The organism is Oceanobacillus oncorhynchi, from assembly GCF_000821065.1.
In the GTDB taxonomy this organism is placed as follows: Bacteria; Bacillota; Bacilli; order Bacillales; family Amphibacillaceae; genus Oceanobacillus; species Oceanobacillus oncorhynchi.
This window is the reverse complement of the sequence record NZ_CDGG01000001.1, coordinates 1,153,428-1,207,453: the sequence shown is the minus strand read 5'-3', so window position 1 is coordinate 1,207,453 and position 54,026 is coordinate 1,153,428. Positions and strand designations below refer to the sequence as shown.

The window sequence follows — 54,026 nt, the reverse complement described above, 5'->3', positions numbered from 1 at the left end:
CTCTTGTTCTTCCTTGTACCTGGCTACCCATTTGTGCAGCGTCTGGGGTACTAAGTCTAATTCTCTTGCTACTTCGGTTGCTTTTCTTCCATCTTCCACTACCAATTTTACTGCATATACTTTAAATTCTTTATCATATCGTTTTACCATCCTGGACACTCCTAAAGATTATTATATTTAGTATAAAAATCCCCATTTGGTATGTCCAATTATTAGACTAACATCAAATCTGGTCTAGGTTGGGGCTAAAAATAATACGTGGGTGAACGTTAAATTATAACCAAATAAAGAGTAGAGAGAGGGTTCGTTCCCTCTCTCTTTTCATCCTAAAGTCCGCTGTGTATTTTCATCATCATACACACCTGCTCTAATCAAGTGCATACGTTTAAGTACGAATCGTTTCACACGTATTGTTTCAAGGTAATTTAGCGCCTTATATTCGCTTTCATAGAACTCATATGTAATACCTATTCTTAAGTCAGTGGCTTCAATAAATCTTTCCCCTTCTTCATCAATAAATGGAATAGTTAACTTATACCTTTCCATCACTCTCCCCTCCTTTTACACTACATATACGACAAAGAGGGACAAATATCCTTCTTTTAAACGGATTCTACCTGAACAACCCAATTGAAGGGCATCTCAATTTCACCCTCACTATTAGAACATTTAATATCCATATCCCATACGCTCATCGGCTTAATTATGCTACAGGTAATTTCTTTAAATTCGTTATCAAAATATTTTATTCTAACCTCTCTCCTTTGCTTATGTGCATCATATATCATACTACCGTTATACTCTAATTGATCTAAATCCAAAACTGGTTTTTGCATTATGCCCCGACGCTCCTTTTTATTTGGCCACAAGACAGGATATTTTCTAACTTAAAACTGCGAACCTGCTTTCTATAGTAGCAATACGCCAGCACCTTTTCTTCATCTATACCCACTACTCTAATAATGCGCTGGCTGACTTTTCCATCAGAATCAATATAATAAATCATGATTTTCTCTTTTTCGTATAACGACTTATTAAGCAATCCGACCATTTCAAGCCACCTCCAAAAATTGCCGTTTGACGAATATTTGTTCTGGTTATAATATTAGTATATCACAAAAACAGAACAAGTGTACTGTTATTCTTTGGAAATAGGAAGGGCGATTAAAGTGGAAGGATACAATATAACCAGAGTTACACCTGACCAGTTAGGATATAAAGACCGCGGAATTTTAAAATGGCAGGGAATGATGTTATCAGATCATACAGACGCAATGAAAAACATCGAAGATGAATTTGAGATTATTGAAGGCAAGGAAGAAATGTCGGAAATGGAAATATCACAAATGCTGCACAGGGCATTTATAAATGATGTACCTATTGCTATTCAGGCCAACGCTATGCGAAACGGAAGTTATTATAAGGATGTGCTATGTAAAATAGCCGGATACGGTAATGGCAGGATATTTTTGAATGTGATTGACGGGAGAAAGACTAGCTGTACGATTGAACAAATAAGAAACGTCGAAATGATGAATCCTTTGGATTGGTACGACAAAAGAAAATAAAAACTTATCAAATAAACGTTGCGCACAAGCAACTAGTGTGTTATAATTAAAGTATAGAAAGGAGGCGAACAAGTGGATTACTTAGAGAAAATAATAGCCTCAATCATAGCAAGTCTAACGGTTTATAATCTTTGGTTGACAGCCCAGAAGAAACGGTTAGAACTTAAAAGATTGAGGCAAGAAGAAAGAAGAAAAAGGCGCGGAGGTTAACCCTCCCCCTTCCCTTCTTAATTCTAAGTATACCACATTAATATTATGTTTTTAACATTTATGATAATCATATTGAGTGTTGCTGGAGCATTAGCTGTTTACAATTTTTATTTAAACAACAAAATTAAAAAAATGCAAAAAGAATTGGAGAAGATGGATAATGAGTGATAAGCATAAAATTATAAAGAACATTGAGGAGTTGCTTGCTTCAGAAATTACTGCTTATAAAATCCAACAACGAACAGGGATTAATCGGAGTACCGTGGGCAGATTGAAAAACAAAGAAATAGAAATCAAAAAGCTATCTCTGGAGAATGCTTTGAAGTTGAATGATTTATGGGAAGAAATAAAGGAGGAAGAAAAATGAGTCTTAAATCAAGCATATATAAGTTTCTCCGTATCTGGAATGACGTTGACGCTGTGAAGAAAGGTAAAGTAGGTAAACGGATTGGAAGACGTGTGACGGGTCGGACTGCTGGTAAAGGGATTAGGAAGTTATTTAAATAAGCCCCTTTTTGGGGCTTATTTCTTGAATTAATTATTTTATATAATTTCTTAATACTCCTCTAAAAGTTTTTCATAAGCATCGATTTCTTCTTTTAATTTAGCGTTCTCAACTTGATAAAGTCTCATGTCTTCTTCTAGTTGTTCAAAAGGGGTAAATGGAGCTTGATACTTCTTAATACCACCGTGATTTTCAGAAGGATATAGATTATGATGTCTATCCAACCAAACAATATAAAATATATTGTCTATCATAAAACCATGAACACGACCTTTTGCTTGAGAAACAGAAAATTGGATACAAGCGTTATCTTCTTCTAGTTGTTCAAGCAAATTATCGTCAAGATCAAATTTTGCAGTAGTGTCTTTCCAATCGTGAGGATGAACCCTCAAACCCTTATTTCTTTGCTGTCTAAATTCTATGTAAGCCATATCTGATACTTGATATAAAATATCGAATAGGCTAATAAACCATCCACTTTCAGTAGCTCCGCAATTGAATAATTCATGTTTTCGATCAAAAAATTTCCAAGAAAAAACTACATTATCTTCATTAATTCCTTTGATTTTTTCATTTTGTGAGTATGAATATAATTTCCCTTTATTTGCTAGCTGATCAGGTTCTTTAGCTTTCGGTATATTAATGTTTCTTTTGGCTTTACCCATTTCTAATCGTCTTGTAACTCCTCTTGCATTTTTTTGTAGTAGTTCATAATTGTAACTTCATCAATTAATTTTCTTGATGGTTCGTATGGTTGTAGACCCGCTCTAGCTTCTTTCCATGGCAATTCTTCATGTGTAAGAGCTTCAAGTTGATCACCGGATAAATGTCCATAACTATCGTAGACTTCCTGTAATAATTCCACTAATTCTTCATCATTAATTTCTGGCGCACTCTGTTGTTGGATTGGATGCCAACGATTCTCTTTATATAATCCATACAAAACAGGATCAACAGGTCCATGCACCCAAGCCTGAAATTTATTTTTAAATATACTTTCATCAAAAAACACTTTACCCCATGAATACGAATAATAACAAAGCTTTTGTAATTTCTTATGTGTCATCGTTTTATCGCCTAATGACAAAAAGAAATTAGCTACTGTATTAATATCAGTACGATGCATATTTCTCCCCTCGCTTAAAAATATCATTTTTCTTATTTTCATAAACAAACACCGCCTTTTTATACATAGTTCTTTCCGTTTATAAATGAACTTATGCAACATACGGTAGATTGTTGAACAAATTAATCAATTATAGTTAAAATTGTCCCTCTTTATGTATATGATAGCATTTAAAAATACTAGATGGAACAAAAACGTAAAAAAAGTTGCTGATTTGTAACATAAATTCAATTGATAATTATTTTTTTAGTGCTAGATTTATATCTTCCATTATTGAGGGAAAATTTTATTTATATGCCCCTTTCCTCTCCTCTCAAACGATTATTACTATAGGAGGGGATTTTTAATGGAAAAAATAATTAAAGGGCATATCTGCGGATTTGGTACAGTGAGAGATATGGAACGAATAGAAAATGATTTCGATGAGGGTATAACAATTGTAGTGGCTGTACGCAAACATCGCAAGTATGAGAAAACGCCTAGCAAAGAAGAATGTGATCGGATTTGTGAGGATAGGTCTGGTGAAGTAGTTATTATTCAGCTCCCACAAGCGTGAAGGCTTATTTATATGAGTGGTTCCCTTTTACGCACGAATATTTTACGCAATTATGCATAAATTATATACTCAAATGAGAAAAAAATTTCGGTTTCACGAAATAATTAGCTGTTTTTTATTGACTAAGCTATATTTAAGCGTTATTATGAGTATAATAAATTAAAGAGCCATCGTTTGGCTGAAAAACCCCTAACAGAATGTTGGGGGTTTTTTTCTTTTTGAAATACATTTACAATAGGTAGTAAGGAGGTGAGAATTCAAATGAGTGAAAAATCCAAGCCTTATATACCTATTGATAATCAGATAAAAACATTAGAAAATAGAGGACTAATAATAAATAATAAGGAATTTGTAAAAAAGAAGCTACTCAGAACTACATACTATGATTTGATTAATGGTTACAAAAATATGTTTTTAGTTGGAGGAGATTCGGAAGAAGAAAAATACATACAAGATGTAACGTTTGAAGATATTTTAGATCTGTATAATTACGACAGACAATTGAGATACATGACATTGGAATTAATTCTAGATATTGAAGCAGTGTTCTATTCAAGCATCTCCCACAGTATTTCTCATTTTTACGGAGAAAAATCTGATGCATATTTGAATAAAAATAATTACAGAATTGGAGTAAAGCAAAAGCATAATAATAAATACGAAAGAGACAACCTACTTGATAGACTTAATAAAAAAATTAATCAACCAGAAGTTGAGCCGCTTATATACTACCGAAATAAGTATCGCAATATACCTCCTTGGATTTTGGTAAAAGATATGACATTTGGTGAACTTAAAATTTTTTATAAATTATCTATGCCAGGGGTTAAATCTAAGATTCTCAGTGATATAATATCTAAAGAAAATATAACAGAGCTTGATAAGAACTTTTTCACAAAAGCAATAGGTTTATTTAATAAATTTCGAAATTGGTGCGCACACGGGGGTAGAGTTTATACTTATAAAGCAGATATATCACTTCCGTATTATAGAGAATTTCATGAACGACTTAACATATCTAAAAAAGCTTATCAGAGAGGAAAAGGGCGTAATGATATATCTGCTTTACTAATAGCATCTCTATACTTCTTTCAATCGGACTATAGAGGTTTACTTGAGTTCAGAGTAAAATTAGAGGGTTACTTAAATGATTATAAAAAAGGTGGATACATGCAATATCAAACCCTTTTAGAGGAAATGGGCCTTCCAGATAATTATATTGAACTTCTTGACAAGGCAATGCATATTAGTTCGGTAGAAATACCTCAACAATAAATTTTTGTCAAAGCCCCTCACACCGTGAAGGGCTTATTTTATGCGAAAAGAAAGACGCCCGCAATTGACTATACGAGGTCTGACCATTGAGCCCCAATTGCCAAAGCAAATCCAAATATCCCACAGAGCATTCTATGTATGTAACTCTACAATCGTTAGGGCTTTTTACTCTTTTACCATTTTTAAACACCTTACTCAGACGTAATGTATAAACACTCTTTTCTGTAAGTATATTGTTCACAAAAAGTTCACTTACTAGAAGATTCTTTCTTCTCTATACTTACTAAGGTAAGAAGAAAGAAGGGATGATGGAATTGCCAACAACTAAGAAAGAAAGTTTACAATTTGGTTTAATAATGTGTTTTGGGATGGTATTGGTTATGACTATATATAATTTTTACCTTAATGGAACAATCGGGGAAATGACTTTAATAGAAGGGATAACTGATTTTTTAATCGGGTTTATTATTGCTTTTATACTTGATATGTTTATAGTAGGACCTAACGCTAAAAAGGTAGCATTGAATTTGACTGTAAATACGAATAAGAAAATTTACACAGTCCTAGCTATATCAATATGCATGGTTTTAGGAATGGCGTTTTTTATGTCTATTTATGGATTAGTATCAACTTATATTCATAATGGTTTTAATTCTAACTCGGTGGTTGCAGCAGATTATTTTGCAATTTTCGGTAAGAACTTGATTATAGCATTACCTCTACAGATTATTATTATGGGACCACTAGTGCGTTTTATATTTGTGAGATATGTTCAAAGAAGTAAAAGCGACATTATTGTATGAAATACAAAACATTCCTCACAAGGTATTAACCCCAAATGTTAGAGTACAAACTAACACTTGGGGTGTTTTTATTTCTTACTTAGTGTAATACCTTACATACTGCGTACTAGCAGTGATATACAAACCACTCTTAAGCTGATACATATATCCATTACCAACTTTAAATTTATCTCTAGCCACTGTAAAAACTTCTCCTTGATTAACAATAACAGCACGATCATCCCAATTGGCAGTGTTGTAAGTCCATAAGGACGGTGTGATAACCTCAACATATCCTTGCTTGCCGTCACCGCCACCTGATTTACGTTTTAAACCTAAAGCCTGTGCAATGCCATTAGCATGCCCTAATGCGATGCGGTCAAGGTAAGCATCAGACTTTAGTTTATTCGCATCTGCTGTGGTATCAATAAAGCCATTCTCTGTTAAAACTGCTGGCATACTCGACTGACGTAACACATGGAAATTAGCACGTTTTTTGCCACGGTTTCTAAAGTCAACTTGCTTCATAACTTCTGCATGCAGTTTATCACGATAGGTTATTGTGTTATTAGATACACTTCCATTATAAATATAATCTTCATAGCCCGTGCCACCTCCAGCATTAATATGAATAGATACAAAATAATCAGCACCCCAGCTGTTTGCATCATTCGTGCGTGCAGTCAGTGATACTGTTTTATCTGTTGTGCGGCTCATACGAATACTATGCCCTTCATAATCACGATTTAAAATATCTCGTGTCTTTAGGGCGATTTTTAAAGTAAGAACTTTTTCCTGCAATCCGTTTGCAGCTGCACCTGGGTCTGTTCCGCCGTGTCCTGGATCTAAATAAATTTTTGCCATAATAAAACTCCTCCTAAAATTTTTTTATATAGAATAAAGAGCAGCCGCAGCTACTCTTTATTTCCATCTTGCTTTATCATCTTTTGATGCCTTTAAAATACGGTCTGCTTCCTGTGCTTCTCCTGTATAGCTGTTGTTCTTCCAGTGATTCCAGATTTCACTTAAAATCATTGCAAAAATAGATAATCCAGTTACAATCTGGTCATTATCAAATGGAAGCAACTCATAACCTGCCATCATAAATCCGGAATTGACAGCCACAATTACAAACACAACTAACCGCACCCATTTGTTATTGATTTTCTGTAGTTTCTCTTTCATTTAAATCAGCCTCCCCATATTTGTGATACAGCTATACCGACAACTCCACCAACTACCGCTGTGATAACTGCTGTAATAATAGCGCCAGTAATCTTTCTTCTTATCCAATTTGTATCTTCTTGGATAGCAGACAGCGTTTTTTGCATGTTTTCTATCTGGCTGTCCTGCCGTATATCGTTGCGCTGTAAACCTTCCACATCTTTTTTTATAAGATGATAGTTACTTTTTAAATCACTCACATCTTGTTGTATTCTATCTTTCCAAGCATCCATGTCTCCCATCTCCTCTTTATTCGGCATGGTTGACCCCCTAACAACTAAACATTAAAAAGAGGCCAGCGATACGCTAACCCCATAAAAAATAACGCTTATTCAGCGTTTTCTGTTTCACGTGCTGTCAATCGCTCGACAACCTTATTTTTAATCAATTCTGGAATCTCTCCATCTATACCAGCTTGGAAATATTCCGTTATCTGCACAACAATCGCTCCATCAATATTGAGTCGTTCCCTGTCATCGCCTTCAATCGGTGAATTACCTCGAAAACTGACTAATCTAACCTGCTCGCCGTCCCGTTCAATGTTGCGTGAGCCTGTTTCTCTAAATTCGTAATTACTCATCATTATCATTCTCCTCCTCTTTAGTTTCTTCTTCCTCAGCGTTTTCAAATGCTTCCGCTAAAATAAAATGAGCTTCCGCCTGTTGACCGGATAGCTCTTTATCAAAGTCATTGACTAACTTTTCAACGGTTTTCAATGATGATTCAAGGTTTTTATCATCCAGCACAAATTCCTCTTCAAATAAATCCTTATGAGCTTCATTAAATTCTTTCTTTTCTTTGATTATTGGCTGGCCATTATCAAGGAAGATAATCTCCTCCTCATCATCCAACTTGGCATAATCTTTGAGGAGTGTAACTTCTTCCTCTCTCACCTCCTTGTCCTTATCTGCAATCGCCTTAACTACCCGCATACGGTGAACGTTTTTCTTACCTTTTACGGATAATGTGTTTTTCAGAAAATCAGCTACGTTTCTTAAATCCTTGTTTTGTAGTTTAATTGTCATGCTGCACTCTCCTCTAATTGTTTTATTCTATCTTCTAATTTGGTTACTTTATTTTTCAACGCTTGATACTCTATCCTCTGCCAGTTGATTTCTTCTTCTAATTTCCTATCTAATTCCTGGACTGCTTTGATGGTCGGTGCGATTAATTGGTTATAAGCCACGCTCATAATCTCATCATCAGCAGATACCATGCTCTGCCTATTTATATCCACACCGTGATTAATAAGCGCCTGTTCTAATTCCTGTGCAATGACGCCATTTTTATATTGTTCAGTTTCTATCAAACGATAATCTACTAATCGTAAATCATTAATAAAAGCCAACCCTAATTTCGCATCAGTGACATTATCCTTAATTCGTACGTCCGACCCTTCAAACAAGGAATTAGTATACACATAGTTGTAACGATTACTGGAATCACCAATACTACTGCTCACGCTATTACTTTGAGGTCTAAGGTGATTAATACGCGCAAAGTTAAATGGATTAGCGGTTGACCCCAGATTATAAACAAAATTATTCAGGCCAGAGTTAATGCCCCGGAATGTCATGGAAATACTTCCGCTTTCAGGCTGTGTTTCCATAGCCCATCCGCCTTGACCGACAGGGTTTGAAACATAAACGGTAGCACCTTGTATACGACTGACATGCAACGTATCGAATTTGTTATTGGCACTTCCTAAATCGTAATTATAAGACCCGGTATACGATGGTACGATTCGTGGTCTTGCGCTGTTTAAGTCAATCCGAATTGCTTTGCTGTAGTCTGTTCTATCCCTAAACATAAAGTTACGGCTCACGATAGATGACCAACCGCCATGATTCGTTTGCGAATGCTGGGATGATATGATTAATCCGCTATAGCTGTAATCGTTTGTGGTTAATCTTGGGTAGGCACTGCCCATAAATACAATCGGATTACCTGAAGTACCCATGTCAAAACCAACGCCTGCAGTAATGTTTTCACGGTTAAAAGTTAGAGAATTATACCGGTCAGTAAAACGGATACTAGCTCCGCCACCTAAAGTAAAATCAGCATTCCGCATCGTCAGATTACCAGTATTTAAGTTAAGGTCCATGTTGTTATTATTGGATAGCAATCTACCCGCCGTTACCGTCCCCATATTCGCTGAGATCGCAGATAAACTAGCCGCATTAATCTTATCAGCGTTAAGGCTGGCAATTTTTGCGTTGGTAATCGCTCCATTTTCAACTTGGGCTGTGCCGATAATGGCTCTTTCTAATTTAGCTCTTTCGATTGTGCCGTTGGCAATATGGGCATTCTGAATAACCCCATCGTTTATTAATGTGGTTCCATCTAAGTGTATTAAGTTTCCTTTAATCCTTATGCCTTCATCAGATAAATTGATAGATGATACAATACCATCTACATCTACCTTTAAATCGATTTCATCTGCTAATTGAGTAATGCGTGATTCTGCATCTGTCATTCGTTGGTCTGTGTCTTCTGGGGCAGGTGTCCAGTCTGTGGCTTTATTGCCTTTTTCTATTTGCATGTTTGTTATTTCTAAAGTGTCACCAGTATCCGCATAAACGCCTGTGTGGAATAGATAACTATAAGGACTGTCGCCTGTCCGAAAAGTAATTACCACATACCCAGTATCTTCATTTATATCTATACTTTCTTGCTTCATGTGTGGATTGGTGTTAAAGGTGTTATTTCTGAAAAAATCTTTATTTATCGGAACGCCATTATGCGACCAAATGCCACTAACTGTATATTGCGTATTGGGTTGTTGAATATTTGTGAAGCTGTTTAATCGAATAGTTAGGTTTAAGTTATTTATACTTAAATCTCGATTAATAGTGATCAATATTTTAGTCTCTGTAACTTCATTAATTGTGTTATATGGTTCGTAACTGATTACGCCTTGTGTATACGCAAATAAGTTCCTTCCACCAATCTGAATATTACTAACAGTAGTCTCAATACCCTCCGCAAACTGTCGCACATCACTAATAGACTGCCTTAAATAGCCAGTCTCATTTTCAAATATAGTTTTGGTAACACGTTCGCTGATTTCGTCGGACATTACACTGATTTCCGCATGAGCATCTTTGATTAAACCGTCCATATCAATTATTGAATCGGATTGTAATGCAATTTCTCGGCTGTTCTGGTCGATTAGTGTACGGTGATTCTCTTGAACTGACAAGATGTCTTCTGGAGCTTGTTGGTAATCAGACGCTTTGTTACCTTTTTCAACTTGCCATCCACTCATCACAACATATCCTCTGTTAAGAAGGCCGAAACGCGGCTCTGATAAACCATTAGAACCTTCCGGGATTATATCTGTTATTTCGAAACGATACCAAGTATCGTAATCATATTCGCTGACATTGATTGTTTTTACATGCGAATCAGAGAAAGAGCCAGTTTCAAGATATGTTCTAATTAAAATTTGATTAGCACCGTTATCTAAACTAATAGAAGAATCAATGTAAAACCAACCAGAAAAAGTGTAAATTTCTCCACTTTTTAACTTGTGATTTCTAAGAGTACGGTTTGTAAGGAATAGTCTTCCACTCGCCGGCTCACTTCTGGAATTAACCAAACCATTGACACCATCGGTATATCCTTCCACCAATTCTGTTCTACTACCAACAACCCAGCTTTCTCTAGCTTCTGAAATACTGGAAGGATTCGTACCAATAATTAAATTCCTTCCCCCAATCTCAATGTCTCCAATAGCTTCCCTAACAAACGATTCCTCAACCTTGCTCCTTAATCCTGCGGCTAACAATTCCAACTCGGTGGTATGCCCTGTCACCGTATCTTCAATTTCATCCACGATAGTAGCATCAGCTTTAGCATTTAAACCTTTTGCGGTGGCTTCAATTTCTAAAGTGTTTTGCTCGATGGATTCTAAGATACCTTCCTTATCCCTCGTATAAGTCAGCTCATCTAACTTGGCGCTGATTGATTTAGCATGAGCCTCTAACTCTAAGCTGTTACTTGTGACCGTATCATCAATGCGCTCAATTTCTTCAATACTGGCAGATATGCGATTATTTACGGTATCTATTTCAGTCTCGATACTGGAAAACTTACCGCCATGCTCATAAAGTAAATCGTCAATATCATTGGCTCTGCTAACCAACCCATCAGCTCTATTATTCAAGTCAATCACTTGGTCATCAAGATAATCGGTGCGTGTGTCCAATTCACTAAGGATATCGTTTCTAGTTGCTTCAATTTCTTCATCCGTATAGATACGTGCTTGCTGTTCAAGAAGGTCTTTTGCTTCCTTACTGATTTGGTCAAGGTCAACGCCATTTTCGCCAATGATGTCACTGACGCGGTGTAATTCTCGCATTCTTTCAGCTAGCTCTGGTCCCCACATAATATCCTCGGTTAATACTCTGTCGGTAGCCGCTCGAACTTGTACAGACCAATCAGACGGGCGCCCATGATAATTAACTGCTCTTACTCTGTAATACCAGACTTCATCTGTACCGACCGTATGAGCAAAGGCACTGACATCGCCGCGCCATAGTAAATGTTGCGTATCTGGTACAAAGTCCTCTGTTCGACTGCCATAGACTTCGTAGTGATTGATAAACATTTCGTCGGCATAATCCCAGTAGAGTTGTATCACTTCCATACCGCCATAGGCTTCCAAATTAACAGGTGTTGAAGGCTTACGGTCAGGGTAGCTTCCTTCTGTAATCTGTTGCTTTGGAGGATTATTTTTTATATCCTCTATTTTCTTATTGAGGTCGTTAAAATCGTCTCCTAAATTAAGAAACTGCCCCATCTCTACGACCATTGTGCCTTCGATATCCATTAGGTCATATTCCATTGCAATGACACGCGCTTGTATTTCTATTGGTCTAGCAAACTTTCTATCTATTGCCTTGCATGTATCTCCTAGGCTGACTTTTTCGTCAAATAATTCAACGGATAATCGGTAATTAACTTCTGGTCTTTTGGCATCTTGCAAAGCCTCCCATGTTGCTTTTAATAGCTCTTCTGGGTCTTCATAGTCTTGATTGCTAAACTCTCCATCACGATGCCTTTTTACTCCATTTTCAAGTATTCCGTATTTATCTAGTGCTTCCGGGTCTCCTACCCATTTTTGACCTAACGGCTTATTAACAGGGTCTCCTCGACTTGTACGCCATTCCACATCGCCAAAATCAATATACCTAGTATTGCTTCCGCCTTCTGTTTCAAGGCTAGCCCCGCGTCCATATAATGCGGTTTTGGGATAACTAAGCACCGTACGACCTATTTCAGTAGTATTATGGTCAATTTCAAATCTTTGGCCTTGTTCAGTTCCTAAACGTTGAATAATTTTCACATAACAGCCTTTAATCTCGTTTGTTTGTTCATCAAATTCAACGACATCTTTAAGTTCTCCGCCCCAAACATCAATAGTCTTCCAAATAGATTCAGTGCTGGATATATAATAAAAGTTAGTTGTAGCTCTTCCGAGTTCCACTTCTACTTTCGCTACCCATCGAGTACCATTAACTGCAGCTGTTAAAGCAACATCAGCTGTTTGGTTAACAAATCGACGTTCAACTATGATATGATCGTTTAATTCTGCTGCAAAAGTAGGTTCACAAGTGGCTATTGTGTTTGGTCCAGAAGAGCTATTAATATCATCAATTTCTTTAATGGTCATCAGCCGCCAGTCGCCTTCATGGTCTTTGAAGACTACCCTGTTTTCTTCTTTGATGTGTTCGGCAAAAGGATGTTCAGATTCGATAGTAAATGCGAAAGGTTCATCTGGTAAGCCATTTACTTCAATACGATAATGCGTTTCGATCAGTCCGGTGTCCTCAGATATGACTGCTAATGGTTGTTCATATTGACTAAAGATATATAATTCCATCAGTTTCCTCCTTTCATATCCGACATATTAAAAATAACTTTCATTGTATTTCAAAGTGCAGTCATGACTTGCTTTAATTTGCAGACTCCCCGGCCTTAACAAATCATAGTTAGATGCTAATCTGATTGTATAATTTATATTTATACCATTAATCCAGACCTCTCTACCCTCGTATCTGATAGTTAAACGATCACCTTCAATAAATTCATATCCAAGAAGAATATAAAGTTCTTGGTTCGTCTCTAATTCAAAGATAGTCGTATTCCGGCTAAAAACCGCCTCTATGGTCCACGGTGAGTTGTCTTGACCTGTGACAGTGTGCGTAGTGTTAGAAGTTGTTACGTTGATTGTTTTCTCTGCTCCCACCTTATCTAATACAAGAAAATCAACAGTGCATCGAGAAAAAGAAACCACTTCATCTACATCTACGCCACCATCAAGTAAGGCTATATAGCTTCGATTCATTTCATCGCTGAATTGTAATCGTTTCTCATCTTTAGTAACAAGCCACAATCCGATTTCTTCTGCTTTTTCCAACAAATCTTCTTTGCTATTTCCATCAATCAATATCTCTACAGGAATTGTCATCGCTTCTTTTTCAGTTCTCACAAGTCTTTTTCTTCCATTGGGCAATACTTGTATTTCACGATTAAAAGGCGCCCAGTAAGGACGCCCTTTTGACAATACAGTTACATAATCTTTGGTTACACCATCGAAATATAATTTAGTCATCGGCGCCCTCCTTTCTTCGGATTATTTTTCCGTTTTTGACGCTCTGTAATTAATGGCTCTAGGATTCGTGCAGTGGCTCTATCTTGAAACACCAGATTCAAGTCACGTCCGGTTTCCACTGCATCAGCAATACGCATGAGCAACGATATAACCTCTTTTCCTGTCTTGTCATCTGATTTATCAATGAATCCAAGTTCACGTCCAGTTCGCTCCCATATGCCACGCTGACTTAATCGCTTGGCTGGGTCATTACTGATGATAGATTCAGCCCAACCTCCCGATTCAATCCACGATAAGCGCTTTTCAATCGCATCTATCCAGTCATTGACTTTGGACGGTTTGTTATATTCCGCTGGGATGACAGCTTCTCCTTTGTGCAGATACGCCGGCCCATCTTCTGGTACGTAGTTTGTACCCTGTTTATATTTACGTCCGCCTCTTGGACCCCAGCCACGGCGACCATATGGCAAATCACGGCGCCAAGTCCGGTTGTTAAAGAAGGCTAATAATTGATCATAACCGGAATAAATATTCTCGTGTCCTCTAACCTTGTATGCGTTAAAGGTTTGCGGTATATATTGAAGCAATCCACGTGCTGGATTCCCTGCAGCAGTATTAACATCCCATACAGCAGATGATTGCACGATACGCTGATTACCACCAGATTCACGGTTAATTTGAGCTAAAATACCGTTTATTTCTGTAGGTGACACTGTTTCACCCATTTGTGCTGCTGCACGTTGGATTTGCGACCGCCAATTACCTGCAGCACCAACTAACCCCATGCCGCCACTAACGCCTTCGGGACCACCCATATTGAGTTGCTCTTTTGCCCACTCAATCGCTTTGTCCTTGATGGTTTTAAAAGCACCTTTAGCAAGGTCGATCATGACTCCAACGCCATCAGGCATTATCGCACCAACTTTTTCAAGGGCGATATCGACTAACTTGCCCGGGTTACTAACATAATCCCATACGTTCCCAGTCCATTCCCCGATTTTCTTTCCGGCTGCAATCGTGGTGTCTTTTGCATAGTTATAACCTGCTGAAATTTTGTCGCTTGTCCAACTTACCCCGTCGCCCACTACATCTACAGCTTTACCGAACGCATCACCAAGTGCATATTTCGGTACGTCCATTAATTCCTTGGTTTTATTTGCCGGAATAACGGCAGTTCCTTTTGGTAAATTAGGGTATAAGGTCGGTTTATCAGCACTTAAGAATGATTGACCGTTTGGTAATATGGTCAACTCTCTTCCGGCATTGCTGCCTTTTCCATCTCCTAAAACTGCATGTCCACCGGGGTGCGAGCCAGTACCTTTTGCATACCAATTAAGGCTGTCAGCCGGAACCCATTTACCGACAATATCATCCATTCCTAATTTTCCAGCAACCCAGTTTACTGCTGAACCAACACCATTTACAGCTAAGGCAATTCCGTCAACCATTTTCCTGCCAATAGCTTTAAAACCCTCTTTAACCTTCCCTGCTCCTTCAACGATTTTTTTCTTCATTTCGCCAGGCATGTCTTTGACTTTTTGGACCATATCTGAAATCCAGCCAGTCACATCATCATAAATATTTTTAAAGGTTGTGCCGACGCTGGATTTAAAATCGTTAAACTTCGTAATCGCCCAATTTACGCCGTCTTTTACAGGATTTATAATATTGTCTTTAATTTTATTCCAAATTGTCCGTGCCGTGTCACGTATTGACCCAAAAATATTTGATGTAGTATCGCGTATATTCCTAAAGCTATTTCGAACAAAATTGTAAATGTTCGTTATAATTGGCTTCAGTATACTTCCCCAAATGAAATTCCAGATTGTTGAAATCACATTACGGATTCCGGTTGTAATGGAACTTATCGTATTTTGCATTGCGGCAAAACGATTTTTAACAAAATCAACAATCCATTTTATAACAGTTGAAAAGATATTTTTTATATTAGTCCACATGGTAGATAGGGAACCGGCAAAGCTTTTAACGAACACTAATCCACCTTTGATGATTTTCCCAAAGAAGGATAACTGGATGAAATTCCAGATAAACTGTACGGCGCCAGATAGGACTTGTTTTATTCCCTCCCACATGCCAGACCAATCACCGGTAAAGAGACTAGAAAATGTCTTAACTAATCCCATAATTATATTTAGTGCGCCATCTATGACACCCTTAATATTACCCCATATCATTTTCACAATAGAAAAAGCTACATTTAGCGCTGTCCCGATAATCGTTTTGATATACGGAAACGCCCACTTCACCAAGTCAACAATTCCGTTAAGAATAGGTTGGACAACCGACCAGATTCCGGAAAAAACATTTTGGAATGCCTGTAGAATTTGCGCTCCGTTTGTATCCCAAAAAGATTTCACCTGTCCTATTTTTTCTTGGACAAAATCCATCGCCACACCAAAAGCTTGCATAATTAAATCTTTAGCCGTAGAAAATCCGTTTTTAATAGAATCTATAAAACCTAAGAAGCTTTCGTTTGTAGTTAAAAACTCTTTGACCTTTTCGTATAATTCTACAAATTTATCTTTGAGATTGTTGACGATGTTTCTAAAGGTTTCTGACTTTTTGTAGGCTACAACAAAACCCGCACCTAATGCCGTGATTAAGCCAATGATTAATCCCACAGGTCCACCTAATGCTGCAAACAACGGTCTTACCCATTTAAGCATGCCACCTGCGTCTTTAACTCTTGTAATAAACGGAGCGAGTAAACCAATCAGATTACCAATCCAACCAGCAAACATTCCTAAAACCATTAAAACAGGTCCTATGGCTGCGGCCATTGCGCTGAGGATGACAATCCATTTTTGATTTTGTTCAGAGATGGAGCCAAACCAGTTTGATAGTTTCTCGATAGCCTGTTCGACTTTCGGCATGATAGATTCAGCAAAATCTAGCATGATCTTGCCTATCGGTTCCATAGCCACTTGCACACGATTTTTCATTTCCATTATGCGCTCGCCCATTGTTTTGGTGCGGTCGTTCGTGCTATCAATCAAACCCTCATTACCTTCTAGCACATCTCCTAATTCATCAAGACTAGGTATTGTACCATTTCTTACAGCAGTAGTTATGCGTTGCGCACCTTGAGAACCAAAAGCTTCCGAAGCAATGTTTAATGCTTCTGATTCAGAACCTGCATTTTGCATTTGGGTAACTACTTTACCGAATTCTTCACGGACATCTTTGCCTTCCTCTGCCCACTTACTGAAACCTTGGTTCAAACCAGGCATCACTTTCGTTACCTGAATGCCGTTTGCTTCTAATTGAGACATAAACGCAGCTGTTTCTCCCATGGAAAAGCCGGCGTTATTCATTACGGGACCGAATTTAGTTATATAGCCAGTCAGTGTATCTAAACCAATTCCATAATCCTGCGTCATGCGGAATAAGTTTTCTAACTCTGCCACGCCATCCTCAGCGGGGATTTGGAACTGCTCTAACGCCTTGGAAAATGCCATAGAGTTTTCAACGCCATCCTCACCTAACATCCGACTAGCATCAAGTATCTTGATGGTTAAATCCTCAAGCGTTCCGCCGGTAGCGCCTGTAATGGTATTAATATTAGAAATAGCATTAGAAACTTCATCAGCACTGTTAGGCACTTCTTTCATGGCGTTTTTCAGCGTGTCTTTGAGTCCTTCCAGTGCATCGCCAGTGGCGCCTGTGCCAACAATGATATTGTTGTAAGCCTTGTCCATATCATACGCTGCAGTAAATGCCACTCCGCCTAATGCCATCAATGGTAGAGTGACGCCTTTAAACATAGTTTTTCCTTTTTTCTTTAAGCCGTCCCCGAAATCGGTGAACTTTTGACTCATGGATTTTGTGGCGTCTTTTGTCTTTTTATCCAAATCATCCATTTCCGATTTCATTCCAGAAACGGAAGATTTAAAACCTTGATATGAGCCCTCAAACTTAGCTAGCAGCTCCCTAACAGTTGCCATTGCTCAACCTCCCTTCATTAAGTATTTTGTTGCTCTATTAATTCCTGTGGGTCAAAGTCCCACTCGTATGTCTTATTTGTTTCTTTTCTTTCCTTTTGTGGGTTCAACATCTTCTCAAAATCTTTTCTGTCGCGTTCAAACTGCGGGTTTTTCCCTTCTTGCTTTTGGGAGTAAACATTTGATAGATACTGGATATACATTTTCGCCCGCTCATGCTCTGCCTCTGATTCTTCTTTCTCGAGCGCCATATCCATAAATTTGAGTATTTCATCGACTGGACTATCGACAACTTCTTTTCTGCCGCCTAACGATTTTCCCAGTTTAAAAATAAATGCTTCGGCTATGCTTGTTTCTGTGCTGTCGCTTCTACTCGTTTCCTCATAAACTTCGTCGCTTTCTTGGTGGCGGCGAAAGACTTTTTTGCTCGTTCTACGATTTTTTCAATGTCGTTTACCTCAAGAACTGCATCATAAATATCAAATACATCCTCCACTTTTTGTTCCATCAGTGTTTTCTTTTCGAGACCCGATAGCGTTGCAAGCAACTCAAAACCTTCATCCGGGATATTAATTAATACAGCTTCAAAAGCTCCAGCTGCCCTAGCTATAACGTATGTTACAGACAGCTCCTCATCTTGATTCTCCGCTGCAAACATATCTGTAAATGTTTGTTTTAAAGCTTCATCCTCATTGATGATTCCGATAATGTTTTTAATTCCTTTTAAAGTCTTTTGAAACTGAAATACATTGATGGATTGAACCTCATGCTGAATTGTCTCCACTGTGTTATCTTGCTTGACTTTAATATTTACTTTCATTGTCTAAAACCTCCTAATATAAATAAAAGAAGAGCAGGAAATCCTACTCTTCTGTACCTGGTTCTTGGCTTGGCCAAGGAATGTCTATTGTGTTTCCATTTGATAATTCGAATGTGATGTTAGTTCCATCAGATGTAGCATCAACTACGCTGACACCATCTGTACCGTCTTCTCCGTCACTGCCAGGAGATCCATCACTTCCAGGCGCCCCATCTTGACCAGGTTCACCTTGGTCTCCTTTTGGACCTTTTAATGATGCAAGCCATTCTTCTTCCGTTCCTTCAAACCCATTATCGACAGCAATTTCATAAGCTGATTTCCCATCAACGCCGCCTTGTATTCGCACCGGTAATGGATTTTGAGTTGAGATAACAACAGGGTTATCATCCTCATCATAATACTGTGGTAATCCCACCTTCGCTCCATAGACTTCAGTATATAAAACTTCCTTGTCTGATTTTGGCATATTATTCCTCCTTAGATTTATCGCCACTCAACTAAAAAAACTAGCTAATGATGGTTGTTGAATGGCGTTTATTGGTTTGGGGTTTCACCGTCGTTTCCGCTGTCTTCTTCGGCGTTAGGGTCAACAGCGCCGCGATAGAAAAAGTTACCTGGTTTAGATGCATCGAACCCTTCACGTGGCATCATAGTCAATGTGATCGTAACATTCCCTTGCTCTTGGTTATAATCACGCTCAAACCCTTCTATAGAAGCCATGTTGTAAATCGTCCAATCTCTATCCTTGATATTTTCTGGCAGGATACGTGGATGAATCTGCACTTTTCTCCCTACTAATTTTGTTCCGATTCTAGCATCCATTGAGCCATCTTCTCCGCCATCAACGTCCGTGATGGGCTCTGTAGATGCAAGTGCAAGTTTTAAAATTTCCGCATCTTCCTGCCCCGCGACGATTGTAACTGTTCCTTCCCATCCACTTAAACGTCTTTCAACTACTGTTTCACCAAAATCAGCAAATGTGAATTCCGTAAACTGCGGTGTTAAATTCAACGAGCCACCATCTGCTTGCAAATAATCTTTCCCATCAAATTTAATTTGATCTGCACCCTCGCCAATAGTAATATCAGCTACTCCAAAGATATATTCTTTCTGTTCGGCCATATTATTCTTCCTCCTTATTTTCAACTAAATTAACGTCAAAATTGACGCTGAAATCCATCTTGTCGTTCGCTACTCCCAGCGGGATAGGCTCCGACGCTGCCTTAATAAAAAAAACGCGATAGCTTTTTGTCGCTACCACGTTTCCATCCTTGAAAAATTCAACTATTACTGATTCATTTGTTAATTTGTGTAATGCATCATGTACCACTTGTGCAGCATACTCTGCATATCCCCAATCAGATGATGATATATACACCATATAGCGTGGGAATCTGGTCGGTACATCGTATTCTCCAGGAGAGCCGCCACCCTCGTAATAAACGGTTCCTGTGTTGTCATCGGCAGTCTTGTAATCGACTGTCCACTCAAGGTCAGGGAGGATTGGTTGCAACTTCTGCATTAAATGATATTGAATCAATTACTCCCCTCCTAACGTTTTTTCAAGTGCTTCAGCCATGATTTTTTCGAAATCATCTTCTGTGATAACAATGGCTCTTTCAAGATACTTCCTTCCCGGTTGTTCTCCACGCCAAGAAGGTTTTTGAAGTGTTCGCAGTCCTTTTCCGTCGGTATAATACTTAACCACTAGCAAGCCGTTATCGTACTTATCACCGAATCCAGAGCCATGAGGTTTTTCGTGTTGACGCAATGCATAAGCGAGATTAGATCCACCTTCTGAAACGACTTTATCTCCTTGAATAGTTGGCGGTTTAAATTGGATTGATTCCTCCAAATCTCCACTATCTCTCGGAGCAAGTGCTTTCGCTCCTTCTTCCGCCAGCATGATGTATTTCTTCATGGCTTCCAAAAGGTTCTTTTCCATCTGCTTGCCCATCTTGCCAAGTTCATCACTGAATTCTTTGAAACCTTCCCAAACGATTTGCACCTCATCCTTAGCCATCGCAATACACCGTTCTGTAATAGACTTTCGTACCAGCTAGGTTAATAGCTTCATCTTTGGAGATAAGCGTTCCAGTGGTCGTATTTCCATCGTTGTCGGTATATTCGTATCCGGCTCCTACTGCCGGGTTAAATGATGTCGGCAAATCAACTTCTACGGATGTGCGCTTTTCCTCGCCTTTAGCATCTTTGACAATATTCGCTTTGAATTGTACTCGGGCTTTAGATTCTTTGGGTTCGGTTTTCGTTTTTCCGTATCTGTCCTTTATTGGATTGCCTTCATCGTCATAAACCGGATAATCGAACCAAATTTTTTGTCGCATAGGCGGCTTCATATCAATCTACCTACTTTCGCGCTTTTGGTCCTTGGTTCTCCTAAGATAGCGATGACAGAGGATGAGATTTCTCCACCTTCAAAAGTTACAGAGACCCCCTTCACAGAGTACGATTTAATGCCGTGTCGCTTGAGTTTGGCATACTCCTCATCTTCACCTTCAATAGAATATAAAACTTGCAGAGCGACTGCTCTATCGGTTATATCCGTATCCTTGTAGTGGTCTTTGAGTAATTCATGCGATGAAAAGATAATTTTATCCTGTTCGACATCTTCTAAATCAAGCAAGGTATCACCACCTGGCATCTTCTTGAGATACGCTTTAATAGATTCAGTTGTAATCATATGATCACTTCGTTTCTTTTTGTTCTTCTTTCTTTGCAGCTGTTTTAGCAGCAGCTCTTTTCACCTCAGTTACTTTATCACCAAGAAAATCAGCTTGTTTTGCAGTTAATTCAAGTTCCTCGCCTGGTTTAACAATTTTACCTTTGTGAGATAAATAAGCTTGCGCTGTATATTTTGGCACGGTATGCCCTCCTTTTTGTAAATTAAAAGAGCGCCTATATTAGACGCTCAATGTTACGATTGATTTTTTACGTTTTAATGCTGGGAATGGCGCTTCGCCAACGATAACAGATTGCTCCGGCGGGTTTTCCTTAATAGATGGTTTCGCAAATTTACCCGGCGCATAGTTATTTTCAACAGTCGGGCCGATCATTGTTTTACCTAAATCAGCACCAAGGAAAACAACTTTATTATCATCCAATAACTGCACTTCATCTCCTTGAACAACAATTACATCATCGTTTACCTGATAAGGTGGCAGGCTCAAAGCACTAAACGCATTTTGGATATCCGTTTTAGTCAGTAAACGTTTGCCGTTATCAGTTCCATAAATTTGCGTACGGATTTGTTCGTTATTTAATAGTAAAGCTTCCGTAGCACTGGTAATATGCATTACAACTGGCTTCTGTTTCTGATTAGTCTTTTTGTATTGCTCCACCGCTGCTTTGATGTCAGTTAAAGGCGTTGCGCCTTCTTCGCTCCACTGAGTAGTAGCTGTAAGTTTATTTTCTGACGGCAACCCAAAATCAATATTTAAATGGATGTCGTTTTCGTCATCGTTATAGACAAGTTGTCCATTATAAATAACCTGTGCACGAAGGTATTCTTTAATATCATCTACACCTTGGGATAATTCATCCGTTGACGTGTAGATTCCTTCAATAACTGCATTCGATTCTTGCTCTGCTCGTGGGCGATTGTATTGCAGTAGTTGTGTTTCATCCAAACGGAAACCGTGTTGCACTTTCGCTACTTGACCAAAAGCACGTTCTTGCTCCGCAGTATCACGCAACGGTGCTGTAGCATTCCAGCCTGTGATTGATGCTGCTTCGGCATACTTTCCATTGATAACGTTGTAAGCAAAATTGATATCGTATACCGGTTCTTCCGGCATAAAATTAGCGAGTAGATATTCTCTTGCTGGCGGTACGTTTTGAACGTATCCGGTTAATTGTGGTTGTTGAAATTCATTTAAATGTAATGGCATGTATTATTCCTCCTTCTTACGCATCAAAGCGTAGGTATCCTTTTACTTCTTCTTTAAATCCTTCTGTAACACCTGTGCATTTGTGTTCTAACGGGTGTCCTGCGACAAGTACACCAACAACTGGATTAGAGCCTTCAACAAGCTTCACATCATGAGTTGTTAATCCTGCACCTTCTCGTGTTTCGCCTTCTCCAGCATCAGCCCACGGCAGATATAATCCGTCTCCACCAAGGTAAATAGCAGTACCAGCTTTTACATATCCATTTTCGGCAACGCCAGTAAATGCAGATGCGTCTAACGTCGCTCCGCCTGTTTTATATTCCGTTCCAACGTTGTTACGTAAAAATTCTTTTTGACCAAAAATCTTTTGGTAGGTTGGTTGTAAATTCATTTATTTTTCCTCCTTCTTGTGTCGTTCTAATGCGCGTTGACGCCCTGCTTCGTAAGGGTCAACGTCTTTAGGGTTATTCATTTTTTGCTTTGAACCAGGATTAAAATTAGAGCTTGATGGTGGTGCTCCTTCTTCACTGGTGAAGAGATAACTATCGCTCTCTTTCAATCCTTCTAACTGCTCTGATAAACCTTTGATCTTGCCATCTTCATCAAGTTTGATAACCTCGGTGTCAAGCAACGCTCGAACAGCAACAGGGTTTCTTGCTTGAGCAGCCATAAGCTCCCTGTCCAATTCATAATTAAACTTCTGTTCTTTCAATTGCTTCTCATAAGATTCTTTGGCTTGCGTATTAGCTTCTTTAAGTGAATCAATAGTAGCTTGTAATTCTTCGTTGCCTTGAGCCTTACCTCGTAAATCTTCAAGTTGCGTATCACGTTCGGACAGTTGTTCTTTTAACGAATCTCGTTCTGACTGTGCACTGGTCAGCTCGTCCTTCGTTTGATTTACTGTCTTTCCATGTTCAGCCATGATTTTATCGATTGCTTCATCTTCTAATCCTAATTCTTTAAGAAATTCTCTATTCATCTTTCATTCCTCCTACATTTGGTAACGTGGTATTGTCCACGATGGATTAGCACAATAACGCTGTGCGAGCGAATGATTGAATATGCACCTTGCTTATAGAAGGGTAGTAACACATACCACTTATCAATGAATGCTGTGCGACCTATCCATAAGGCTTACAGGAATCATAATAAAAAGCCTTTTCATGACATGCTTAGGTCAATCTTCTGTTTCGATTACTTCATATTCATCTTTCAATATGACGTCATCATCAGATATGGAAGCAATTAATTCTCTGGTTTCTTTGTCAACGATGTTAATTATTTTAGACATGTTTTCACCTCACAATAAAAGCACCTAATGCTTGTCGGATAGTGCATGTTACTCCACTTCTAAATAAACTAAAGAATCAACTGGAGAACTGAATAATACTGCACCGTTTTTATCAGATAAAATGTATACTCCATCTTCAACTTTGACGTCAGTTACTTCTGTTACTTTTCTTTCAGTTTTCCAATCCCCGTCTGCTACTATTACTGAGTAGTTCACTTAACCACCTCCACTAATCCGCTGCGAAATGCTCCGGTACTCTGACTGCAATTCTTGAAATTTAACCGTATCTTGACGCTTCATCCGCCTAAATGCACCTAAATTTTTGGGAGCATCGTCACCCATAACGCCTTTCCAACGAGCGTACTGTTTCTTTTCCTCATTGGCACGCCTTCTAGCTTCTTGTTCCTTCTCATAGGCTTTCTTCTGTTCCTCGGTGCGTGGGTCCTCGCCTTCGACATATTCATCATTTCTCGCTAACGCTTGTTCCACTTCTTTACTACTTTTAAAGTCAATAGCATAAGGAGAAATTGTCCCTCTACAATTCGGATGATAAGGTGGGAGTTCTATTTCATCTATCGTCGGAAAACCTTCTGTCTCGCCAGTTAGACTGACTACTAATCTGTTGTGGTTAGCACAAACCGCACATGAATCATCATTCTCAATGATTTGCACCAAGTCTTGGTCATTCTCTTTATACCTTTGAACATTTCCTTGTATGGAAGCATGGCGCATTTTAGATCGTGTGACTGTCATTGCATAAAAATCCAGAGGAAGTTTTTTACCATCACTCGTAATAAATGCTGTCAAACCCTCTGCCTCAAACGACTTAGCCACATGTTGCTGCATAACCTTCCTTGGTTCACCAGTAATTAATCCCTTGGCAATATCTCCTTGTACACTATCCAGCGCATTTGTAACGGTAGAAACAGCACTTGCTTTCGCCGTACGAATCGCTGACTGCATGTCCATCATTGTGTCATCCATTATATTTCCGACAGCTTCCTCGTGGATAATTCTGCTAATCGGCTTCGGTTTATCGACAATATCCCTTAACGCTTTTGTTGCTTCATCGGCACCTCCGAAATAATGATTTAGAACGGCATCAGGCAAGACTTCATCTACTTGTAGGCTGTATTGGTCTAGGATATGACCAATCTCTGCTAACAGCTTTTCTGCACCTTTTTCTTTGGTTAAATCGGCGATAGCAATCCTGCCAAGGATATTAGTAGAAATCTCACGAGCATATTTTAAGAGTTGTTCTTCGTTCATTTGCTTTTATTGCCTTTCTTGCGGTTAGTAGCCCTTGAAACAGCACGCAAATTACTTTTCCCATTACCGCCACCTTTTGATAAAGGTCTCTTGTGGTCTACCTCTCTTTTATCCCCGACTTTCAACCCCATGCTTTTTCTTGCTTGATTACGTTTAGAACGATTCTTACGCTGTTCAGCCGTGCCATGATAGTCCCGATATTCCTTCTTATAATCACGTTTCTTCGTCGCCATCACCGTCTCCTCCTAATCTATTATCAAAGAAATTGTTCAAAGTCTGCCTGCCCCGCATAAGTGACGTTGTGTCATCTGGTGTTGATTCCTCTTGAATCCTAGCAATCTCTTCCTGTATCCACTCTTCCGATGCATGAGGATTATTCCTTCTGACAGTCACTTCAAGCGATTGTGCGCCATTTGTGTAAGCCATATTATTCTCTTCGATTAGTTCCTTGCGAGAAATCGGAATCATAGCTTTCAGTTGAATTTCTGGTTGCTCGATAAGGATATTCGGGTCATTCTCGTGCGCCAGCCATAATGCTGATTCAAGCAATTGCTTTAAAAAGTAAATATATTCCTTCTGCAATTGTTCAGCTTTAAGCAACGATGTAAATAAATCATAGAATTTAGCCACACCAGATTGTGCTGCAGTCGAACCGCCATCCATGTAAAAGTCAACTGCTTTCTCAGATGTTTTAGTTTCCATCAGCATGAGTTTCATTAAGTCTTTAACCCATGAGATATCGCCTATCTTAGTAATATCAATCTGGATAATTTCCATTGCTTTTCCTTTGTCATCAAACGTTGTGATTTCTAAATCTCGGTGATCGATACGAGAATCATCACCGTAACGTTGCATCGCTTTTTGTTCTAACGTATTCATAATATCTTGTGAAATAGCTATTCTTGGTTTGCCATTCCGTTCAAACGTCAATGCATTCCTTGTCAATGTCCAGTTGATTTCATCTTGCTTTCCTTCCTGGTTCTTTAAGCAAGAGACGCCCAACGGATTCATAAACGTTTTTTCATTCGGCCAATACACAATAAAAAACCTCTCACGATTAGGGTAAAAGGTTTCGAGTTCATTCATATTTAGCAATTCTTTCGTTTCATCTTCTCCCAGTTCCTCGGTTTTGCCAGATTTATTGCAACTGTAAAGTATATGCGTTGCTTTTAGTCCCTTTACTCCATCTTCTTCATCCAATCGCTCTCGATACACCTGTAAATAATCTTTATCCTCTAGCTCAACGGCGTAAGCTAAATCTACACCCATTCCATCTGGATGCGGATAATAAACGTCTCTGGCTTTAAACTCCAATCGCAAACCTTTGTCATCTAACCAAGGAACGCCAACCAGTCCACCATCTACTTGTTGCTGCACAATATTGCCCCAATGCTCGAATTCCAGATGCGAGTTTGATTCGATATCCCGGATTGCTTCTTGCTGCGTTGTAAGATTATCGTAATTCTCGTCCTCTGCTCTTTCATCATCCTCTGAATCATAATCATCGGAAGATAAAGAAGTCTGTATATTGCCTATTGAACGGCTAACAAGCATGGCAGGGATTTCCGGTATTAGTTTTGATACATTCGCTACAATGTACGGTGTCTGCACGTTCTGACTTTCTTTTGTACCGTATATGATTTCATCTACGATCTCGCCTTTTTCAATTAATCTCTTGGCACGAGAAAATAATTGCGAGTGATTACCTTCGTATAAATCACGATAGAAATGTACTTTTCCATGCGTTTTCGTTATTGTTTCCTCGTTAAATTCTTTCCAGTCTATTGTCATTGAATCCCTCCTTTACCATGCAGATATGCTGCTAATTGACGCTCTTGTTTTGCTTGTCATCTTTTCAGCCAAGCCAGTTGTAGCATCTGGTGCGTCATCATGTTTATTCTTTCCTTCTTTTTGATAAGAGTTCATAGCCTTGTAATATTCCGGCCATCTATCTTTCCAGTTCTCCGGGAAGTAAATATGATTCATCACATAAGTTGAATTGGATATGATTCGAGCCTGTTTATTTTTCGATTGGTGAAACCATTTTATATTCGTCTTTCTTGTCTTAAATTTCTCCCATATAATTCTTTCTACTGACCTTGCAAAACCTCTACCGCCATTATTTGATTCAATTTCAGCCTCGTTCACTTCGTTGTTCGCAAGCATTTCAGCAGTTAAAGGCTCAGTTATCTCCATGCCCTCTTTTGTAAACAGGACATCAGTTACATATAACTCCCCATCGAAAGTTTCGCCGGCACAAATAGAACACAAAAAATCACTCCCAGTATCGGCAGTGTCAGTGTAATTAATTATTCGTTTAAATTTAGGCTTTGTCTGATATGTCTTAAAGGAAGTATATAACTTCCCTTTAATATCAATAGGATTCTGATTGTAGTTAGCTTCTGCAATCTCAATCCCCATTGTTTTTGTTTTTTGACCATATTCTTTCTTACTAAGAATTTCCTCGCAGAGCATCTTGTCATTTTCCAGCGCCTTCATCGACACGTGTTTAACGGAATACCCAAGGCTTGGCAGTTCATCTAACGCTTTCCCGGCTAAATCATTACTATTCCATCTTGTCATTATGATAATGATTTTCCCGCCTGTTTCTAACCGGGAGAGCATTGTGTTAGTGAACCATTCCCAATGTGATTCAAGAATTCTATCGTTATAAGCTTCTTCGGCGTTTTTAATCAAGTCATCTATGATAATGTAATCAGCACCAAAACCAGTTGCTGTACCAGTTGGGGAGGTTGCAAGATAGTTATTATATCCGCCTTCAAGTGACCATAAGTTCATAGCGCCATCACCATGTTTAATGCGCGTGCTTGGGAATATATCTGAATAAACAACTGTCTCAGCCTGCGCTTTAATTTCTTGGATAGTATTACGAACATTCTTTGAGAACATGGTTGAAAGCGTCTCGTTATAAGAACCAGTCATGATTTTCAACCTCGGATTGCTACCCAGTAACCATTCAACGAATTTACCTGCTGTTCTACTCTTCCCAAACCTTGGTGGCATATTAATAACAAGAACATCATCATCTGATTCTGAAAAAGATTGTAGATCACTTGCTAAATCAACAAGGAACTGTCTATCTCGTTTATAAAAATCACCTGCAGTAAGATTACAATAATCAAAGAAGTCACGCTTTGCCAACTCTATTTTTGCTCTTTTAGCAATGCTAATCATCTTTGGCAGCCAGCTTTCTTAATTCTTCTGTTGTTAGTTCAGAAAAGGCATTGTTGACATTCATATTGCCGGAATGTTCTACATCTTGTTTATCTCGCCACTCATTCGGCTTGCGATTTTTCAACCAGAATATCTGCGCTGTTGTATCTGGCTGGACTTCTTTGGTTACTCTTTTTGTTTCTTCGTCAAATTCATAGGTTATTTCATCGTATTTATATCCAAGAGCACGTTTTAAAAGAGCGTTCTCTACTTGTCGGTCAATAACCTCTTTACCCCTTTTTAAGGCGTCAGAAATGTCTGGGAAACGTTTTATCCAATCATATAAGGTTTGTCTTTTTATACCTATGTTATGTGCTATCTGTTCATCAGTAAGTCCGTCTCTAGCCCATCCTTCAATCTTGATTAATCCTTCTTCCGTTATCCATTCGGCATATTTTCCCTTAGCCATGTCACATAGTCACTCCCTCCTTTTTAGGAAAATTAAAAAAGCACCTACTCAAGTGCTTTTTAATCAATTATTTACCCTTTCAGCTTATCGCGTAATTCTCCTATTGTCTTATCTTTATCTTCTTCTGATAACGAATCCATGAACCTATCGTGTCTATCCATACTTGACTGCATATCTTTCCTAACCAACTCAGTTCTTTTAATTCTCGAAAAATTATTGGCGACAATCTTCTCCCATTGTGATATCACTACCTCACATTTGTAATAATCTTCAACGCTTTTGGCTTTCTCGAATGTTTTTTTAACAGCTTTGGGAATTTCAGATTCATTTTTTTCAAACGTTTTAATCACATTTTCTTCTGAAATTATTCTAAATCCTCTGTTATTATTTAAGCTCTCCAAATAGTCGGAAGTGAATTTTAATAAGGACTCAATTAGAAACTGCTCCACTATTGATTGTTCGTTTACTAAATAATCTATTCTATCTTTTAGATTTTCAATACTGCCTTCCGGGTCATCTAAACCGGTCCCTGTTCCTAGGGTCATACCTAAATATATTGCTAAATCTTCTGAGGTAATTGTCCCTTCTGGAATTGCTTCTCCCCATTCCTTTAGCGTTTCAACAAAAACATTAGTCCATGTCATTTTATTTAGCCTCCTTTTTATTTCTAACATACTATTATTCGCCAAAAGGAGACAATATTCCTGCTTATTACATAATATTTATAGTGCTTAATAAAAAAAGACATCCATTATGGACGTCTAAATAATTGCCTTCAATATTACTAGGGTCTTTTTGAAGCTTTTGGGTCCTCATGATTTGCTGAAATGATTTTCATTATAATATTCATAGTAAAAAAAGAACCTATACTCATCAATATAAAAAAGAAAGACCAAATAACTACCCCGATTGACGAAAGTATTAAATTAGATGATATTGGTAGTAACAATATCAATATAGATAATAACACCACTATCAAACCCACCATCACTTGACTTTTCAACAGTTTTATTAATCTATCTTCAAAATCCGGTAAATATTTAATCAATCTTTTAAAGGCTGTTGTTGTTTTTATAGAAATTACTAATGTAATAAAAACACCGTTAATCCCTACAACTATTGAAGCAAAAGAGATAACTTCTGAGAGTACACTTCTAATATTAGTTATTAATTGGAAATAATACAATATTCCAGTAAACAAACCTAATAAAAAGGAAATAAAAAAAGAATATCTCTCCCAAATAATCTCCATTTTATTTGTCTTTGCTTTCATAAGAGACCTCCTATATATTAAGGGCGCATCACTCTTCTCATTTCTGGTCTCCTGCGATTAAAGGACTTTTCAATAAACGTGTTTATTAAATATTCATGCCCAACAGTAGTCCTTGGTGCAATATTTATTGTAAACCTATCAGTCATTCTTGGTTCTAACAAATTAACAGTTTCAATTTGCGCTTCCTCATTTTCAAGAGCAGTTAATTCAACTTTAGGCTTTACTTCATCTTCAAGACCTTGATAAACTTCAATGAGTTCTCTAATAACATCTTCATTTAAACTAGCAGTTTTTTCAGATCTCCCTAGGGATACTGTAATATCAAAATTAATCCCTGCCGTTCTATTTACTAGACTTGTTGCTTCAGACAACAAATTATTTTCTCCTATATTAGCATCTAACATTACATCAGATCCTTTTATTCTAACCTTCTTATAGTAATCAGAATTAAATACTTTATTAATTTGTCCTCTATCAATAATTGGACTTAATTGAACCACTAAAGGTATCTCTTCAGTAATATCATTTTCATACATATAAATTTGTCTAAGATTAGTTAATACTATCTCTGCTTGTTTTGATGATACGCCATATAAATTCGATTGCATAGCAATCGCGCCATATGCATTATCGAATAATAAAGAAACAAACTCTCCAATGAATTCATCTTGATTTAATAATATGTCTTCTTTAATTTCATTAACTCTTTTTTTCGCTGGTATATTATTGTCTCTTAATTTGGAGATTTGAAAATAATAATAATCATCTCGCTCGTGGTAATGATAAGAACCAGGTTCAATTTCCGCAAATTCATCTCCGATTTCCACAGAAGTATTATGCTCTGTGTTCACCATAAAATAATCTAGAATTATACTCATATCCCATCTTTCAGCAGGAACTTCTTCAGCATAGAAATTCCTAATACCGTCTTCTCCTTCTATTTGATCTCTAAAAAAAGTGTCAGCCGGAACTAAAATAGGTTCAAAATAATTGAACCGAACATATTTTATTGCCATAATTATTGTCCCCCTCTTACTGTCTTCGAATACTTCTTTCGACAAAAGGGGTAAATATTCCTTCTTTTTTCTAATAAAATTACAAATTTAAGACAAAATGACTCGTTAGAAACTTTTGTTCTTATTGTAATATTATCAATTTCATTTGTAAATGTAAGAAAGCACAGCCCTTGTAAGGAACTGCGCTTGGTCTCTATAAATAGCACGTAAGTGCTTATGGCGCAGCAAAACTTAATACCGTTATTGTATTCCACACCGTCCTGTCTCCTATTCTACACGCACTGCTTATTATTTGTCACATCTTGGGAAGAATGTGCAAAGTGTGAAGTCTGTGCATTCTGTGAAATTTTATCAACAATAGAGTTTTTAATTGTGTATATATGCCGCCTTGAAAGCCCCATGTGATGACCAATGGAACTCATGCTCAACCCATCTAACATGCACTCCAGCACTGCTTTTTCCCTTTCATCGGTAATAAGGTGGATTCTCTTTTGAATAAACAACACTTTAGTTTCTAACTTATCCAGCCATTTGCTATTCTTGTCACGTCTAATCACTTCCAGTGCAATCGGATCGCTGGTACCTCCTTTCGATTTTGGCATAGTTGATTCGATTCCGGATTGAGCCACCATATTACCACCCTCATAATCCATCAGCTGCCTTTGTCTTTTAATCTCATTCAACATCCAGCTGTAATCCCTCAGTGTTTCTTCAATTTGCTTGCTGTTCATCATTCACCGACTCCCCTCAACGTTTCAATTCAAATAAAAAAGGACAGACTGGATTCCCTCAAATCCAAATCTGTCCTCAGTTTTTCTGATAGACTGCTTGTTATTTAATTAAAGATATCTATAACATTTTTGATTAAAGCTATTACTCCATAAATGCTTGCTGATAACCATCCGGCAAGTGCCGCGCCGTTTAATTTAAATTCATACATATCCTCATAAAATAGTTTCTTTAAACGTTTTATTTTCATTCCTCCTATTTCACCGTATAACGTATTTCCTCGTTACAAATCTTTCCGTCATTCCAGTTGATAATCTGTTTCCCAAAACCACTGTCTGGCTTCGGATATTCCTTTAGCTTACCGCCTTTAACTACTAAAACCTTGTCCTCAGATAAATTGATTTCTACTTTGCTTGTTCTCACGCAATCACCCTTGTTCCTTAGTTTTGACATCTGTTTCTTTTCCTAGCAACCATTCATCAGGTGCTTTTTTAAAAACAGGAGCTCTATTTTCTGCAATAGCCAACATCATTTCCATACCGTTATACATGCCATGCATATAATCGTCATAATTCCAATTACCGTCATATCCTTGTACTTCTAATACCCCTTTCATTACTTGAAGCCGTATTTCATTCATTGTTTAACTGCCTCCAATCGATAAACCTCAACCTCTGTGCGCTCTTCTTCTTTACCGCACTTAATAATACTCGACTCCATGTGCTTAACCTGTCTGTCATCGTTATATACGACCTTGTTAAGAGCATCCGTAACTCCCTTGAATAAGTTATCTATATCAGCACGATTACCATGTGCATAATGCGTTAATTTAACACCTACATCTCCATCGATCGGATTTGTTTTCATACTCGCCTTGGCAATCCAAGCAACCTGCTTTTTATACTGGAGGTAACGCTTAGCGTATTTATTGGCATACATGCTTTTTTGGGTCATCCGAACTGCCGGCACTGGTTTTAATGGAATAACGAATTTAATCACTTAACCACCTCTTTTACATAAACAGCCTCGTAGTACGTTTCTTCAATCGTCCTGATGTATTGACCCTTCTTGTTAAAAATCTTTTCATGCGAACGTATTTCCTTGATAGGTTTCTTACACTCGAACCCCGATTTTTCCTTATCGATACACAACATCAGACATCTGCGCTTGTTGGGATGTCTAACCCTGCTAACAGCTCTCATGGCTCTATTCCTCGCTGAACTGGTAATGAACTCGTGCAACTTCTGATAACCTAATGGTTTTCACATCAGTGCTTTCATCACCTATAGTTACACGTCCATCTAGATTATTTTCTATAGATGTTTGAATAACTCCATTAATCTTCTGAATCCTTTTAAAATTATCATCATTTAATGGCTGTACTACGATATCTTCATGCCCATTTTTATAAAGAATTGAATATGTTATTTTCATAGTTTTGTCATCCTTTCATTGGCAAGCTCGTACCTTACAGATATATTTGTCCATTCCAGCGTGTACAGGCTGCATTCTTCTAGCTTTCTACCATCGCTAGTGTAAAAGATTCCGATGCGCCGAAGTCCTCTGATAAGCTCTGATTTGCGTTGCTGTACATCGGTTTCGCTCATTGCAAGTCCTCCTCTTTAACAAATACGCCGTTTACCATTTTTCCTTTTCTATCTGCAATCTCCACATAAGCCTGTTCAATGCAATCCTCAATGTCTAAATCTATCTGCATAGATAAAATCGTAAGCACCACGTAAACATCACCTACTGAATCAATCACTTGCTCTTGATTACCTTTAGCCATCCCTTGCGCTAACTCTCCTACTTCTTCCATGAGTTTAAGCATCTGTTTTTCCGGCGCAGCTTTATGCAAATCTCTATCCATAGCCCATATTTTTATCAAATCCGTTAATTCACTTGCTTTCATTCCTTCTCCCCCTATCTAAAAATCACATAATCATAATCCCTTACCTTGCTGTGATACGTTTTAACAACAATCGATACATCGTCATCGTGCGTTTTCTTGGTGGTTTCTTTGACGTAAATTTTTTTCATCGCGAGACCTCCTTAATTGGCTTAATCTCCTGGTAACCGCCTTTCCTGTCCGATTGACTTCTTTGCCTATCTCAGCGTGTGTCATTCCTCTTGAGACGCCCTCCGTTAAAAAGTCGTCCTCGTCCTTTGTCCAGCGTCGTTTGTAGTTGAAAGGTCTTTCCATCCAAATTTCACGAACGCCTTCCACACGTATCGAATCAGCGCAATTAGGGCAACTCGGATGCTTTACTTTCCTTGCTACGATAAAATCAATCTCACAATCCTTGCACCAATGGAATTTATAAGGCTTCTTTTTAGGCATCAATCCACTACCTTATCCAGATTGACTATAATCAACTTGTCTCCACCGTCTCTTTTTGCATTTGCTGGAGACATGTAAAAAGTAAATGTCCCTTGACTGATTCCCAGCCTTTGCATAACGTTTTCTTTTGTATCGATAAACAAATATTCATCGCCTTTATAAACTGCATATTCTTCTGGTTTATCTACTTCAATGACATTAAACTCTTCGTCATAACCTTTTTTCGCTCTTCTCCGACCAGTCTGAAATTCGCCAGTCGTAATACCTAACTTCTTTTTAATCGCTTTAGCAGTTCCCTCTGCAATCAGATCCGTTCCGTCATATGCTTCGTAGTGTTTCATGACCTACCACCATATCTTGTGATGCGGTAGCCATCCACTTTATCGACACCTTGCTGCAGTTTTTCTGAAATAAATTTATCTCTTTTCCCCAGGAAGTGACTTGCTTTTGTTTGACTTCTAAAAAAGTGTTCCTCACATGTCTTTTCATTCGTTAAAATGATTGGTTTACTTTGCGAAAAAAGACCGTTATCAAATCCATGATTAACGTTTTCCTTATGGGTGCACCATTCTAAATTCTCTACATGATTATTTAACGGATTCCCGTCCTTATGATTTACTTGAGGTAATTTTTCAGGATTTGGGATAAACGCTTCCGCTACCAATCGGTGAACTCGAACTCGTTTTCTGCTGCCTTCTTTGTATAATTCAACATTGGCCCTAAGGCATTTTTGGTTGGCGGCAAGTGACTTTTGTGGTTTGATAATTCTTTGTTTCCTGCTCTTAGTGGATCGCCTATCCAAATAACCTGTATTTTTAGCATGCGTTCTTACCTTCCCTAAACTACTAACTTCATAAATTCCTTCATAACCAACCACGTTTTTCCATACCTCCATTCATCACACCTCCCTTTTTTTAAATTAAAACCATTCTTGTTCTGGACCTTTAACAATTTTCGCATTCAACCGTTCATCACGTTCTGCAGCCGTTTCTTTCACCATCACATTAGGATGCAATCTCTCCCAATCCCAGACAAATGTTTCACCGTTCAACTTAACTAGAGCACCTTCTCCAATCGACTCCACAGTAGCTTCAATCCCGTTAGCGTCAATGATTGTCATTCCGACCTCTACCCGGCCGTATTCTTTTAGTGGTATCATTTCGAGTCTCCTTTCAATTCTTGACGTGCTTTTTCTCCGCCATCACGTTCGATGTTGGATTTTCCGTTTTGAATAAAAACTTGGTAATTAATTTCATTTCCATAAAACTCCAAAGCCTCTTTATAGCGCTTGTTTTCTTCTCGCAACCTTTGTAATTCAACATTCTTTTCTTTTACTTGCTCAATTAAATCTTTGTTATGTGCCTGTATTTCATTAATTAGCATTTTATAATCCATCATTCTGATTCTCCTTTCAGCGTTTTTTCTAATTGCTGCTGCATAATCATCGCTTTATCTGGCTCGTGTCTGGAGTATTTAACGAAGTATAATGCGTTTTCTAAAACCTCTTTATAGCGCTGGTTTTGGTATAACAACCAATCAACGGACTTTTTATTTGCTTTAATATCTGATTCCAACCCCTCCACCTTTTCAGCTTGTTGGATAAGGTACTCGAAGTCAGTTAATTCAATATTAAACAAACTAAAATGGCGCTGAACATTCTTATATTTATTTTTTATCTCTTCCAACCGTTCATCCATCACGATTCACTCCTTTTCGAGAATATTAGTCGGTTCAATTTCATGAATTTCACATACATCATTTAGTTCAATGCATATCATTCCACCTTGAAGCAAAGTGACTTCGTATCCACCATCATCAACGATGACATCACCTTCTAATTCAGAGAATGCTTCTAAATCATCACCATCTAACCAAAGCATGAGAGTTTCACCTCTCCAATCAATTTCTTTATCTTGTACAAATTTATATAGTTCTAACTCACTCAATTTCTCTCAACCTCCTATTTGATTAATCCCTCGAACATTTATGAAGTTAGATGTTTTATGCTAATCAACACCCTTCATGAACACCATCCAATGCGTCTTGCTCCGTCTATTACCAAACAAAGGCTTAAATCCAATAACTTTTAATATCTGGCTCAATTTGATTTGATCTTCATTCCACTTAAAAATCAGCGTTCCATTAGGTTTTAGAACCCTCATACATTCATCAAACCCCTGTTTTAAATCAATTGGCCAATCCTCGTTTAGCTTTCCATATTTCTTTGCCATCCAAGAATTATCTCCAATCCTTTCAAGATGAGGAGGGTCAAACACGACCATGTGAAAGCTATTATCTTCAAAAGGCATATCTCTGAAATCGGCAATTACATCTGGATGCACATTTAATGTTCTGCCGTCACAGAGTGTATCCGATAGTTCCCTGTTATCCATGTAAGTGACATGCTGGTGATTTTTATCAAACCAAAACATTTTGCTGCCGCAGCAAGCATCTAGTATTTTTGTCATTCAGCACCCTCCTTTTCCAACTGATTATTCAACTGCCAATAAGCATCAGTGATATTTTCTAAATCGATTTCAAGATTGATATTATCCAGTAGCAATTCTGTATTCTCCTGCTGCAGTTCCTCATTCTCCGCATGTACTTCCTTCACCGCATTAGCCATAACAAACATTGCTATAACAGCACCAACCAATAAAACAGCCAATCCAGCATCTAATATCTTTTGTTTCATGCTATCCCTCCAATCAAAATAAGCCATCTCTGAGACGTTTTAACATCTTTGTATATATTTAATCTCGAATTTATTAATCTCTTCACTAGCGCTTCATATTTGTTTAATTTGACGGTCTAAAAGCAAAAGGTCTTTCAAAAACTCTGCGCCTTGCTAAATGGATTAAACCTAATAGGATTTCTAAGTCTTTCCGGCGCTCTTTCTTTGCTATATCCTCCAGTGATTCACCTGACTCCCAACGAAAAGCTATGCGATCAAGTTGTTTCTTTGTGAAGGTCAATTCCAAGTCCTCAAAGGCATATACATAATCTAGTCCAGCCTTTAAATGCAGTGGTTGGTTATCCGTTGGTATCATTTCAGCGCTCATTGATTGTTCCTTCCGATTTCAATAACGCTGGATTCTCAAAGGAATTCCCTAGCACTTCAAACTCTGTTAAATCAAGCTCGCCTAAAAGATCTGCCATTCCGTCGGATATCCCTGCTTTATCTTTGTCCACGCAACATTTAACAAGTACAAATGCCCCGTATTCTTCATCCCATTCAACAACGCCGTGATAGTTGTATTTGCCTTCATCCTGATATGGATAACGATTAGATGTGAGCACATCTCCTTCAACAAGCCAACTTTTGTGCTTTGTATCTTTATAAATGACTTTCAAAGGGTCCAATTGCGTATATTCACCTTCATCAATTCTATAAATAGCCAGGGTTCCATAAGATAACCAAGCATCTAAATCATCACGTTCTTCTATTTCATCGCCGTTATACATTTTGTTTAATTCTTCATCCCAAGCGTAAAATTCATTTGAAACCATCACGCATACCTCCTAAGATATTCTTGTGTTTCCTGTGCATTTCGATTCATTGATCAATACCTCCTAATTCGCTCAAACGTCTCTCGAGATAAATTTCTCCTCGAGCATGACCAGCACTGTGACCCAACATGAAAGACTTTTTCATTGCTTGCCGCAGCTGTAGTTCTGTTAAAGATCCTTTATTAAATTCAGCGACAACGATCTTTACCAGTTCATCAAATTCCTGTTCCTTGTGCTCTGCATGACCTATCAAACTACCCATGCGCAACCTCCTCATATTTTCTAGCTAAACTCACAAACTCCCCATATTCCTTCAAGAAAGCTAATTCCACTGTTCCGGTCGGTCCCTGCCTTTGCTTGGATATGATAATTTCAATGATGTTCTGTTTCTCTGATTCCTTATCGTAGTAATCGTCCCTGTACAGAAAACCGATTAAATCCGCATCCTGCTCAATATTTCCGGATTCCCTAAGGTCTGACATCATTGGTCGCTTGTCTTGCCTTTGTTCAACGCCTCTGGAAAGCTGTGATAGTAAAATGATTGGTATATTCAGTTCTTGTGCTAACAGTTTTAAATCTCTGGTCATCGCTCCGACTTCAAGGTCCCGGCGCTCGTGTTTCCCTGTTGAAGCTATCAGCTGCAGGTAATCAATGATGACAAGATGTTTTTCATTCGGATTGTCTTGTACAGCTTTACGGATAGATGCTTTGATCTGATTGATTGTGTTTGTCTGCTTATAAATTTCTAGCTTCCAGTTAGATATAACACCAATAGCTGTCATCGCCTTGTCGTAATCCTCTTGAGAAAAAACCATTGACTGCCATTTTTGAATGTCCACACGACCCTCAGTTGAAATCATCCGTTTCAAAAGTGCTGCCGGTCCCATTTCCAAACTGTATATGTGTGACATGCCGCCGTTTTTGCAGTGTCCAGAGCCAATATTCAAAGCAAATGCGGTCTTTCCAACGCTTGGTCGCGCAGCGATGATAATTAAGTCTCCCGATTGCGTGCCGCCTGTCATTTCATCCAAATCTTTATAACCTGTTGGATGCCCTTTACTTTGCGATTCATCCGGATGCATCAATTCTTCTGCAATCTCCATGAGATAGTCTTTCACTGTCTTTTCGTCAGTTTGGATGCCTTCATCCTTCACTTTGTCTAAATCCACCATGAGTTTATGAAGTGATTCCTCGCTAGGTGATTTCATGTACTCAGAGGCTAATTTCTGACTTTCTCGCAATCGATAATCCTCATAAATACTAGATTCATAGTTTTTGATTGGCGCAGTGCTTGGTACGGATTCAGCCAACTCAGTGAGGTAAGTTACACCGCCAACCTCGCTTATTGAATCACCTAATTCCGTTACGACAGTGACAACATTAATCTCAATCCCTTTAGCATCTACCTTCTGCATCGCTTCATAGATGCGTTTATGTCTCGCTGAATAGAAATGTTTTGATTCAATGGTTAAGTTTCCAATCAGGCTGCCTTCCAGTAGCAAAGAGCCTATTACTGATTGTTCTGCTGTTTCTTTATAATTCATTTGCTTTTATCCTCAACCAGTTTTTTTACAGCTTCGTAGAATTCACGTTTCTTGGATTCCGGGACCTGTGCAGCTTCTCTTTTCCATCTTTCGAACTTCTCTAGGTGTTCATTCTTTTCTGGTGCATAAGCTGATATTTCTGCGATAGTCGGCGGAAACTTATTCGTTGTTACATGTTCCTTCGCCCTCGCCATCACTCTGTCGAAATCCATACCTTTCATAACATCTGCCCACATATCAATTTTTTCTTGTGTAACTTCAAAATTTGGATATATAGACTTGATTAGTTTAAAAAGTTCTAATACCTCTGCTTTAGTCACTGATATCAAATCCTCCCCAATCAACGCCGTTGGCTTTCTTCTTAGATGAAAAATCTACAATATTACTTGTGCGTTTGTTTTTTTCTTTCACATAAATCCTGGCCTCTTCTACTGTTTTTATATTGTGCTGAACCCATTCTTTGAAAATATCTTCCACGTATTTATAAGAACGGGCGTTATACTTAGCGCCTAACTTTATAGCTGCAATTACCAGGTCATCACCAAGATCTTCACACCAGTCAATCAAAGAATCTCTGTTTAATGGATTCAGCATGCAGATATTTTCTTCAAAAAGTTTGAACGGGCTCACCTCTTCTTCTTTCTTTACATTCTTATCATTCTTTACATTCTTATTATTGTTCCATCCCTGTTCCAACTCTGTTCCACCTGCGTTCCAACGCTGTTCCAAGTTCTCTTTTTTATAATTGTCTAATCCTTGATATATCTCGTAATTGACGACTGTGAAGAGTGTTCCAAGTTCGGACTCTTCAGTTTTCAATCGATTTTCTTTAACTAACGAGTCAATCTTCCTTTTTATAACTGCAAGCGAATATTTTTTTACACTCCGATTCTCTATATAAGCTAAATCTTCTCTTAAATTTCGATATGATCTAAGGAACTGCCCCCTTTTCAGATGCATTCCAGCAACTGTTGTTCCTTCTTTGGCAAAGACAGCATTTCCGTATATATAGAAGAAGATTCTAAATTTCGGTATGTCAGTCCATATGGGGTTTTCGAAAATTTCTCTGCTTGTCTGGAATGCACCTTTCATTAGGGATCACCTTTCCTTATCTTGGTATCTCACAGATTGCGAATCTGCCTTTTACTTCTAAAATGGTGTAGCCTGGGTATCTGTCCATATATCTGATAATCAGTTGCTTTAGTTCACTTTTGTCCTGAGCCTGCTCGAATATCCAAGCAGGCAGCAAGACGTTTGATTTATTGTGCATTTGCATCAATCGGGAAATCTTTATTTTCGGATTCCTCTACTCCCTCTGTCGCTTCTGCGTTAATGTAATCTGGGGCATCAATGAAAATATCATCATCTGGTGTAATATCTTTAACGCTCCTTGCTGTTCCTTCATCGTTAGCTACTTGCTCCTGCAGCTCAACACTGATAGGAAGGTATTTCCACATGTGACGAATCACTGTTTTATTTGCCATTTCCTCATAAAAATTGTTCCAAGGGCTATATTTAGAGCGACCTCCGGGACTAGACGTGCGACGTTTTTCAATCTCTGACTTTGGCATGAACTCCATTTGGTATCCGCCATCTTTAAAATGTGCAACTGCATAAGAACCGATAAACTCCCCTTTATCCTCATCCATTGTTGGTGTGTGTTTCAAAGTTGGATTAAGGCCTAACTCATATTCGAAGGCATCATTCTCATATACTGCATGAGCATAAATTGATTGAATGTGTCCAGATCGTCTTGCTAAATCAATCATGCCTTTATATCCAATAATGAATTGGACCTCTGTAATGCCTTTTTTATTGTTTTTGAAAGGCAACAGATAGCATTGACCTAAAAGACCCGGCTCAAGACCTAATTGTGCAGCTTGCATTACACCGCCTAACAAACTCCCTGGATCTGCTTTTTTTAATTCCGGTGTAGTACGGATTGTTGTCATTGTTAAACGCAACAACCTATCAACATCCATGTGTTTAGGTAACGCTTGAGACATAGCTGGAGCCATTTGCTTTAGATAATCCTCAATAGTTTTAGGTTTATCCGTTGCAACTGCACCACTATTATTTTTCTTTGCTGCCATTTGGTTTTTCATTTCCTCTGCTGTAGCCATTTAAATAGCCTCCTGTTCAATTTGCTTTATAGTTAACCTTCTACCAGTAGTTTGATTGGTGTACTTTTCAGCAATTTTAGGCAAGTCTTTCTTCAACGCTTTACTATTCAGTCTGTTTTGTGAAAAGGATTTTAATTTAACTTCAAACCTTGGAGTTACCCCTAACTGGGCCTCTCCCATCATAAGTTTTAGTTTATTTTCATACTCTTTTTGTAGTGACTCTTTTTCTTTTACTTCTGCTTTGATGCTCTCAATTGCTTCAATGAGCATTTCAGCATCATCAGATTTCAACAAGATTGTTTCTCCGTTATCTTCTGGATACATTTTGTTTAATAACTCACTTGCTGATTTTGTTCCATCAATTTCTGGTGGTATTTCTTTGAGTACATGCTCTTCCCAAAAATGCTTCTCTTGCTCAATCATTAATTCGATAAATTCATCATCACGATCAACTTCTTTCCAAACGAACTTCTGACCACCAATCAAAACAGCTATATATGCTTTCTCATAATCCAGAACAGCCATATAGTGTTGCAGTTGACAGATATAGGCCGGCGGGACTTGTTCCCCCTCCCAAGCGTCCGCATTAAATGCATTGGTTGTTTTGCACTCAAGCAGCGATTTTTCACCAATTACGTCACGATCGATGTTCGCCATCATAAAATCGTATTCAGGGTGTTGGAACATCTGGTTTCGCCGCCGCACTTTTTTACCTGTCAATTCCATAAATCGTTGAGCTACTTTATCCTCTAAAGCATTGCCCCAGTAGATGGCTTCGTTATCTATTTCTTCAACTCTTCCACCTGTCTTATCCATATATAGCTCAAATGGTGATTTCCAAGGATTGAAACCCAATATGACAGAGGCATCACTTCCGCCGATTCCTTTAGTTCGTTCTTGCAGCCACTCTTGATGGCTCATTTCGATTGTGTTTTTAGCCATTTGATTAATCCTCCTAGATGCCGTATAATAGGCACATAAATATATTTGTTAAGAATTTTTAAAGCGCCTCTGCCAAGGCGTTTTTTATTTTGCCGTAACATAATCTGCACCATGTTTCTCCAATATTTCTCTAGCGTCCACTGATAGTTCATCCACCAGATAAAATTCACCGTCAAACTCCAGTATTTCATCGCCAGAATGTACGTCGTTTCCCAATCCATCAGTTACAAACATCTGCCTGCGTTCGCTGTATGGGTATCCAGTGCGTCGAGTCCTTTCAATTGCTGGATGGTCCATGTTTATCCCTCCTCTAATAATTTTTCTAGGTCTGTATCTTTTCTAAATATCACTGTCACAGCCGATGAAAATGGCTCATTTGGTTTATCAACCACAATGTGATTAATACTGCCATCGCGTGACCAATCAATTACCAAAACTTTATATTGCTCACCTTTCAGTGTTACTGTTGGTTGATTCATATTAAGCACCCTTTCTTTGAGATTTTTCTGACCAAAGTTTTAAAACAATCTGTTTTTGCCGGCTGTTTAGCGACTGCCAAGCTCCCGCTTTGATATTCATTTCAATTCCCTCCTATACATTAATCATCATGTAATACAAAAACGTCATTGCTCCTATAAACCCTAAGCCGTAGAACCATTTGATAAAGCGTTCGCTGCTCATATGCGGGACCTCATGAATTGCTGGTGATTTTGTTCAATGGAATCAACAATATTTTGCAAAACGATTCCTGTAGTTGCACATTGAGCCAAATCCTTTATTTCTTTATGCAGCTTGTACTCAATCTCTAAATTTTGCATTGCTATAAGTGACTTCCTCGCATCCTTTAAACAAAGGTCCATTTCTTGATAGTCGCCCCGGTGAATTGCTGAAATCCCTCTCAAGTGACAATCGATATAACATTGCTTTTCAATTTCGAATCTTGCGATAATATCCGTCATACAAACCCTCCTAAATGTGTGAAATGATAATAAATACAGCTAAAATAATTCCGATATAAGCAAGTCCGCTATCACTTTTTTTGTTCACAAAATCCCTCCTATTGTCATTATTATTGCTCCTAAACTATGCATCGTATCTGTGACATTTGAAATTAGATCAGCTGCAATTGTCAAATCGATGTTACAAGCAATCGCTATTAGTACGTCTTGCGAATTAGTCACCTTCGCCCATCGGAAATAATCTTCTGTTCGAATTGAAACTAGCCCTCGCTCAATTTTTGATAAATTTACTCTGGACATATGCAGCTTGGGAGCAAGTTGTTCTTGGCTCAATCCTCTCCTTTTACGCATGAATTTCAGTGATTCTTCAACATTCAATTTTTCTCACCTCCTCCGAATGTTCATGACGTGAACATGTTCAAAGGGAGACCAGTATTCATAGATTGTTAGAGTTATAATGTAATTACCGACAACCCTCAGTTGGTTTCTAGTTTGCTTGTTTAGTAGGTTTAGCCTGTTGGTCGATCCAGGTCATAAGACCGTTATAAGGGATACGAATTTTATATCCGTCTTTAACGACCGGCAGGCCATTGTGTTCGGACTGTCTACAAAGTTCATAAGTGGCAGTCCTTCCAATCCTTAAAATTTTAGCCGTTTCTTCAACAGTCAGAAATTTAGGTTGTGCTTTATAACCATGAGATTGGAGCATTCTTTCAATATCTTCCAGGTGCTTTTTATTCTCTTCCTGGATGATTTTGCGAAGAGATTCTTCCATGGACATTTAGACCACTCCTTTTATGGCGCATTTTGTACAATAAATACTTGTTCCACCGAAATCACCATCAATTAGTATTGATTGTAGTAACTCGGTATCGACATTTTGTTCAACGCCGCAAGATGGGCAGTATGTGAATATTTCATCTTCGTATAAATCCACCATCTTGGTTGTTCCATTATTGGAAGTTATTTTGTGGTATAACATCAAATCACATCCTTATCTGGTAGTTAAAAATGTTTGGCTATTAAGCATTTTGTCAGCTACTCTAATACCATCGTCTAACCTATCTATCATCGAAAGGTATTGAGGTGCTGTGATACTTTTAAGTCCATGTTTTGTTTGATAATTTTTCATTAGCGCTTTTATATTTGTTTTATAAGCGTTATTAAATGATTTTCTGAAATGTCTCCAAGATTCAGGAAAAGCTATTCCGTTATCAGCTGCATACTTCCGAATCATATTATTTAATTTCTGTTGTTCGTTTCCGTCCGGATTAACCTTGTCCCAGTTATCAACACGATTCTTAACAGTTATTAATTCTTGCTTAGTTGTCGCAACTTCTTGCTTCAGTTCTTTAACACTATTAGCTTGCATAATTATTAAATCTTCAATAGATTGTGGCTGTTTTGCTCTGGAACGCTTTTCAACTTCAATGAAGTATTTACGAATCACTCGACCTTGTTCATTGTTTTCAACCATCGCAATTTCTTTTGCAGTATCAATAAGGAGTAAATATTCAGTTGAAGGTCTGCCACCAGTGCTTTTTGATAAAGTTGTCAAAAAGTCATCACCTTCTACGAATCCATAATTTTCAATGCGGCGTTTAATCCAATTCGTAAATTCTTGTCTGCTAAAAAGTTGTTTGTGCAATTCTCTTGCACTTACTAACTTTTCGCCAGTTTCATTTTCGTATACAGGCAACATTTCATTAGCAATTGTCTTTAATTGGTTCATTAGATAACCTCCTATACTGTTTGTTTTGATGTATTAGATGATTTTTTCTTTATCAAGAAACGAATCGTGTCCATTTTGATTAAAAAAAATTTCATCTACTGATAACTTGTAATAATCCGCTATTCGTTTAGCTAATTTTAAAGATGGTGTACGGTCTCCTCTTTCAATAGCGCCAAGCATTTGAGGAGTTATTTCTAAGGCTTCAGAAACATCTTGTCGCGTTTTGTTTCCACGGCAGTCAATTAGCTTGTGTCTAACCATGATAAAAACCTCCTTCCAGAAACGTTTTGTTTCTTCATGAATACAACTATACAGAAACACTTCGTTTCTGTCAATGCTTTTTAAGAAACTTTTTGTTTATTTTATAGAAACGGAAACTTATTGTTTCTATAATGAAATAAGGGTGATAAAAATGCTAAAGGATAAACTAATTAAATTACGTAAACAAAAAGGGTTATCTCAATACGAAGCCGCAGATAGATTGGGCTTTTCTAGAGGTAAATTATCTAATTACGAACAGGGTAGTCGTCAACCTGATTACGACACACTTATACAATTAGCAATATTTTATAACGTTTCCACAGATTACTTATTAGGTCATGAAACAGAAGAAAGTAAATTTGAATACTACAGAAATAAGATAGTGACAGAGTTCCCTAACATAGATTTAATGTTCCACGATATGGAGTCTCTCACAGCTGACGATTTACAGGATGTATATGAGTTTATAAAGTTCAAAAAAAGCCAGAAAGATAAATAATGGCTATTATTATAGATATAAAATGCATAGAGGGGTCGATAGTTTGAAGAAGTTATTATTTTTATTAGTAGGAATGATGATATTTTTAGCAGCTTGCGAGGACGGAGATGCTGGAGCGGAAAATGAAGAGCCAGAAGACAACGAATCCGAACTGACAGAAGAGGAAGAAACAGAGGATGTTTCTACAGATGACCCATTAGCGTTCGCAGATAAAACAGATGAAAACGCAAAAGTATTAATAGATGGCATGAATGAATATGTTATTGAAAGTTATTATGTCAGTGACGATACAGATGAACAAGGTTTTAATACTTATGAAGATGGCGAATTCTTGATGCGTTATGCTATCGTTGAAACCGAAAACATAGCTGAGGCTGAAGTGCAAGGCGAAAGAAGGCTGATGATTCTCGGAGAGATTATCAATAATACTGACCAAGATTATCATTTTGATAAAAACAGATTCTTTATTAAAACAGATGAGAACGAAGAATCAAGTTTATCATTTGATTTAAATGGGGCTTGGCGAGCGAACCAAAAATCAAAATTTATCGATGACTTTCCATTAGAATATGATATACCAGAAGCATTTGCTTTAACAATAATTGACCCTTCTTTAGAAGGCGATGGGGATGATGCTGTTTTCGGAGATGACTGGGGTAGAAAATTCGATGAAGCATTTGAGGAATTCAAAGAAGAACACTTAATAGTTGAACTAGAATTTCACAGAGAATAAACTAAATAAATCAACTGAGGGTGTGCGCAAGCATGCCTTCTATTATAACCACGAAACGAACATACATTCTTAAACTGGGGGGGTTTTTGTTTGTATTCACACCTAGAGGATTACATTTATGAGCTTTATACGAAAATCGGAATTACCAAACCGTCTGACATGGATATGTATTTAATCGCTAAATTATTAGGAGTGGTGATTTCTTATAGAAAAAGGCCATTCAGAACAGAAAAGGAAATTGTGATAGATAAAGGAACAATTAGAAGTGAATGGATGATGTTCGGTCATGAAATATGCCATTACCTCAGGCATGTTGGAATCCAATTAGCTATGAATAAATTATTTATAGACTTACAGGAGTATCAAGCAGACTATTTCTCCTATCATTTCTGTGTCCCTACATTTATGTTGGATAAGCTAGAAATTAATTGTGCGGAGGATATTATAAAGCATTTTGATGTTGATTATGAGTTCGCTTTAAGAAGACTGGAAATGTACGAAAATAAGCAATATACAAGGAGTGTATCGTTTTGAAAATCACGTCACTAGAAGCTAAAAGAAAACAGAAAGCTATGGAAGAAATAGTGGTGCTACCTGTATATGATTCAATACGGGTTAATGATGAAGGTGAATTAGTTGGAGAAATTGTAGCTTATAAAGAAGTTCCTAAATACATGCTGGAGGAGGATGATTTATAATGAGAGGTCATATCATTAAACGAGGTAATAAGTATTCCGTCGTAGTTGATATAGGCAGAGATCATAACAATAAAAGAAAACAGAAATGGTTTTCGGGCTATGAGAGAAAAAAGGATGCGGAAAATGATTTACCTATAATTATTAGTAAGTTAAAAAAAGGATATACAGACCCGGCAAATATGACGATGGAAGAATATTTTAACCAATGGTTAGATAGAAAAAAGAGCACCGTTGCCCCAGGAACATATGAACATTATGAATCGTATATGAGAAAGCATATTATTCCTGGTTTGGGGCGGTGGAAAATAAGTAAGTTGGAAAGTTATCACATTGAATCGTTTATCGATGAAGTTAATGATAAAGAACTGTCTCAACGAAGTAAAAAACATATTTATCGTATCTTATCAAGTGCTCTTTTAAAAGGTAAAAAATACGGAATCAAAGAGGGAATAATGGAAGATATAGAACCCCCTAAAGTCGATAAGCAAGAGATAGAGTATTGGTCAGAAGATGAAGTGATAGACTTTATGAGCAATTTAAAAAGCAAGAATCATGCAATGCCGATATTATTATCACTTGCCACCGGGATGCGCAGAGGTGAAGTCTTAGGATTAAAATGGAATAAAGTCGACTTTGCTAACAATACTATTTCCGTTACACATCAATTAAAGAAAGACGATGAAGGAGAATGGGATTTGTCGTCTCAATTAAAAACCTCTACCAGTTACCGAACCATTGAAATAGATGATGATACGATTGAAATTTTAAAAGAACATAAACGGCAACAACAAAAGGATAGGTTAAGCTGCGGTGGTGACTATGAGGACCTTGATTTAGTGTGCGCAACGTCAACCGGAGGGTATATCCGGCCGACGTATTTAAGGACTGTTTTTAATCGTACACTAGAGAGAAGTAGCGTGAAAAAGATTAGTTTTCATGGATTACGACATACGCACGCCACATTATTATTAAAATCTGGGGTACATCCAAAAGTTGTACAAGAGCGTTTAGGGCATCGTTCCATCCAAACGACTTTAGATACTTATTCACATGTTATCCCCGGTATTCAAAAAATCGCCGCAACAAGTATACAAAAGTCGTTATATGGAAATAATGATAAGGGGAAATCCGCAAACTCGATTGCTAACGCATCTGCTAACAGGAAGTGAATTAACTGTCATCCATAACGTATTTTGGGAGTTTAAAAGTATTGCTTATCATACGTTGTACGTGTGTGTAATATCTCTTTTTGGTTTCCGGTACCAGGTTTGCCGGGGGTTCGAATCCCTCTGGGCGCGCTAGATAAAGTTAATAAAAAGACAAGGGATAAAGATGTTTGCTTCCCTTGTCTTTTTTTCTGTCTTCCAGAAGTTTGGTGCTATCTTTCCTCAAACACCACCAGGCTTTTCCACTCGGTTGCGAATGAATACTCTATTTTCCTATATGTGATACCGTGATACCCCTTGCCTAATTAAAAAGAGGGACTGCCAGTTGTCGTACCTGACTCTGGCCGGTTAGAATCATTACTTGATTTATAGTTGGACTCAATAGCAGATTTAGCTTTAGCAGGCGCTGATGTCAGTCCCGTTGCCCAGCTTTCTATCGCTCTATCTGTTGATTGTTGAAATGTTTCGCTCCAGTTTACTGAACAAGTTTTTTCATCGCAATGAACACCATTTCCATAATCTGTCGAGGCTGCTTGAACTCCTGAGGTTGAAATAGCGGATAATCCTAACGTTAAGGCTGCTAACCCTAATTTCATTCTCTTTTTCATCACAGGCACTCCCTTTATATAATGATTTGTCTCTCAACCTAACATAACTTTTGCGAAGATTCAACAAGTTACCATGAAGAATGGAAAGCAAAATAGTCCGCCGCAGCGGCGCTTTACACTTCACCTTCTATTATTTAGATAGGGATTTATCCAAGATACGGTCAACTCCTGTTTCTATGGAAATGAAGTCACTTTTTAATAACAGAAAATTAAGTTTATTTATATTTGAAGCAGTCAAATTGTAATACTTATAGGTGCACCAGAAATTATATAATGCTATATAAATAAAAGCCCCCTTAAAATTGAGCAATGTAACTCGCCTTTAAGAAGGACTTTTTTAGCTGAGGTTTTAATATTTGGTACTTTGTTTATCTGTTAAATAAAGCAAAGTTCGTTATACGGATAGCTTTAAACTTTTTCACGTACAAGGCTTGTTAAATATTCCAGCGCCTCTTCTTCATCTTCTCCTTCGATAATAAGCTTGATTTCTTCTCCTTTTGTCAGAGCCAGGCTCATTAATCCCATAATGCTTTTGGCATTAACCTTTTTATGATCATTCTCTAAAAATATGTGTGAATCAAATCGATTGGCCTCTTGTACAAAATAGGCAGCTGGCCTCGCTTGTAGTCCTGAATCTAATTCGATTTTCACTGTTTTCTCAACCAATAAATTCACTCTCCTGTCTTAAGTAAACGCCTCCATTTTTTTAGGAAGCAGAAAAAATTCTGCGTCTTTCTTTCGGCGATGTTCCATGATATTTACTGCATTATATCATATTCTTCGGATACTAGCATTAATTACCAAGCTGCAGTTCACCACGTTTGATTTTCTCTGCAAATTCATCAATTTTTTTCAAACGATGATTCACGCCTGATTTAGAAATCGTCCCGCTGGTAACAAGTTCCCCTAATTCTTTTAAGGAAACTTCTTCATATTGAATACGGAGCTTAGCTATTTCCTGTAATTTTTCCGGCAGCTGATCCAATCCAACTGTCCGTTCAATCAATTTAATGTTTTCAATTTGACGGAATGCTGCGCCGATGGTTTTATTTAAGTTCGCGGTTTCACAATTCACCAGTCTATTGACAGAATTACGCATATCACGGACAATGCGTACATCTTCAAATTTTAATAATGCTTGATGTGCTCCAATGACACTTAAAAACGTAGTAATTTTTTCGGCTTCTTTGATGTAGACGATATAACCATTTTTGCGCTCTAAGGTTCTTGCATGTAAATCATATGCATTAAACAATGTTTTTAATGCTTCTGCATGCTCCTCATAATAATTAAAAATCTCCAAATGATAGGAGGAGGTTTCCGGGTTATTCATTGACCCGCCAGCTAAAAACGCTCCGCGTAAATATGCTTTTCGGCAGCATTCTTTTCTTAAGTATTTCTCTGAAATGGTCCGGACAATCTGGTATTGATTTTCCATTAGATTCAAATCCTCTAATAAAGATTGAACACCATTTTTCATACGGACGATATATACATTATTTTTCTTCAGCTTCATTTTTTTACGGACAAGCAGCTCCACCGGCAACGTATAATTTTGTTTGATTAATGTGTAAATACGCCTTGCAATTGCTGCATTCTCTGTTTGAACATCCAGTACATAACCTTGCTTTGATATAGAAATAACGCCATTCATTCGAACTAATGCAGCTAGTTCAGCAAACTGACAGCAAGAATCCGATTGAATAGCGGTTAGTTCTTTCTTAATATCTGATGCGAAGGACATTGTATCACGCTCCTTCCCCTTTTCGAACACGCCTTGATACGTTTATTCAATGAAACTGTATTCAGCGGAATAATCCTGCATACCCCGCTGAATCTGACTTCCTTGTCTTTTTCATCGTACTTTTTGAACACTCACTACTATAAAAATTTATAAAGCATTTTAGCTATTTTATCATTATTATGACGGAGAGTTCCATCTTTATGCTTCACGACAATATTACCAGGAAAAACCTGGACATTCATCGCTTCTAAACGGGAACTATCTGCTACTACCGGAAACGCCTGCTCTTCTTTATAAATCTCCTGCGTTTCTGCATCGATTGGCTGATCATGAACAATCACATAATCAACACAATCATCGCCGACATGATCATGAATCGCTTGGACATGATCTGCTGCAGAATAATTCGTTGTTTCTCCATATTGTGTCATGATATTACAAACGTACACAATCTTTGCTTTTGTATTTAATAATGCTTCCTTCACTTCTGGAACAATTAAATTCGGCATAATTGAGGTATAAAGGCTCCCTGGAGAAATTACGATTAAATCTGCTTTTTGAATTGATTCCACAGCGTTAGGTAATGGCTGCAGCGGCTGCGGCTCTAGAAAGACCCGTTTAATCCGTTTGCCGGACAGAGGAATATTGGATTCCCCATGAATAATCTCTCCATCCTCCATAATCGCATGCAAAGACATGTTATCGTTTGAAATCGGATAGATATTTCCTTTTACATTAAGCACCCGGGAAATTTCTTTTATTCCTTGATTAAAATTACCAGTCATGGAAGTCATTGCTGCCAATAATAGATTACCTAATGAATGCCCTGTCAACCCGTTTCCCTGCTGAAACCGATGTTGAAAAAGCTCTAAAAGCATCGGCTCTGCATCAGACAGAGCTGCAATCACATTCCGGATATCTCCTGGTGCCGGCATTTCCATCTCGGAACGAATTCTTCCTGTACTTCCCCCGTCATCTGCTACCGTCACAACAGCAGTCAGATCTACGGGCAAATCCTTCAACCCGCGAAGCAAAACCGGCATTCCTGTCCCTCCGCCAATCGCTGTTATTTTCGGGATATCGCTCATGAGGTTTTGGCCTTTCTCTTTTCAATATCTCTGTGGCTGACATGGGTAATATAATCATCGCTGAATTGCTTGGAGAAGTATTCGGCTAAAGCAACAGAACGGTGCTGTCCGCCCGTACAGCCAATGGCAATAACTAACTGTGACTTCCCCTCTTTTTTATACTGCGGGAGCATAAAACGGAATAAATCATTTAATTTCTCTACAAACAATTTCGTATCTGACCATTTAAACACATAGGAATTTACTTCCTGATTTAGTCCGGTCAATGGCTGCAGTGCAGATACATAATGCGGATTCGGCAGAAAACGTACATCGAAAACTAAATCCGCATCAATTGGAATGCCATATTTAAACCCAAAGGATACAAAATGAGTGGAAAATACTTCTTGTTTTTCTTCCTTGTACAATTGAAGAATCTTTTCACGCAAATCTCTCGGCTTGAGTTTTGACGTATCAATAATCCGCTGGGAACGGCCGCGCAGCTCATCGATAATAATTCGCTCTTGATGGATGCCGTTTAAAGGAAGTCCGCCGACAGCTAATGGATGAGAGCGTCTGGTTTCTTTATATCTTGTCACCAGCGTTTCATCCTCCGCATCTAAAAACAGGATATGGCTTTGAATCCATGGTGTATGGCTGATTGCATCCAATGCCTTGTATAAGGAATCAAAAAATTCTCTTCCCCGCAGGTCCATGACGAGCGCCACTTTTTGAATGGTGTTCGAAGCATCCTTCATTAATTCTAGAAATTTGGGAAGAAGCGCAGGAGGTAAATTATCTACACAATAATAACCTAAATCTTCAAAGCTTTGCACTGCAACTGTTTTTCCGGCTCCTGACATCCCCGTAATAATAACGAGCTTTGTTTCTTTTTCCTGATTCACTAAACTCTCCCCTTTCAGTCCTCTTCCAACACATTGGCTTTTAGCAGGTACGGAGACTGCAGTCTCAAAAAAGTTGTCTGAGACTTTAGCAGCTCACCCCTTTTTATCGTGCTTCTTATATCTTATTTTAATTATATTAGAAAACCTGACATTCGCCAAGCCTTTGAGTGAATGCCTTCGTTTGGGCTGCGAACACCGGTACGAAGATATCCCTTCTCTTATATAGCTGACCTGTGAAACTTCGCCGCAGCTGAGACACTCTCCCTTTTTCCATTTAAACAAAAAAATGGACAGGTGAGTCACCTGTCCCAAAACTAATCTATCTATTAAAAGGGGGTCAATTAGTTAACTCTATAATACCCTTTCATTGTTTCATGCGTGTTACAGCAACGTTAAGATGCAGTTACCATAGATTAATTTTTTTATACAAATCCTAACCAAAGATGGATATGATTTGTATTTTCGACAATTTCCAATAACTATCGTATTATGCATCTCCTAAAATACGACAATTTTGCTAATTAATCTTCTAATGTTTCTACATATTTAATTGCTGTTTCCGCTGCGATACTTCCATCGCCTGTAGCTGTAACAATTTGTCTGAGGTCTTTTGCACGGATATCTCCAGCTGCAAAAATACCAGGTATTTTCGTTTCCATATTTTCAGATGTAGGAATATATCCTTCTTCATCCGTAATCCCTAAATCCGTAAATGGATCATTTAAAGGAAGCATACCGACATAAACAAATACACCGCTTGTTGGGAAGTCATATACTTCATCCGTTTTTACATTTTTTAATGAAATGCTGCTGACTTTTCCCTCTGGACCGTTAATTTTTTCAGCTATCGTATCCCAAATAAATTCAATTTTATCGTTGTTAAATGCGCGATCCTGAAGAATGCGCTGTGCCCGCAATTCATCACGGCGGTGTACAATGGTTACTTTGCTTGCGAATCTTGTCAGATACACGCCTTCTTCTACTGCAGAGTCTCCCCCGCCGACAACAACCAGTTCTTTCTCTTTAAAGAAAGCACCGTCACAAACGGCACAATAAGACACACCGCGTCCGCCAAGCTCTTCTTCGCCCGGAATCCCGAGTTTCTTATATTGTGCTCCAGTTGCAATAATCAAAGCTTTAGTATGATAAACTTTTTTTCCTGCATAAATGGTTTTATATTTGCCATGATCTTCAATCGACTTAATATCACCGTATGCATATTCTGCGCCAAACTTTTTAGCATGATCGAACATTTTATTCGACAAGTCCGGTCCTAAAATATGGTCAAATCCAGGATAGTTCTCTACATCTTCTGTATTTGCCACCTGGCCTCCCGGAATTCCGCGTTCCAGCATCAGTGTATCTAAATTTGCCCGTGAAGCATACACAGCAGCTGTCATCCCTGCTGGTCCAGCTCC

The 54,026-nt window shown here is 38.1% G+C and carries 82 protein-coding genes and 1 pseudogene (2 of these 83 cut by a window edge); 11 read left to right on the top strand and 72 right to left on the bottom strand.

Translation table 11 applies throughout. From position 1 onward, the window contains the following. The 4 genes and pseudogenes from BN997_RS23135 to BN997_RS05505 all read right to left on the bottom strand — a co-directional run. Positions 1-150: pseudogene (locus tag BN997_RS23135) on the bottom strand (IS3 family transposase) (it extends 1,007 nt beyond the left edge of the window). Positions 151-321: 171 nt separating this feature from the next. Next, on the bottom strand, positions 322-546 hold the full coding sequence (locus tag BN997_RS05515; protein WP_042530393.1) for a hypothetical protein: 225 nt from the start codon (positions 544-546) through the stop codon (positions 322-324). A gap of 56 nt (positions 547-602) precedes the next feature. Continuing rightward, positions 603-836, bottom strand: a complete 234-nt coding sequence (locus tag BN997_RS05510; RefSeq protein WP_042530391.1) for a YolD-like family protein — start codon at positions 834-836, stop codon at positions 603-605. Further along, positions 836-1,051 (bottom strand): hypothetical protein, encoded by a 216-nt coding sequence (locus BN997_RS05505; RefSeq protein ID WP_042530389.1) that lies wholly within the window; start codon positions 1,049-1,051, stop codon positions 836-838. Before BN997_RS05505 ends, BN997_RS05510 begins: the two co-directional genes overlap by 1 nt. 118 nt (positions 1,052-1,169) lie before the next feature. On the opposite strand from BN997_RS05505, the gene BN997_RS05500 reads away from it, so the two are divergent. From BN997_RS05500 to BN997_RS23130, 3 genes are all read left to right on the top strand, one after another. Next, entirely contained in the window at positions 1,170-1,568 is a 399-nt protein-coding gene (locus BN997_RS05500; protein ID WP_042530387.1) for a hypothetical protein, read from the top strand. 370 nt (positions 1,569-1,938) lie between these two features. Next, positions 1,939-2,145 (top strand): hypothetical protein, encoded by a 207-nt coding sequence (locus BN997_RS05495; protein WP_042530385.1) that lies wholly within the window; start codon positions 1,939-1,941, stop codon positions 2,143-2,145. Next, positions 2,142-2,285, top strand: a complete 144-nt coding sequence (locus tag BN997_RS23130) for a hypothetical protein (RefSeq protein ID WP_175297015.1) — start codon at positions 2,142-2,144, stop codon at positions 2,283-2,285. The genes BN997_RS05495 and BN997_RS23130 overlap by 4 nt, the downstream gene beginning before the upstream one ends. A gap of 48 nt (positions 2,286-2,333) precedes the next feature. Here BN997_RS23130 and BN997_RS22120 read toward each other — a convergent pair whose 3' ends face one another. Then, a complete protein-coding gene (locus BN997_RS22120; RefSeq protein WP_052484922.1) occupies positions 2,334-2,948 on the bottom strand; it encodes a hypothetical protein in 615 nt (204 codons plus the stop codon). A 2-nt stretch (positions 2,949-2,950) separates the two neighbouring features. Further along, entirely contained in the window at positions 2,951-3,451 is a 501-nt protein-coding gene (locus tag BN997_RS05485) for a Panacea domain-containing protein (protein ID WP_052484921.1), read from the bottom strand. Positions 3,452-3,755: 304 nt separating this feature from the next. On the opposite strand from BN997_RS05485, the gene BN997_RS05480 reads away from it, so the two are divergent. The 3 genes from BN997_RS05480 to BN997_RS05470 all read left to right on the top strand — a co-directional run bounded on the left by BN997_RS05480 (position 3,756) and on the right by BN997_RS05470 (position 6,043). Continuing rightward, the gene (locus BN997_RS05480; protein ID WP_042530383.1) at positions 3,756-3,965 is read left to right on the top strand and encodes a hypothetical protein; all 210 of its coding nucleotides are present in this window, start codon (positions 3,756-3,758) and stop codon (positions 3,963-3,965) included. A 261-nt stretch (positions 3,966-4,226) separates the two neighbouring features. Further along, positions 4,227-5,240, top strand: a complete 1,014-nt coding sequence (locus BN997_RS05475) for an Abi family protein (protein ID WP_042530381.1) — start codon at positions 4,227-4,229, stop codon at positions 5,238-5,240. A gap of 314 nt (positions 5,241-5,554) precedes the next feature. Then, entirely contained in the window at positions 5,555-6,043 is a 489-nt protein-coding gene (locus BN997_RS05470) for a DUF2798 domain-containing protein (protein WP_042535808.1), read from the top strand. 75 nt (positions 6,044-6,118) lie between these two features. Here the strand turns inward: BN997_RS05470 and BN997_RS05465 are convergent, their stop codons facing one another. From BN997_RS05465 to BN997_RS05175, 60 genes are all read right to left on the bottom strand, one after another. Continuing rightward, positions 6,119-6,886, bottom strand: a complete 768-nt coding sequence (locus BN997_RS05465; protein ID WP_042530379.1) for an N-acetylmuramoyl-L-alanine amidase — start codon at positions 6,884-6,886, stop codon at positions 6,119-6,121. 57 nt (positions 6,887-6,943) lie between these two features. Continuing rightward, a complete protein-coding gene (locus tag BN997_RS05460; RefSeq protein ID WP_042530377.1) occupies positions 6,944-7,207 on the bottom strand; it encodes a phage holin in 264 nt (87 codons plus the stop codon). A gap of 5 nt (positions 7,208-7,212) precedes the next feature. Beyond that, complete coding sequence (locus tag BN997_RS05455) at positions 7,213-7,506, bottom strand: hemolysin XhlA family protein (RefSeq protein WP_042530375.1); 294 nt, start codon at positions 7,504-7,506, stop codon at positions 7,213-7,215. A gap of 68 nt (positions 7,507-7,574) precedes the next feature. Continuing rightward, positions 7,575-7,829, bottom strand: a complete 255-nt coding sequence (locus BN997_RS05450; protein WP_042530373.1) for a hypothetical protein — start codon at positions 7,827-7,829, stop codon at positions 7,575-7,577. Further along, on the bottom strand, positions 7,819-8,271 hold the full coding sequence (locus tag BN997_RS05445) for a hypothetical protein (RefSeq protein ID WP_042530371.1): 453 nt from the start codon (positions 8,269-8,271) through the stop codon (positions 7,819-7,821). The genes BN997_RS05450 and BN997_RS05445 overlap by 11 nt, the downstream gene beginning before the upstream one ends. Then, entirely contained in the window at positions 8,268-13,133 is a 4,866-nt protein-coding gene (locus BN997_RS22115) for a phage tail protein (RefSeq protein WP_052484920.1), read from the bottom strand. Before BN997_RS22115 ends, BN997_RS05445 begins: the two co-directional genes overlap by 4 nt. 27 nt (positions 13,134-13,160) lie before the next feature. Next, positions 13,161-13,865 carry a distal tail protein Dit gene (locus tag BN997_RS05435; RefSeq protein WP_042530369.1) on the bottom strand — a complete coding sequence of 235 codons (705 nt, stop codon included), beginning with the start codon at positions 13,863-13,865 and terminating at the stop codon, positions 13,161-13,163. Continuing rightward, positions 13,862-17,830: a phage tail tape measure protein gene (locus tag BN997_RS05430; protein ID WP_042530367.1), complete on the bottom strand. Its 3,969-nt coding sequence runs from the start codon at positions 17,828-17,830 to the stop codon at positions 13,862-13,864. The genes BN997_RS05435 and BN997_RS05430 overlap by 4 nt, the downstream gene beginning before the upstream one ends. A gap of 17 nt (positions 17,831-17,847) precedes the next feature. Continuing rightward, positions 17,848-18,084 carry a hypothetical protein gene (locus BN997_RS05425; RefSeq protein ID WP_042530365.1) on the bottom strand — a complete coding sequence of 79 codons (237 nt, stop codon included), beginning with the start codon at positions 18,082-18,084 and terminating at the stop codon, positions 17,848-17,850. An 86-nt stretch (positions 18,085-18,170) separates the two neighbouring features. After that, entirely contained in the window at positions 18,171-18,647 is a 477-nt protein-coding gene (locus BN997_RS05420) for a hypothetical protein (RefSeq protein ID WP_042530363.1), read from the bottom strand. A 43-nt stretch (positions 18,648-18,690) separates the two neighbouring features. Beyond that, on the bottom strand, positions 18,691-19,113 hold the full coding sequence (locus BN997_RS22110) for a collagen-like triple helix repeat-containing protein (protein ID WP_052484919.1): 423 nt from the start codon (positions 19,111-19,113) through the stop codon (positions 18,691-18,693). 68 nt (positions 19,114-19,181) lie between these two features. Then, complete coding sequence (locus BN997_RS05410; protein ID WP_042530361.1) at positions 19,182-19,769, bottom strand: hypothetical protein; 588 nt, start codon at positions 19,767-19,769, stop codon at positions 19,182-19,184. A gap of 1 nt (position 19,770) precedes the next feature. After that, the gene (locus BN997_RS05405; protein WP_042530359.1) at positions 19,771-20,187 is read right to left on the bottom strand and encodes a hypothetical protein; all 417 of its coding nucleotides are present in this window, start codon (positions 20,185-20,187) and stop codon (positions 19,771-19,773) included. After that, complete coding sequence (locus BN997_RS05400; RefSeq protein WP_042530357.1) at positions 20,188-20,670, bottom strand: HK97 gp10 family phage protein; 483 nt, start codon at positions 20,668-20,670, stop codon at positions 20,188-20,190. Continuing rightward, on the bottom strand, positions 20,663-20,992 hold the full coding sequence (locus tag BN997_RS05395; RefSeq protein ID WP_139089023.1) for a hypothetical protein: 330 nt from the start codon (positions 20,990-20,992) through the stop codon (positions 20,663-20,665). Before BN997_RS05395 ends, BN997_RS05400 begins: the two co-directional genes overlap by 8 nt. An 8-nt stretch (positions 20,993-21,000) precedes the next feature. Then, on the bottom strand, positions 21,001-21,348 hold the full coding sequence (locus BN997_RS05390; protein WP_042530353.1) for a hypothetical protein: 348 nt from the start codon (positions 21,346-21,348) through the stop codon (positions 21,001-21,003). A gap of 4 nt (positions 21,349-21,352) precedes the next feature. After that, entirely contained in the window at positions 21,353-21,529 is a 177-nt protein-coding gene (locus BN997_RS23125) for a DUF7210 family protein (protein ID WP_175297014.1), read from the bottom strand. A 39-nt stretch (positions 21,530-21,568) separates the two neighbouring features. Continuing rightward, on the bottom strand, positions 21,569-22,555 hold the full coding sequence (locus BN997_RS05385) for a major capsid protein (RefSeq protein ID WP_042530351.1): 987 nt from the start codon (positions 22,553-22,555) through the stop codon (positions 21,569-21,571). 16 nt (positions 22,556-22,571) lie between these two features. Further along, entirely contained in the window at positions 22,572-22,946 is a 375-nt protein-coding gene (locus BN997_RS05380; protein ID WP_042530349.1) for a hypothetical protein, read from the bottom strand. Continuing rightward, positions 22,947-23,534 carry a phage scaffolding protein gene (locus BN997_RS05375; protein WP_042530347.1) on the bottom strand — a complete coding sequence of 196 codons (588 nt, stop codon included), beginning with the start codon at positions 23,532-23,534 and terminating at the stop codon, positions 22,947-22,949. A gap of 360 nt (positions 23,535-23,894) precedes the next feature. Beyond that, complete coding sequence (locus BN997_RS23120; RefSeq protein ID WP_175297013.1) at positions 23,895-24,062, bottom strand: hypothetical protein; 168 nt, start codon at positions 24,060-24,062, stop codon at positions 23,895-23,897. Further along, a complete protein-coding gene (locus BN997_RS05370) occupies positions 24,063-25,115 on the bottom strand; it encodes a phage minor capsid protein (protein WP_042530345.1) in 1,053 nt (350 codons plus the stop codon). Next, the gene (locus BN997_RS05365) at positions 25,112-25,348 is read right to left on the bottom strand and encodes an HNH endonuclease signature motif containing protein (protein ID WP_042530343.1); all 237 of its coding nucleotides are present in this window, start codon (positions 25,346-25,348) and stop codon (positions 25,112-25,114) included. Before BN997_RS05365 ends, BN997_RS05370 begins: the two co-directional genes overlap by 4 nt. Further along, the gene (locus BN997_RS05360; RefSeq protein ID WP_042530341.1) at positions 25,329-26,906 is read right to left on the bottom strand and encodes a hypothetical protein; all 1,578 of its coding nucleotides are present in this window, start codon (positions 26,904-26,906) and stop codon (positions 25,329-25,331) included. Before BN997_RS05360 ends, BN997_RS05365 begins: the two co-directional genes overlap by 20 nt. A gap of 12 nt (positions 26,907-26,918) precedes the next feature. Then, entirely contained in the window at positions 26,919-28,310 is a 1,392-nt protein-coding gene (terL, locus tag BN997_RS05355; RefSeq protein ID WP_139089021.1) for a phage terminase large subunit, read from the bottom strand. Next, positions 28,303-28,758 (bottom strand): helix-turn-helix domain-containing protein, encoded by a 456-nt coding sequence (locus tag BN997_RS05350; protein ID WP_042530337.1) that lies wholly within the window; start codon positions 28,756-28,758, stop codon positions 28,303-28,305. Before BN997_RS05350 ends, terL begins: the two co-directional genes overlap by 8 nt. Positions 28,759-28,829: 71 nt before the next feature. Beyond that, positions 28,830-29,402, bottom strand: a complete 573-nt coding sequence (locus BN997_RS05345; protein ID WP_042530335.1) for a hypothetical protein — start codon at positions 29,400-29,402, stop codon at positions 28,830-28,832. Positions 29,403-29,542: 140 nt separating this feature from the next. Next, positions 29,543-30,031: a hypothetical protein gene (locus tag BN997_RS05340; protein WP_042530333.1), complete on the bottom strand. Its 489-nt coding sequence runs from the start codon at positions 30,029-30,031 to the stop codon at positions 29,543-29,545. A gap of 17 nt (positions 30,032-30,048) precedes the next feature. Further along, positions 30,049-31,047, bottom strand: a complete 999-nt coding sequence (locus tag BN997_RS05335; protein WP_042530332.1) for a DUF6731 family protein — start codon at positions 31,045-31,047, stop codon at positions 30,049-30,051. Positions 31,048-31,319: 272 nt separating this feature from the next. Beyond that, positions 31,320-31,781 (bottom strand): helix-turn-helix transcriptional regulator, encoded by a 462-nt coding sequence (locus BN997_RS05330; protein WP_244882332.1) that lies wholly within the window; start codon positions 31,779-31,781, stop codon positions 31,320-31,322. Positions 31,782-31,882: 101 nt separating this feature from the next. After that, positions 31,883-32,026: a hypothetical protein gene (locus BN997_RS23115; protein ID WP_175297012.1), complete on the bottom strand. Its 144-nt coding sequence runs from the start codon at positions 32,024-32,026 to the stop codon at positions 31,883-31,885. Positions 32,027-32,031: 5 nt separating this feature from the next. Beyond that, complete coding sequence (locus BN997_RS22450) at positions 32,032-32,199, bottom strand: DUF3954 domain-containing protein (protein WP_175297011.1); 168 nt, start codon at positions 32,197-32,199, stop codon at positions 32,032-32,034. Between the two features lie 4 nt (positions 32,200-32,203). Then, the gene (locus BN997_RS05325; RefSeq protein WP_052484918.1) at positions 32,204-32,416 is read right to left on the bottom strand and encodes a hypothetical protein; all 213 of its coding nucleotides are present in this window, start codon (positions 32,414-32,416) and stop codon (positions 32,204-32,206) included. Then, positions 32,413-32,775 (bottom strand): RusA family crossover junction endodeoxyribonuclease, encoded by a 363-nt coding sequence (locus tag BN997_RS05320; protein ID WP_042530330.1) that lies wholly within the window; start codon positions 32,773-32,775, stop codon positions 32,413-32,415. The genes BN997_RS05325 and BN997_RS05320 overlap by 4 nt, the downstream gene beginning before the upstream one ends. A gap of 207 nt (positions 32,776-32,982) precedes the next feature. Next, positions 32,983-33,210 carry a hypothetical protein gene (locus tag BN997_RS05310; RefSeq protein ID WP_042530326.1) on the bottom strand — a complete coding sequence of 76 codons (228 nt, stop codon included), beginning with the start codon at positions 33,208-33,210 and terminating at the stop codon, positions 32,983-32,985. Next, positions 33,207-33,383, bottom strand: a complete 177-nt coding sequence (locus BN997_RS23110; protein WP_175297010.1) for a hypothetical protein — start codon at positions 33,381-33,383, stop codon at positions 33,207-33,209. Before BN997_RS23110 ends, BN997_RS05310 begins: the two co-directional genes overlap by 4 nt. Further along, positions 33,380-33,688: a MazG-like family protein gene (locus BN997_RS05305; RefSeq protein ID WP_042530324.1), complete on the bottom strand. Its 309-nt coding sequence runs from the start codon at positions 33,686-33,688 to the stop codon at positions 33,380-33,382. The genes BN997_RS23110 and BN997_RS05305 overlap by 4 nt, the downstream gene beginning before the upstream one ends. Before the next feature lie 428 nt (positions 33,689-34,116). Next, positions 34,117-34,458, bottom strand: a complete 342-nt coding sequence (locus tag BN997_RS05295; protein WP_042530320.1) for a hypothetical protein — start codon at positions 34,456-34,458, stop codon at positions 34,117-34,119. Continuing rightward, the gene (locus BN997_RS05290; RefSeq protein ID WP_042530318.1) at positions 34,455-35,012 is read right to left on the bottom strand and encodes an NUMOD4 motif-containing HNH endonuclease; all 558 of its coding nucleotides are present in this window, start codon (positions 35,010-35,012) and stop codon (positions 34,455-34,457) included. Before BN997_RS05290 ends, BN997_RS05295 begins: the two co-directional genes overlap by 4 nt. A gap of 24 nt (positions 35,013-35,036) precedes the next feature. Further along, complete coding sequence (locus BN997_RS05285; RefSeq protein WP_042530316.1) at positions 35,037-35,276, bottom strand: hypothetical protein; 240 nt, start codon at positions 35,274-35,276, stop codon at positions 35,037-35,039. After that, positions 35,273-35,515, bottom strand: coding sequence for a hypothetical protein (locus tag BN997_RS05280; protein ID WP_042530314.1), 243 nt, complete (start codon positions 35,513-35,515; stop codon positions 35,273-35,275). The genes BN997_RS05285 and BN997_RS05280 overlap by 4 nt, the downstream gene beginning before the upstream one ends. Continuing rightward, positions 35,512-35,814: a hypothetical protein gene (locus BN997_RS05275; RefSeq protein WP_042530312.1), complete on the bottom strand. Its 303-nt coding sequence runs from the start codon at positions 35,812-35,814 to the stop codon at positions 35,512-35,514. The genes BN997_RS05280 and BN997_RS05275 overlap by 4 nt, the downstream gene beginning before the upstream one ends. Positions 35,815-35,820: 6 nt before the next feature. Next, positions 35,821-36,063 carry a hypothetical protein gene (locus tag BN997_RS05270; protein WP_042530310.1) on the bottom strand — a complete coding sequence of 81 codons (243 nt, stop codon included), beginning with the start codon at positions 36,061-36,063 and terminating at the stop codon, positions 35,821-35,823. 60 nt (positions 36,064-36,123) lie between these two features. Continuing rightward, complete coding sequence (locus tag BN997_RS05265; protein ID WP_042530308.1) at positions 36,124-36,585, bottom strand: class I SAM-dependent methyltransferase; 462 nt, start codon at positions 36,583-36,585, stop codon at positions 36,124-36,126. Beyond that, positions 36,582-36,812 carry a hypothetical protein gene (locus BN997_RS05260; RefSeq protein ID WP_042530306.1) on the bottom strand — a complete coding sequence of 77 codons (231 nt, stop codon included), beginning with the start codon at positions 36,810-36,812 and terminating at the stop codon, positions 36,582-36,584. The genes BN997_RS05265 and BN997_RS05260 overlap by 4 nt, the downstream gene beginning before the upstream one ends. A gap of 103 nt (positions 36,813-36,915) precedes the next feature. Further along, a complete protein-coding gene (locus tag BN997_RS05255; protein ID WP_042530304.1) occupies positions 36,916-37,179 on the bottom strand; it encodes a hypothetical protein in 264 nt (87 codons plus the stop codon). Next, the gene (locus BN997_RS05250; RefSeq protein WP_052484917.1) at positions 37,169-37,627 is read right to left on the bottom strand and encodes a YopX family protein; all 459 of its coding nucleotides are present in this window, start codon (positions 37,625-37,627) and stop codon (positions 37,169-37,171) included. The genes BN997_RS05255 and BN997_RS05250 overlap by 11 nt, the downstream gene beginning before the upstream one ends. Positions 37,628-37,673: 46 nt before the next feature. Continuing rightward, a complete protein-coding gene (locus BN997_RS05245; RefSeq protein WP_042530302.1) occupies positions 37,674-37,889 on the bottom strand; it encodes a hypothetical protein in 216 nt (71 codons plus the stop codon). Further along, entirely contained in the window at positions 37,882-39,171 is a 1,290-nt protein-coding gene (gene dnaB, locus BN997_RS05240; RefSeq protein WP_042530300.1) for a replicative DNA helicase, read from the bottom strand. Before dnaB ends, BN997_RS05245 begins: the two co-directional genes overlap by 8 nt. Next, positions 39,168-39,491, bottom strand: coding sequence for a replicative helicase loader/inhibitor (locus BN997_RS05235; protein WP_042530298.1), 324 nt, complete (start codon positions 39,489-39,491; stop codon positions 39,168-39,170). Before BN997_RS05235 ends, dnaB begins: the two co-directional genes overlap by 4 nt. Beyond that, positions 39,484-40,263, bottom strand: coding sequence for a DnaD domain-containing protein (locus BN997_RS22105; protein ID WP_052484916.1), 780 nt, complete (start codon positions 40,261-40,263; stop codon positions 39,484-39,486). The genes BN997_RS05235 and BN997_RS22105 overlap by 8 nt, the downstream gene beginning before the upstream one ends. Positions 40,264-40,430: 167 nt before the next feature. After that, positions 40,431-41,294, bottom strand: coding sequence for a recombination protein RecT (gene recT / locus BN997_RS05220; RefSeq protein WP_042530294.1), 864 nt, complete (start codon positions 41,292-41,294; stop codon positions 40,431-40,433). Further along, on the bottom strand, positions 41,295-42,236 hold the full coding sequence (locus BN997_RS05215) for a YqaJ viral recombinase family nuclease (RefSeq protein ID WP_042530292.1): 942 nt from the start codon (positions 42,234-42,236) through the stop codon (positions 41,295-41,297). It lies immediately after the preceding gene. A gap of 84 nt (positions 42,237-42,320) precedes the next feature. Further along, the gene (locus BN997_RS05210; RefSeq protein WP_042530290.1) at positions 42,321-42,533 is read right to left on the bottom strand and encodes a hypothetical protein; all 213 of its coding nucleotides are present in this window, start codon (positions 42,531-42,533) and stop codon (positions 42,321-42,323) included. A gap of 2 nt (positions 42,534-42,535) precedes the next feature. Next, positions 42,536-42,715 (bottom strand): hypothetical protein, encoded by a 180-nt coding sequence (locus BN997_RS05205; RefSeq protein WP_042530288.1) that lies wholly within the window; start codon positions 42,713-42,715, stop codon positions 42,536-42,538. Positions 42,716-42,913: 198 nt separating this feature from the next. Further along, positions 42,914-43,195, bottom strand: coding sequence for a hypothetical protein (locus tag BN997_RS05200; protein ID WP_042530286.1), 282 nt, complete (start codon positions 43,193-43,195; stop codon positions 42,914-42,916). Between the two features lie 84 nt (positions 43,196-43,279). After that, positions 43,280-43,573, bottom strand: coding sequence for a helix-turn-helix domain-containing protein (locus tag BN997_RS05195; protein WP_042530284.1), 294 nt, complete (start codon positions 43,571-43,573; stop codon positions 43,280-43,282). Positions 43,574-43,682: 109 nt separating this feature from the next. Next, positions 43,683-43,976: a helix-turn-helix domain-containing protein gene (locus tag BN997_RS05190; RefSeq protein ID WP_042530282.1), complete on the bottom strand. Its 294-nt coding sequence runs from the start codon at positions 43,974-43,976 to the stop codon at positions 43,683-43,685. 213 nt (positions 43,977-44,189) lie between these two features. Continuing rightward, complete coding sequence (locus tag BN997_RS05180; protein ID WP_042530279.1) at positions 44,190-44,927, bottom strand: antA/AntB antirepressor family protein; 738 nt, start codon at positions 44,925-44,927, stop codon at positions 44,190-44,192. Positions 44,928-44,960: 33 nt separating this feature from the next. Further along, complete coding sequence (locus tag BN997_RS05175) at positions 44,961-45,188, bottom strand: helix-turn-helix transcriptional regulator (protein ID WP_042530277.1); 228 nt, start codon at positions 45,186-45,188, stop codon at positions 44,961-44,963. A gap of 151 nt (positions 45,189-45,339) precedes the next feature. Between BN997_RS05175 and BN997_RS05170 the strand changes: the two genes are divergently transcribed. The 5 genes from BN997_RS05170 to BN997_RS05155 all read left to right on the top strand — a co-directional run bounded on the left by BN997_RS05170 (position 45,340) and on the right by BN997_RS05155 (position 48,287). Further along, positions 45,340-45,687: a helix-turn-helix domain-containing protein gene (locus BN997_RS05170; RefSeq protein WP_042530275.1), complete on the top strand. Its 348-nt coding sequence runs from the start codon at positions 45,340-45,342 to the stop codon at positions 45,685-45,687. 43 nt (positions 45,688-45,730) lie between these two features. Next, positions 45,731-46,420 (top strand): hypothetical protein, encoded by a 690-nt coding sequence (locus tag BN997_RS05165; protein WP_042530273.1) that lies wholly within the window; start codon positions 45,731-45,733, stop codon positions 46,418-46,420. Between the two features lie 90 nt (positions 46,421-46,510). Further along, positions 46,511-46,954: an ImmA/IrrE family metallo-endopeptidase gene (locus tag BN997_RS05160; protein WP_042530271.1), complete on the top strand. Its 444-nt coding sequence runs from the start codon at positions 46,511-46,513 to the stop codon at positions 46,952-46,954. After that, entirely contained in the window at positions 46,951-47,118 is a 168-nt protein-coding gene (locus BN997_RS23105; protein ID WP_175297009.1) for a hypothetical protein, read from the top strand. Before BN997_RS05160 ends, BN997_RS23105 begins: the two co-directional genes overlap by 4 nt. After that, entirely contained in the window at positions 47,118-48,287 is a 1,170-nt protein-coding gene (locus tag BN997_RS05155; RefSeq protein ID WP_042530269.1) for a tyrosine-type recombinase/integrase, read from the top strand. Before BN997_RS23105 ends, BN997_RS05155 begins: the two co-directional genes overlap by 1 nt. 302 nt (positions 48,288-48,589) lie before the next feature. On the opposite strand, the gene BN997_RS05150 is transcribed toward BN997_RS05155, so the two are convergent. From BN997_RS05150 to trxB, 6 genes are all read right to left on the bottom strand, one after another. After that, positions 48,590-48,892, bottom strand: a complete 303-nt coding sequence (locus BN997_RS05150) for a leucocin A/sakacin P family class II bacteriocin (protein WP_052484915.1) — start codon at positions 48,890-48,892, stop codon at positions 48,590-48,592. A 408-nt stretch (positions 48,893-49,300) separates the two neighbouring features. After that, on the bottom strand, positions 49,301-49,558 hold the full coding sequence (locus BN997_RS05145) for an HPr family phosphocarrier protein (protein WP_042530267.1): 258 nt from the start codon (positions 49,556-49,558) through the stop codon (positions 49,301-49,303). A 127-nt stretch (positions 49,559-49,685) separates the two neighbouring features. Continuing rightward, complete coding sequence (gene whiA / locus BN997_RS05140) at positions 49,686-50,636, bottom strand: DNA-binding protein WhiA (RefSeq protein WP_042530265.1); 951 nt, start codon at positions 50,634-50,636, stop codon at positions 49,686-49,688. A gap of 137 nt (positions 50,637-50,773) precedes the next feature. After that, the gene (locus BN997_RS05135) at positions 50,774-51,724 is read right to left on the bottom strand and encodes a gluconeogenesis factor YvcK family protein (protein WP_042530263.1); all 951 of its coding nucleotides are present in this window, start codon (positions 51,722-51,724) and stop codon (positions 50,774-50,776) included. Beyond that, positions 51,721-52,608 carry an RNase adapter RapZ gene (gene rapZ / locus BN997_RS05130; protein ID WP_084612854.1) on the bottom strand — a complete coding sequence of 296 codons (888 nt, stop codon included), beginning with the start codon at positions 52,606-52,608 and terminating at the stop codon, positions 51,721-51,723. The genes BN997_RS05135 and rapZ overlap by 4 nt, the downstream gene beginning before the upstream one ends. A gap of 521 nt (positions 52,609-53,129) precedes the next feature. Further along, a protein-coding gene (trxB, locus tag BN997_RS05125; protein WP_042530261.1) for a thioredoxin-disulfide reductase crosses the window boundary here: on the bottom strand, positions 53,130-54,026 show its 3' portion. Its footprint extends 36 nt past the window's final position; the window shows 897 of its 933 coding nt (coding positions 37-933); its start codon lies off the right edge, out of view — the gene reads right to left on this strand; it ends in the stop codon at positions 53,130-53,132.

Bases quoted from the DNA above. Each gene is read 5' to 3' on its own strand.
- BN997_RS05135 (WP_042530263.1), bottom strand. From the start codon at position 51,724: ATGAGCGATATCCCGAAAATAACAGCGATTGGCGGAGGGACAGGAATG.
- BN997_RS05280 (WP_042530314.1), bottom strand. From the start codon at position 35,515: ATGATGGATTATAAAATGCTAATTAATGAAATACAGGCACATAACAAA.
- BN997_RS05200 (WP_042530286.1), bottom strand. From the start codon at position 43,195: ATGACGGATATTATCGCAAGATTCGAAATTGAAAAGCAATGTTATATC.
- recT (WP_042530294.1), bottom strand. From the start codon at position 41,294: ATGGCTACAGCAGAGGAAATGAAAAACCAAATGGCAGCAAAGAAAAAT.
- BN997_RS05205 (WP_042530288.1), bottom strand. From the start codon at position 42,715: ATGAATCAACCAACAGTAACACTGAAAGGTGAGCAATATAAAGTTTTG.
- BN997_RS05435 (WP_042530369.1), bottom strand. From the start codon at position 13,865: ATGACTAAATTATATTTCGATGGTGTAACCAAAGATTATGTAACTGTA.
- BN997_RS05170 (WP_042530275.1), top strand. From the start codon at position 45,340: ATGCTAAAGGATAAACTAATTAAATTACGTAAACAAAAAGGGTTATCT.
- BN997_RS05385 (WP_042530351.1), bottom strand. From the start codon at position 22,555: ATGCCATTACATTTAAATGAATTTCAACAACCACAATTAACCGGATAC.
- BN997_RS05475 (WP_042530381.1), top strand. From the start codon at position 4,227: ATGAGTGAAAAATCCAAGCCTTATATACCTATTGATAATCAGATAAAA.
- BN997_RS05460 (WP_042530377.1), bottom strand. From the start codon at position 7,207: ATGAAAGAGAAACTACAGAAAATCAATAACAAATGGGTGCGGTTAGTT.
- BN997_RS05430 (WP_042530367.1), bottom strand. From the start codon at position 17,830: ATGGCAACTGTTAGGGAGCTGCTAGCTAAGTTTGAGGGCTCATATCAA.
- BN997_RS05250 (WP_052484917.1), bottom strand. From the start codon at position 37,627: ATGGTTTCAAATGAATTTTACGCTTGGGATGAAGAATTAAACAAAATG.
- BN997_RS05365 (WP_042530343.1), bottom strand. From the start codon at position 25,348: ATGGCGACGAAGAAACGTGATTATAAGAAGGAATATCGGGACTATCAT.
- BN997_RS05455 (WP_042530375.1), bottom strand. From the start codon at position 7,506: ATGCCGAATAAAGAGGAGATGGGAGACATGGATGCTTGGAAAGATAGA.
- BN997_RS05420 (WP_042530363.1), bottom strand. From the start codon at position 18,647: ATGAAAGTAAATATTAAAGTCAAGCAAGATAACACAGTGGAGACAATT.
- BN997_RS05350 (WP_042530337.1), bottom strand. From the start codon at position 28,758: ATGGCTAAGGGAAAATATGCCGAATGGATAACGGAAGAAGGATTAATC.
- BN997_RS05485 (WP_052484921.1), bottom strand. From the start codon at position 3,451: ATGAAAATAAGAAAAATGATATTTTTAAGCGAGGGGAGAAATATGCAT.
- BN997_RS05375 (WP_042530347.1), bottom strand. From the start codon at position 23,534: ATGAATAGAGAATTTCTTAAAGAATTAGGATTAGAAGATGAAGCAATC.
- BN997_RS05180 (WP_042530279.1), bottom strand. From the start codon at position 44,927: ATGAACCAATTAAAGACAATTGCTAATGAAATGTTGCCTGTATACGAA.
- BN997_RS05370 (WP_042530345.1), bottom strand. From the start codon at position 25,115: ATGAACGAAGAACAACTCTTAAAATATGCTCGTGAGATTTCTACTAAT.
- BN997_RS23130 (WP_175297015.1), top strand. From the start codon at position 2,142: ATGAGTCTTAAATCAAGCATATATAAGTTTCTCCGTATCTGGAATGAC.
- BN997_RS05175 (WP_042530277.1), bottom strand. From the start codon at position 45,188: ATGGTTAGACACAAGCTAATTGACTGCCGTGGAAACAAAACGCGACAA.
- BN997_RS05275 (WP_042530312.1), bottom strand. From the start codon at position 35,814: ATGGATGAACGGTTGGAAGAGATAAAAAATAAATATAAGAATGTTCAG.
- BN997_RS05215 (WP_042530292.1), bottom strand. From the start codon at position 42,236: ATGGCTAAAAACACAATCGAAATGAGCCATCAAGAGTGGCTGCAAGAA.
- dnaB (WP_042530300.1), bottom strand. From the start codon at position 39,171: ATGAATTATAAAGAAACAGCAGAACAATCAGTAATAGGCTCTTTGCTA.
- BN997_RS23115 (WP_175297012.1), bottom strand. From the start codon at position 32,026: ATGAAAATAAAACGTTTAAAGAAACTATTTTATGAGGATATGTATGAA.
- BN997_RS05265 (WP_042530308.1), bottom strand. From the start codon at position 36,585: ATGACAAAAATACTAGATGCTTGCTGCGGCAGCAAAATGTTTTGGTTT.
- BN997_RS22120 (WP_052484922.1), bottom strand. From the start codon at position 2,948: ATGGGTAAAGCCAAAAGAAACATTAATATACCGAAAGCTAAAGAACCT.
- BN997_RS05285 (WP_042530316.1), bottom strand. From the start codon at position 35,276: ATGATACCACTAAAAGAATACGGCCGGGTAGAGGTCGGAATGACAATC.
- BN997_RS05340 (WP_042530333.1), bottom strand. From the start codon at position 30,031: ATGAAAGCAAAGACAAATAAAATGGAGATTATTTGGGAGAGATATTCT.
- BN997_RS05155 (WP_042530269.1), top strand. From the start codon at position 47,118: ATGAGAGGTCATATCATTAAACGAGGTAATAAGTATTCCGTCGTAGTT.
- BN997_RS05495 (WP_042530385.1), top strand. From the start codon at position 1,939: ATGAGTGATAAGCATAAAATTATAAAGAACATTGAGGAGTTGCTTGCT.
- BN997_RS05425 (WP_042530365.1), bottom strand. From the start codon at position 18,084: ATGGATATGGCGCTCGAGAAAGAAGAATCAGAGGCAGAGCATGAGCGG.
- BN997_RS05260 (WP_042530306.1), bottom strand. From the start codon at position 36,812: ATGAAACAAAAGATATTAGATGCTGGATTGGCTGTTTTATTGGTTGGT.
- BN997_RS05305 (WP_042530324.1), bottom strand. From the start codon at position 33,688: ATGAAAGCAAGTGAATTAACGGATTTGATAAAAATATGGGCTATGGAT.
- BN997_RS05380 (WP_042530349.1), bottom strand. From the start codon at position 22,946: ATGAATTTACAACCAACCTACCAAAAGATTTTTGGTCAAAAAGAATTT.
- BN997_RS05410 (WP_042530361.1), bottom strand. From the start codon at position 19,769: ATGGCCGAACAGAAAGAATATATCTTTGGAGTAGCTGATATTACTATT.
- BN997_RS05330 (WP_244882332.1), bottom strand. From the start codon at position 31,781: ATGATGAACAGCAAGCAAATTGAAGAAACACTGAGGGATTACAGCTGG.
- BN997_RS22115 (WP_052484920.1), bottom strand. From the start codon at position 13,133: ATGGAATTATATATCTTTAGTCAATATGAACAACCATTAGCAGTCATA.
- BN997_RS22110 (WP_052484919.1), bottom strand. From the start codon at position 19,113: ATGCCAAAATCAGACAAGGAAGTTTTATATACTGAAGTCTATGGAGCG.
- BN997_RS05465 (WP_042530379.1), bottom strand. From the start codon at position 6,886: ATGGCAAAAATTTATTTAGATCCAGGACACGGCGGAACAGACCCAGGT.
- BN997_RS05395 (WP_139089023.1), bottom strand. From the start codon at position 20,992: ATGCGACAAAAAATTTGGTTCGATTATCCGGTTTATGACGATGAAGGC.
- BN997_RS23110 (WP_175297010.1), bottom strand. From the start codon at position 33,383: ATGAGCGAAACCGATGTACAGCAACGCAAATCAGAGCTTATCAGAGGA.
- BN997_RS05150 (WP_052484915.1), bottom strand. From the start codon at position 48,892: ATGAAAAAGAGAATGAAATTAGGGTTAGCAGCCTTAACGTTAGGATTA.
- BN997_RS05450 (WP_042530373.1), bottom strand. From the start codon at position 7,829: ATGATGAGTAATTACGAATTTAGAGAAACAGGCTCACGCAACATTGAA.
- BN997_RS05335 (WP_042530332.1), bottom strand. From the start codon at position 31,047: ATGGCAATAAAATATGTTCGGTTCAATTATTTTGAACCTATTTTAGTT.
- BN997_RS22105 (WP_052484916.1), bottom strand. From the start codon at position 40,263: ATGAAAGGTGCATTCCAGACAAGCAGAGAAATTTTCGAAAACCCCATA.
- BN997_RS05360 (WP_042530341.1), bottom strand. From the start codon at position 26,906: ATGACAATAGACTGGAAAGAATTTAACGAGGAAACAATAACGAAAACG.
- BN997_RS05510 (WP_042530391.1), bottom strand. From the start codon at position 836: ATGCAAAAACCAGTTTTGGATTTAGATCAATTAGAGTATAACGGTAGT.
- BN997_RS05400 (WP_042530357.1), bottom strand. From the start codon at position 20,670: ATGGCTAAGGATGAGGTGCAAATCGTTTGGGAAGGTTTCAAAGAATTC.
- BN997_RS05255 (WP_042530304.1), bottom strand. From the start codon at position 37,179: ATGAGCGCTGAAATGATACCAACGGATAACCAACCACTGCATTTAAAG.
- BN997_RS05210 (WP_042530290.1), bottom strand. From the start codon at position 42,533: ATGGACCATCCAGCAATTGAAAGGACTCGACGCACTGGATACCCATAC.
- BN997_RS05325 (WP_052484918.1), bottom strand. From the start codon at position 32,416: ATGAATGAAATACGGCTTCAAGTAATGAAAGGGGTATTAGAAGTACAA.
- BN997_RS05310 (WP_042530326.1), bottom strand. From the start codon at position 33,210: ATGAAAATAACATATTCAATTCTTTATAAAAATGGGCATGAAGATATC.
- BN997_RS05505 (WP_042530389.1), bottom strand. From the start codon at position 1,051: ATGGTCGGATTGCTTAATAAGTCGTTATACGAAAAAGAGAAAATCATG.
- terL (WP_139089021.1), bottom strand. From the start codon at position 28,310: ATGATTAGCATTGCTAAAAGAGCAAAAATAGAGTTGGCAAAGCGTGAC.
- BN997_RS05290 (WP_042530318.1), bottom strand. From the start codon at position 35,012: ATGGAGGTATGGAAAAACGTGGTTGGTTATGAAGGAATTTATGAAGTT.
- BN997_RS05390 (WP_042530353.1), bottom strand. From the start codon at position 21,348: ATGATTACAACTGAATCTATTAAAGCGTATCTCAAGAAGATGCCAGGT.
- BN997_RS05445 (WP_042530371.1), bottom strand. From the start codon at position 8,271: ATGACAATTAAACTACAAAACAAGGATTTAAGAAACGTAGCTGATTTT.
- BN997_RS05480 (WP_042530383.1), top strand. From the start codon at position 3,756: ATGGAAAAAATAATTAAAGGGCATATCTGCGGATTTGGTACAGTGAGA.
- BN997_RS05515 (WP_042530393.1), bottom strand. From the start codon at position 546: ATGGAAAGGTATAAGTTAACTATTCCATTTATTGATGAAGAAGGGGAA.
- BN997_RS05245 (WP_042530302.1), bottom strand. From the start codon at position 37,889: ATGGGTAGTTTGATAGGTCATGCAGAGCACAAGGAACAGGAATTTGAT.
- BN997_RS05190 (WP_042530282.1), bottom strand. From the start codon at position 43,976: ATGTCCATGGAAGAATCTCTTCGCAAAATCATCCAGGAAGAGAATAAA.
- whiA (WP_042530265.1), bottom strand. From the start codon at position 50,636: ATGTCCTTCGCATCAGATATTAAGAAAGAACTAACCGCTATTCAATCG.
- BN997_RS05295 (WP_042530320.1), bottom strand. From the start codon at position 34,458: ATGAAACACTACGAAGCATATGACGGAACGGATCTGATTGCAGAGGGA.
- BN997_RS05345 (WP_042530335.1), bottom strand. From the start codon at position 29,402: ATGACATGGACTAATGTTTTTGTTGAAACGCTAAAGGAATGGGGAGAA.